The sequence below is a fragment of the Bacillus sp. UNC69MF genome (assembly GCF_000746035.1).
Taxonomy (GTDB): Bacteria; Bacillota; Bacilli; order Bacillales; family Bacillaceae; genus Bacillus; species Bacillus velezensis.
This window is the reverse complement of record NZ_KN050799.1, coordinates 107,508-165,178: the sequence shown is the minus strand read 5'-3', so window position 1 is coordinate 165,178 and position 57,671 is coordinate 107,508. Positions and strand designations below refer to the sequence as shown.

Genomic DNA, 57,671 nt, shown 5'->3' with positions numbered 1-57,671 from the left:
AAGCCGAATGATCTCCTCATGTTCAAACGCATCATGGTAAAGACGCCGAAGCAGACGTTCAGGCTTTGTATGAAACTGCTTCGTGTATGACCGGTTCACGAGATTGATAAAACCTCTCCCGTCTATTAAAATCAAACCGGATCCGATATTTTCAATGACGGTTAACAGACGATCGCGCTGCATATCCTGCGTTCTCGTCATTTCCATTAAATCGACCGCCAGGCTGTTCATCGCACGCCCGAGACGGTCCGACCGCCTTGCGTAACCGCTGTAGGAGCGGGCGTCATAATTCCCCTTGGACAGCTCCGTCGCCACTTTTGTCGCGGCGTCGATTGATTTTTTGTAACGGGACGTCATGTTTGTATAAAAGAAAACGATAATGATAAAAGCGGTACAAAGACTTGCTGCCAGCATGCCCCACATTTCTCCGGTAACGCTTGAACCGCCGTTGATCTCAGAGGAAACGAGTACATACCCCGCAATTTTCCCGGCGTCATTTTTTACGGCAGTGCCGCGGATGACTTTGCTTTTCGACTGTACGGCTTCCTCGCTTTTATTGTGAGAAATGAACTCCTTTACGGCTGAATCATCAGCATGACTGCCGGAATGATATACGGCGTCACCCTTCTCGTTGAGCACGGCGACGTTTATACCGAGGGTGCGGCCGGCGTCACGGATTACCGTTTCATTGCTTTTATTGCCGATTCGGCCGGTGTCAAGAAGGCCCGCTATGTATACCGATTCCTTTTTCAGCTGATCCGCCGTTCTTTCTTCAGCGGATGAAGAAATAAGCTGCTGTAAAAAAAGGCCGAGAACACTGAAAACCAATATGATACATACAACGAGTAAAGCGAACAGACGCACACGGACTTTATTCATTCATTTTTGGCTCCTCCAGTTTATACCCCAAACCTCTGATTGTTTTAATATAGATGGGTTTTTTGGTATTTGATTCGATTTTGTCGCGCAGATGACTGATATGAACGTCAACAATCCGGGTATCCCCGGCAAAATCATAGTTCCAGACCGCGCTCAGCAGAAGATCTCTCGTCAGCACTCTTCCCTTATGTTTTCCCAAATACAGAAGCAGTTCAAATTCTTTAGGCGTCAATTCCAGCTGTTCTGACTTGAAGTACGCTTCGTAATGCTCCGGAAGAATTTTCAGCTCGCCGATGAGAATCTGCCCGTCCTTTTCCTCTTCTCTGCCTTGAGACAGCGAAGAAATGTCAGCCCTTCTTAAAATGGCTTTCACCCGCGCAGTGACTTCCCGCGGACTGAACGGCTTTGTCATGTAATCATCCGCTCCGAGCTCCAGTCCCAGCACCTTATCAAACTCCTCATCTTTTGCTGTCAGCATCAAGATCGGAACCATCATTTTCTGCTGTCTGAGCTGTTTACAGACGTCGATTCCGTCCACTTTCGGCAGCATGACATCCAGTACGATTAAATCCGGATTTTCATTCTCTGCCAGCTCCAGAGCCTCTTCACCGTCTGATGCGGTAATGACATCATAGCCGGACCGTTCCAGATTATACTGTAAAAGAGTAACGATAGATTGTTCATCATCTACAACTAAAATTTTTTTGTTCATGCTGCGCCCTCCGCTGTCTATTTTCCCCGACATCCAATTTTCTCTATTTTATGTGCTGCATATCACTTTATGATTTCATTTTATCCAATACTGCCCGTTCAGACAATTCGCCTTTTTGATCATTTTCAGAGAAAGGATCGCTCAGGGAAAAAGAAAACGCTTTCATTAATTGTAAAAAGAGGAAGGCTTCTGATTCGGAAGCCTTCCCTTTTTTCTTATGACAATACTTTCATCACGTTTTTGACAGATTCAACTGATTTACTCAGCTGCGCTTTTTCATAGTCTGTCAGTTCAAGCTCGATGATTTGCTCTAGGCCGTTTCCTCCGATAATCGTCGGTACGCCTAAGTAAATGCCTTCATGACCGTATTCGCCTTCTAAGTAAGCGATGGTCGGAAGCACGCGGCGCTGATCTTTCAAAATGGCTTCTACCATTTCAGTCAGTGATGCAGCAGGCGCGTAGTAGGCGCTTCCGTTTCCGAGAAGGTTGACGATTTCCCCGCCGCCTTTTCTTGTGCGTTCTACAATCGCATCAAGACGGTCTTTCGGGATAAGCGTTTCAAGCGGAATGCCGCCCGCATAGGAATAACGGACGAGAGGAACCATGTCGTCACCATGTCCGCCAAGAACAAAACCGGTCACATCTTTTACAGACAGGTTTAATTCTTCAGCGACGAATGTTCTGAATCGCGCAGTGTCAAGCACTCCGGATTGTCCGATGACGCGTTCTTTCGGGAAGCCTGATTCTTTGTACACCGCATATGTCATCGCATCAACAGGGTTTGTCAATACAACGATAATGCAGTCAGGAGAATATTTCACGATCTCACGTGTGACGCTTCTCATGATTTTTTCGTTTGTAGATACGAGATCATCACGGCTCATGCCCGGTTTTCTCGCAATTCCGGCTGTGATGACGACGATATCAGAACCGGCTGTGTCCTCGTAGTTGGACGTGCCTGTGATTTTCGCGTCAAATCCTTGAACCGGACTTGCTTCGAGCATGTCTAGCGCTTTTCCTTTTGTCGGGTTTTCTAATTGCGGAATATCAACGAGCACAACGTCCGCAAGCTCTTTTTGAGCTGTAAGAAAGGCTGTTGTCGCTCCCGTAAATCCTGCTCCGATAACAGAAACTTTACTGCGTGTTTTTCCCATGATTCTCTTCTCCTTTTTTGGCTTCATTAGAAGTCTGCTTTAGGTTCAGTCCATGTTTTTAATTAGCTCTTCACCAAACTCTGAACATTTCACTTCAGTTGCACCGTCCATTAATCTAGCAAAATCGTACGTTACTACTTTTGAAGCAATCGTTTTTTCCATAGATTTAATGATCAAGTCAGCAGCCTCATTCCAGTTCAGGTGTTCAAGAAGAAGCACTCCTGAAAGGATGACGGATGACGGGTTGACTTTGTCAAGGCCGGCATATTTAGGAGCCGTTCCGTGAGTCGCTTCGAAAATCGCATGCCCTGTTTCATAGTTGATGTTCGCTCCCGGCGCGATCCCGATTCCGCCTACCTGAGCGGCAAGCGCATCAGAGATATAGTCTCCGTTTAAGTTCATTGTCGCCACGACGTCGAATTCGCTCGGACGGGTTAAGATCTGCTGAAGGAAAATATCAGCGATGCTGTCTTTGACGATGATTTTCCCTGCCGCTTCCGCGTCGCTCTGCGCTTTATCAGCCGCTTCTTTTCCGTCTTTTTCGACAATGCGGTCATATTCAGCCCAAGTGAATACTTTATCTCCGTATTCTCTTTCGGCAAGCTCGTAGCCCCAGTTTTTAAATGCCCCTTCAGTGAACTTCATGATGTTTCCTTTGTGGACAAGCGTGACAGACTTACGGCCGTTTTCGATCGCATACTCAATGGCAGCTCTGACTAAGCGGCTTGTGCCTTCTTCAGAAACAGGTTTGATGCCGATTCCTGACGTTTCAGGGAAACGGATTTTGTTAACACCCATTTCATTTTGCAGGAAGCTGATCAGCTTTTCAACCTCTTCAGAACCTTTCGCATACTCAATTCCGGCATAAATATCTTCCGTATTCTCGCGGAAAATGACCATATCCGTATCTTCAGGTCGTTTGACCGGAGAAGGCACTCCCGTGAAATATCTGACAGGGCGCAGGCACGTAAACAAATCAAGCTCCTGTCTCAGCGCCACGTTCAGAGAACGGATACCGCCGCCGACCGGTGTCGTCAGAGGACCTTTGATGGCGATGAAGTACTCTCTGATGTCTTCCAGCGTTTCGGCAGGAAGCCACTCACCTGTTTTATTATAAGCCTTTTCACCGGCATAAACTTCTTTCCACGTGATTTTTTTCTCGCCTTTATATGCTTTTTCAACAGCGGCTTCCAATACTTTAGAAGCGGCGTTCCAAATATCAGGGCCTGTGCCGTCGCCTTCAATAAACGGGATAATCGGATTATTTGGTACGTTTAATACTCCATTAGAGACTGTAATTTTTTCACCTTGTGACACAATATTACCTCCCAGTATGTAATTCATATTTAGAAAACATTTTATTTTTCTTGTATAGAAAATAAAATGACTTTTCTCAAGATTCTATCAAAATTGTAAACCAATCCGGGCTTGATTAACAAGAGGCTAACGACATGAAAATCACCAGCCTCCCGTTTGATCAGGCTCTTTCATCAATCGGAACAAAAGTCTGCTTATCCGGACCCGTGTAATCAGCGCGCGGGCGGATGAGGCGGTTGTTATCGTACTGTTCAAGAATATGGGCGATCCATCCTGACATTCTGCTGACCGCAAAGATCGGCGTGAACAGATCGTGATCAATGCCGAGACTGTGGTATACAGATGCGGAATAGAAATCAACGTTAGGCGGGAGTTTTTTCTCCGACGTCACGATTTCTTCGACACGGATTGACATCTCATACCATTTGCTTTCACCCGTCAGATTCGTCAGGCGTTTGCTCATTTCTTTTAAGTGTTTGGCGCGCGGGTCTCCATGCTTATACACACGGTGTCCGAAGCCCATTACTTTTTCCTTTTTCTCCATTTTGCTGCGGATATAAGGCTCGGCGTTTTCCACTTCGCCGATTTCTGTCAGCATTTTCATGACGGCTTCATTGGCTCCGCCGTGAAGCGGTCCTTTTAAAGCGCCGATGGCGGCAGTGATGCCTGAGTAAATATCGGATAAGGTGGCGACACATACTCTCGCCGTAAATGTTGATGCGTTCAGCTCATGATCCGCATGAAGAATGAGCGCTTTGTTAAACGCTTCCACTTCGATCGGAGAAGGCTCTTCACCGTTTAAGGTGTAAAGGAAGTTCTCCGCGATTCCGTACTCTTCCTTCGGTTCAACAGGATCAAGTCCTTTGCGGATTCTTGAGAAAGCGGCGACAATGCCCGGCACTTTCGCCTGCAGACGGATGGCTTTTCTGTAGTTCGCTTCCGGATTCATAACATCGGCTTCACTGTCAGTCAGACCGAGTAATGAAATCGCCGTCCGGAGCGCAGCCATTGGATGTACGTTATTGAGGGGATAGGATTTGAAGTGCTCAATGATTTCTTGTGGAACGGCAGCTTCTTTCGCAAGCTGTTTTTTCAGTTCAGCAAGTTCCGTTTTATTCGGCAGGCGCAGATGCCACAGCAAATAAATGATTTCTTCAAAACTTGCATTCTCTGTCAAGTCGTCAATATCGTACCCTACATATGTAAGGGTATCGTCGATAATAGAGCTTACAGATGATGTTGTTGCTACAACCCCTTCAAGACCGCGTGTTGCTGTCATATTCAACCTCTCCTTTTCAATCAAAATTCCCCTTTAAAGAGTATATAAAACATACGGCTTACTTAAAATGAGTCATGCAAACAATCCCTTTCCCCTTTAAGAAAATGCTTACATTTCACTGATTGCGGTTACATAACCGATATGCTTATAGAGGAACATAACAAATTCTTATAAGCTTATTTAAGTTTAAGCCTATTCTTATTATAAACAATAATCTGATTAATTTGTAGACTTTTAACTAAAAATGTTTTAAAAGCCCTATATATCAAGGTTTTGCGTTGATAAATTTAATCGCTTGCTTTCAGGCGCTTTGTAAAACCATGTATTCTTATTGGGGGAGTTTTAGGGGAGTTTAAAAGGACAACGCACCACTACCCGGGTTATTCACAAATGAACGCCAGAAAGAGCGCAAAAAAAAGCCCTGTCTGGGGCTTTTTTTATGTGCCTACTGGCCGCTCTGCTAATTTTAGAGTACCCACCGGGCGCTCTGTTATCTTAACATCTGATGATGCTTGATTAATCTTGACTACAGCTAAACCACTTAACGTAACAAAGGTTAGGGCTGCACAAAGAATAATTTTTTTCAATTATAATCCCTCCAGGTGCTTCATTTTCTTCTCGGCTAAAATAGCATGTTTAGAAAATTCAAGCGCCTCTTTAAAGAGTCCATGCTTCTCACAGTGTTCTGAAATAATCAAAGAAAGATCAAAAACGCTATCAAGGTCATTTACTTCGTACAAGTAAGAAATACCACCTCGACAAGTTTCAATGCTTTTCCTCTGATCCTGCTGCAGAAGTCCGTAAATAATATTTATTTTAGCCTCATACACCTTATTCTCTTTTCGTTTAAAATATTCCTTTGTCTTTTTATAATAATATGGCATTTTATTTACATCCCCTATTTTATAAAGCTCTTTCAAAAACATATACAGGGAATTTATATAATATACCGAGCCCCTCCACTCTTTATTTCTGATGGCTTTTTTCAAGGCATTTATACAGTCTTGGGGGCGGTTTGCTGCAGAATATGTAAGACTTAAATTATGATGTATTAAAGCTGTGAAAAGTGAATCGTGAAGAACTCTCGAAATTCTGATTGCTTCTAAATAACTTTCCTCCGCTTTTTCATAAAGTCCTAAATCAGTGTAGTTTTGTCCAACAATCATAAGAGACGTGGCGAGCTTTCGTTTATAGCCTTCATTTTCTCTATAAATTTGTAGCGCATCATTGATATAATTCAAAGAAATTAGACTCTGCCGCAGCATCATATACATAGACGCCACTTTCGAATAAAATTCAGCCCGCTCTATACAATCGGGTATATCCTTCAATTTTTTCTCTGCTATTTTGAATAAAGTAATTGCTTTCTCAAAGTTCCTTTTATGCGACTCATATAACGCTTCAAATAGAAAGAAATAATATTCAATCATATGGTCTGTTTTTTTTATTTCATCAGCGTGGTTTTCATTAAAATATGAATGGGGCGGAAGCTCCTCCCCTTTCACCTGATACAAAAGCATTTTGTGCCTTTCCTCCAACAAAGAATAATACATCAAAACTTCCTGATCCTCTTCCATTTCATCAAACAATGGTTTGATCTCTTCAAAATATCTCTCAGCAGACTCAGCGTCTTGTTGTTTTATCGCGATATACCAATCATTTAATATATTTGCAACACATTCAGAAGCCAGTTTACTCATCAATAAACCCCTCTTTCTACAAATATTCTAAATTTTCTCAAATAATATTCTAGCATACTTTTAACATAAAATGTAATTAATAGGAGTTTTTTTCGACATCGCGCAATTTTCCCTTTCGACATCGCGCAATTTCAAAAAAAGGCTATTGACCCACTTTTTCAGAACGGTATTATAGCGGACTATTTCTCTCTATTGTCGAATCTACAGATGTTTTTCCCCATTCATAAAAAAATATAGACCTGTATAATCGGCACTGTAACAAAATAACAAAAAAGGAGATTTTGAGATGAAAAAATTTGTTTTACCTTTCCTGGCTACCTTTACTTTAGCTTCCGGATCATTGCTTTCTTATCAAGACACCGCCTCTGCTACATCTAATACTGATGAAGAATGGATTACGATTGAAGACAGTTCGCAAGGTTCTGGCTCTATTCTTCAGACAGCAACCGAAAGCCCGTATACTGTAATGGCGTCAAAACCTGATTATAAGACCAACTGGAATTTAAAAAAGCGTAGACAGGGACTGGACTTTTTCGCATGCAATTACGCCATGTTGACAAAGGCCAGCGCAAAAATGAGAATAAATACAATCGAGGCAAAATCACGATTGTACTATAATAACGGAGCGCTTTCAAAAAGCAAAACTGATACAAATAGTAATTCAAACTATGCCGGGGCGGAAGCTGTGGGAACAGTAACCGGGGGATATGGATGTAAAGGGAAAGCATATGGCAACTCCAAATACGTAAGAAAAAAATATAAAACTGTAACGCATCAGAAAAAATGGAACATAAAAAACGCTCTTTAAAATAAAATGAGAATGAAAAAGATTCTTTTAATTTGTGTTCCCTTCGTAATTTTGGCAGTTGCCGCATCCCTTTACTTTTTTAATAAAGATCAAAACAAACAGACTTCTGCAGTTACAGATGATGAAAAGTACAATGATGAACAAGAAGATGTGACCGGCCCCGGCACTGACACCGTTTCATACGGTTTATATGAAGAGGACGGGCAAATTTTAGACTCTTTGGATATTGGAAAGAAAAACGGGAAGAGATACAAAAAAGTATTATCTTTTAGTCATTATTTTAATGACAAAAGAAAATATGGATTGGTTATCCTCTCAGACTTCAAGACAATTCCTTTCAAAGCAGATAACGGAGGGTACAAAAAATCTTATACATTCAAAATGGATAAAGATTCAGTGAAAAAAATCAAGCTGGAATTTGAGCCGCCTTCTAGTTTCAGCGAGTTAAGTTTCATTATTATTCCTGAGCCTGATTACAAACAAGAAAGCTCTAACCTTGATATAGCATCAGGTTTACAGGAAAACTTTACTCTCCGTTTCATCAGGAAAAGCCGGGATGAAAAAGAAGACCTAAAACCCCAAAAAATAACTGATGAATTAACGGGCGAACAGGTATTTTTAACATCAAATAAAACCGGAAATAAAATCCTATTTAAATCAAAAAGCAACCAAAAAGCATACTTGCAAATTTTCAATTCACATGATACGAATATTGATTATGCCTTAGTCGCCTTGTCAGGGACAGAACAAAGGTCAGTTAATGGGAAACCTGTTTCATTTACCAGTGTTAAAGGGAATGCCACAAATATATATGAAATTGACATGCCGAAAGTTGAGGATAAAGAAAACTATCAAATTGTCCTATTTCCAACTCCATACAAGACAAGTACAATGTATGAAGGTCTAAACAATACAAGTGATTCGACTTTCAGGACGGTAATAACACCTTAGGGGGTATGGCCTTGTGTGGATTATAATTTTTCTGCTTGTCATTTTGATTGGTTTCACAGGGAATATTGTTTCGTTGTTGAGAGCGCAAAAACAGGCTAATCAAAGAATTATTCAACTATTAGAAGAGAAGAAAAAGTAATCCCCCAAAACGGGGGATTTTTTCATTTCAATAATGATTTCAGTTTCGCTTTCGTACTCGGCCCGTAAATTCGCATCTGCTCTGTTTATTCGTGATAGACAGGAACCTTTTTACCAAAAGAGGACATCCTATGTAGAGTATCCTGTTTTATCAATTTTGCCTTGTGGAGTTGTTATGCTTTAAATGCAGGAATGTAACTGCTGAATTTCTGTCCCTTGAACCAGAACCCAAAAGGAAGGGGTCTACTCTGAAAGTCAATGTATCGGTTCCTGAAATCTTGCCTTTTTTACCCAGAAGCTTTGAATGAGGGATAATTATGAACTTCACTATATACCTGCCTTCTTTTTCTTCGGATAATTTAACGCCTCCTTTAGTGGTAACAGAGAGTGTGTCATCCTTATAGAATTCACGGGCACTGTCTAATATATTTTTACAGAAAAGCTCATGCATAAAAACACCAAATAGCTCCTGAGAAACTTTTGGGTTCTGGCCGTGTTCTTGTTTAGCAGCAGCCACTGTGATAGAGCTTAACGAAAAACATAAGATCACCAATACAATTATTTTTTTCATAGTAATCATCTCCCTTCACTTTAACATTTGCATTCCTTTATTTTTTATTACATCTTGAATATCTAATAACTTCGAAAAGTCTTCTCCCTTCATAAAAGAGAGAGCTTATTATTACTTCAGCTAAGACAAGATTTTCGCTTTTGTACTCAGCTGTAAATATCCTTATCAAACCGTTCATCAGTTGAAACTGACTCATTTACTGATGTAAGTGATTTTAAATAAATGGCAGAAAAACCCTCCTCATCTCGAGAAGGGCTCTGACTTATACTTTTTTTCTCTAAATCAGTCCGAAGAAACTAACTGATGCCGCTCAACTTTTCAATCGAAGGGCTTCATCGGGCTCTCCAACTATTTTCCCCTATGCTTTTCTTTTGCTTTTTGTTTTCTGATTAAATATTTTTGTTCCTTTATTTTTTCTCTTTGTTTTCTATTCAGTTGTTTTTTCTTTTCTTTTCTTGCTTCAAGCTCCTGTTTTATCGCTTTTTGTGCCTTAGTTGATATCCCGATATTTTTCATTTCTTTAGAAGCTTGTCGTTGCAATCTTTTTGGGTTTAATTTCTTAGATTTTGCTTTAACACAAATCCCTTCTTGTTCAGTGTGGGAGAGAGTCTGTAAAAGTTGATTATTAACAAAATGCATTATCTCTGAATCCTTTGGCTCTTGTCCAAACAAATGACGAATTGCTCTTAATTTCCCATCATTCACAACTTCAATGACTCCTACCCAAAACTGACCATCGTAGTAAACCGTTAATTTCATAACGATTCCCTCCTCCTAAATTTACTGAAGAATGATGGACATCCCGAGGAGGGGAAGGTTACTGACATTTTAAATCATGCATCCGGACTACCAACCGAATTGTGTTTTTTCATTCTCATTATAAATTTAACAAACTTTCAAATTGAAGGAAAGGGTCTCCGCTTATTTTAACAACACTTCAAGTTTTGCTTTAGTATCAGGCCCATAAATCCCATCAGCTCTTAATCTACTATCGCTGTTTTCGCTCCATGTGCGCCTCAATCCCGAAGTTCTTTGTTACATGATAAGCCGCTTCATTCATCGGAATAATGTAAATGGCATTTGTCTGAACTACAAAATGCGCAAGTGCAAACTCTTATTTTCTCCACAAAAAAAGCAGCTTTACGCCGCTTTTTTACTTTACGAAGTGAATATTTTAACGATTTGCATGGCCAAGTAGGCGATTCCGGCGCCGATTAACGGGCCGACGGCGACGCCTCCGAAAAGCGCGACGGCAAGTATCGTGCCGATGACCAGCGCCGTTGTAATATGAGGGTCGTTTTCCAATAAGGTGAGACCGTTTTTGGCGATTAAGGCAACCGCGATCCCGGCACCGAGAGCGATCCACGCATAATATGATTTCATCGCTTCTCCGAGCTGTTTAAAACCGATATCACCTGTGGCAATCGGCACTAAAACGGCGATTGTAATGACGGTGACCCCCCAGTTGATGCCTTTTGACTGAATAACCGGAAATAGTTTCTGATCAAGACCGACAGCTTTTATCACAATGAGAAAGCCGACGGCAAAAAGCAATGACTGATTTTTGGCTACCAATGCGATGGCCAGCAATAATAGTAAAAATAAATTCGCCTGTGTAAACATCCTGAAAGCACCTTCTTTCATCATATCTGTATTCATATCCTTTTTTTTGACGAATAAACTAATGTAATAGGACGTGCCGACCGAGAGGAGGATCGATGTGAACCCGCACTATGCAACTGTTTTTTTCCGCGCGCTGTTTGTACTCGCTGCGGCCGGCGGCGCTTTAGCGGCCGGTTACGCCTCATTTCCGTTAACTTATCCGTTTCTGATCGCCCTTATTCTGTCATCAGCGATCATTCCCGTTGTTGACTGGCTGGACAAACTGACGGGGATGCCCCGGTCAGTCAATACAGTCATTGTCCTGGTCTTCTTTTTGCTTATTCTTCTTGGCGCGGCGACATTTCTCGTTGCGGAAATCATTTCGGGAACCGCCTATCTGGCCAAAACGCTCCCTCCTCATATCAGCGCCTTTATGACGTATTGTGAAGAGCTGTTCACTTCCCGCATTCAGCCATTGTACCACGAGCTGACCGTCCTATTTAACGGGCTTGAAACCAATCAGCAGGCATCCATCGTGACGCATATTCAGACCCTCGGTGATACAGCCGCTAAAAATGCGGGGCTGATGCTTTCACATCTTTTGGAGCTGGTGCCGAAATGGATTGCATTCCTTCCCAATACAGCTGCCGTCTTCATTTTCGCAATGCTGGCGACTTTTTTTATGACAAAGGACTGGCATAAGCTGAAGGCGCTGCTTTATTCCATTCTTCCGGAACGGGTTTCGGCAAACGCCAAGGCCGTATCGGGAGAGCTGAAAAAAGCGATGGCAGGTTTCATTAAGGCGCAGGCCGTGCTCATACTTTTCACGATGATCATTGTCTTTATCGGACTTTTTCTTTTAGGGATTGAGCATGCGGCAACCATCGCCTTTTTTATCGGCCTGGTGGACCTTCTCCCGTATCTCGGCGCCGGATCGGTCTTTGTTCCCTGGATTATGTATTTGGCCATTGCCGGTCAGCTTCCTCAAGCGATCGGTCTCGGTGTTTTATATATTGTGGTTCTTATCCAGCGCCAGCTGACGGAGCCGAAAATTTTAAGCAAGTCAATCGGACTTGATCCGCTTGCGACCTTAATCGCTCTGTTTGCCGGCTTTAAATTGTTCGGAATTTTAGGACTGGCTGCGGGGCCCGCGCTGCTCGTTTTCATTCAGGCCTTTATCACAACGGGCGCTTTAAAAGAAATATGGGCCTATATTACTGTTCAGTCCAAATAAAAACAGCAGCCCTGTAAGAAGGCTGCCGTTTTTATTTGATAATGATCCGCTTGTTTTTTGACATTCCTCTCAGCCATTTGAACAAAAGCGGCTTCATGCGGTTCCGAGTGAACGGAATCAGAAGACAGGCCCCTGCAATATCGGACAGAAAACCCGGAATCATCAAAAGCAGGCCTCCGAAAAAGACGCATATTCCGTCAAGAAGCGCTTCCCCCGGCATTTTGCCGTGCTGCAGGTCGCGCATCACCCGATGATACACATCGGTTCCCTGTCTTTTTGCCACCAAGGCGCCTAACACGCCTGTCAAAATGATGAGAAGGAAGGTCGGAAAAATACCGAGCCATTTTCCCGCCAGCAGAAACAAACCGATTTCAATTGCCGGACACACGATAAACAGTAAGAATAACACTCTCATTTTTCTGCCCTCCTGCCCTTCTAAAAGCGCGTCACCGCCCGCATGGGAATAGGAAAATCAGCCTAAAGACAAAAGAGAAGGGAGAACCCCCCCCCCTCTCTTTTTTAAAGCTGTTTAAAGAACGCTTGCGCGGCCTTCATACACAGCGCCGCGGGCAGCGTCAACTGTGATAACCTGTCCTTCTGTTAAAACTGAAGTTGCGTTCTCCAGACCGACGATAACCGGAATGCCCAAGCTTAAACCGACAACGGCTGCATGGCTTGTCAGACCGCCTTCTTCAGTGATGAGCGCTGATGCTTTTTCAAGTGAAGCGATCATGTCGCGGTCAGTGCTTGAAGCAACCAATACTGCGCCGTCTGTCATTTTTTGTTCAGCTTCTTTCGCATTTTTTGCAACAACGACCGGACCGAATGCAGATTTGCGTCCGATGCCTTGCCCTTTCGCGATAACGCTGCCGACAGTGTGGACTTTCATCAGATTCGTCGTGCCTGATTCACCGACAGAACCTGCTGTAATGACAATCAGATCACCGCGTTTCACGATGCCGCTGTCAAGTGATTTTTGAACCGCGTCTTCAAGCATTTCATCGGTTGAATTCGCGTTTTGGCCGCTTGCCGGGAATACACCGAATACAAGGCCGAGTTTGCGTGATACAGACTCATTAACCGTAACGGCTACAATCGGAGCCTGCGGACGGTATTTCGCGATCATACGCGCCGTATGGCCGCTTTCTGTAGGGGTAACGATAGCTGCCGCACTCAGATTGATCGCCGTGTGCGCAACTGATTGGCCGATCGCATCGGTAATCGTCATGCCGACCTGATCTCTGCGTTTAGACAGAATTTCTTTGTAGTTCAGAGATTCTTCCGTGCGTGTGGCGATGTTAAACATTGTTTGAACCGCCTCGACAGGGTATTGTCCCGCAGCCGTCTCACCGGAAAGCATGATAGCGTCTGTGCCGTCGAAAATGGCGTTGGCAACGTCACTTGCTTCAGCGCGTGTCGGGCGAGGGTTGCGCTGCATGCTGTCAAGCATTTGAGTCGCAGTAATAACCGGTTTGCCCAGCGCGTTGCATTTTTTGATCATTTCTTTTTGCACGAGCGGCACTTCTTCGGCCGGAATCTCTACGCCGAGGTCTCCGCGCGCTACCATTAAGCCGTCAGATACTTCCAGGATCGCATCCAGGTTGTCCACGCCTTCCTGGTTCTCGATCTTAGGAATGATTTGAATGTCAGACGCGTTATGCTCTTCAAGCAGTTCGCGGATTTCCAGGACATCCGTAGAACGGCGTACAAATGACGCAGCGATGAAATCAACGCCTTGCTCGATACCGAATACGATGTCTTTGGCGTCTTTTTCAGTAATTCCGGGAAGGTTGACGCTGACGCCGGGAACGTTTACGCCTTTTTTATTTTTCAGCGTGCCGCTGTTTAAGATTTTTGTTTTGATTTCGTGTTTTTCCGGATTTGATTCTAGCACTTCCAATCCGATTAAACCGTCATCCAACAGGATGATAGACCCTGCTGACACGTCGTCTGCCAGGCCTTCATAAGAAACTGAGAATTTTTCAAGCGTTCCCAGCACCTGTTTCGTAGAAACGATAATTTCATTTCCCGCCTGAAGCTCAAGCGCGCCGTTTTCCATATCGTGCGTGCGGATTTCCGGACCTTTTGTATCGAGGAGAATCCCCACGTTTTTGCCGAGCTTTTTGCTTGCTTCTCTGATGTTTTTGATTCTTGCGCCGTGCTCTTCGAAATCACCGTGTGAAAAATTCAGACGAGCAACGTTCATACCCGCTTCCATCAATTTTGTCAGCATTTCTACACTTTCACTGGCCGGACCGATTGTACAAACGATTTTTGTTTTTTTCAACTCGTTCACTTCCTTCTGAAATCTTCAGCTTCTTCCGCCTTAAATAGACAGTTCTTTTGAAAGCTGATACATGTTTGGTTCAACAGTATGTTTTGATTCTAAAATTTCTATAATATCATGGTCTACAAGCTTGTTGTTTTGTATACCTACGCAGCGTCCGCCTTTTCCTTTAAGCAGAAGCTCAACCGCGTAAGCGCCGAGGCGGCTTGCAAGAACCCGGTCAGAAGCGCTTGGAGATCCGCCGCGCTGGATGTGCCCTAAAACGGATACCCGTGTTTCAAGGTTCGTTTCTTCTTCGATGCGTTTTCCGAATTCAACCCCGCTGCCTACCCCTTCTGCAACGATGATGATACTGTGTTTTTTGCCGCGGTCGTGCCCTCTCTTCAAACGGCCGATAATTTCCTGCATATCGTAGTCCGCTTCAGGAATTAAAATTGATTCCGCTCCGCCTGCAAGACCTGCCCATAAAGCAATGTCGCCCGCATGGCGCCCCATCACTTCAATAACGTATGTACGCTCATGAGACGTAGCGGTGTCACGGATTTTATCAATCGCATCAATTACGGTGTTTAACGCCGTATCAAATCCGATCGTAAAATCAGTTCCCGGGATGTCATTATCTATCGTACCCGGTACACCTACACACGGAAACCCGTGTTCCGTTAATTTTTTCGCACCCATGTATGAACCGTCTCCGCCGATGACGACAAGACCTTCAATGCCGAGTTTCTTTAAATTTTCGATTCCTTTTTCACGGCCTTCAACTGTTTTGAATTCAGGACATCTGGCCGTATACAGCTTTGTTCCGCCGCGGTGGATGATGTCACCGACCGAACCAAGCTCCAGTTTCTCTATTTTTCCGCTGATTAATCCTGAATAACCGTTATAAATTCCGTACACTTCGACGTCGTGGTAGATAGCTTTCCGCACAACCGCGCGCACCGCAGCGTTCATACCCGGGGAATCCCCGCCGCTCGTTAAAACTCCTATACGCTTCATTTCCTATTCACCTCAGCAACATATATATGTTAAACATATCATGATCATTGCCCTAAAACAATGAAAAGGGACGCCTGAGCTCCCATGAAACCTTACCTATTATACAATTAAATAAATTGTTTTTAAATAAAATTTAAGGAATATCACAAAAATCACAAAAAATAAACGTGAGCCATAGGCTTCACGTCTATTCAGTTTACCCCGATATATTGATCCTCAACCGAAACTTTCCCGATTGCTTTATATTTTTCATATCGCTGTGAGATCAATTCTTCGGCGTTCAATTGAAGAAGAGATTTTAACGTTTCTTTAAGTATACCGTCAATGTAGCCCGCCTGCTGCTTGATATCATGGTGAGCTCCGCCCTTCACTTCTTTAATCATATCATCAATAATTCCTAATTCTAATAAATCGGGCGCAGTAATCTTCATGGTTTCGGCCGCTTTTTTCGCAAGGCTGGAGTCTTTCCACAAAATGGATGCGGCTCCTTCAGGAGAAATAACGGAATACGTCGAGTTCTCAAGCATCAGCATGCGGTTGCCCACACCTAACGCAAGCGCGCCTCCGCTGCCGCCTTCCCCGATGACGATACAAACGACAGGCACTTTCAGGCCGGCCATCTCGAACAGGTTCTTGGCGATGGCTTCACTTTGTCCCCGTTCCTCCGCCGCTTTACCCGGGTACGCTCCCTTCGTGTCGATGAAGCAGATAATCGGGCGGTTGAACTTATCCGCCTGCTTCATGAGACGAAGCGCTTTGCGGTAGCCCTCAGGGTGAGGCATCCCGAAATTGCGGACAAGGTTTTCTTTCGTGTCTTTTCCGCGCTGATGTCCGATAACGGTGACCGGCATGCCGTGATATTTGGCGACTCCGCCGACAATCGCCGCATCATCTCCGTATGTTCTGTCTCCGTGGCACTCAAAAAAGTCGGTAAACAGGTATTGAATGTAATCAAGCGTCGTCGGCCGGTCGGGAAGGCGTGCGATCTGCACTCTGTCCCACGGCTTCAGGTTTTTATAAATCTCATCCTGAAGCTTGCTGAGCCGGTCTTCAAGCCTTGCGATTTCAGCGCTTAAATCCATCTCCGAATCTTGGGTGAATTTTTTCAGTTCGGCGATTTTCGTCTGCAGTTCAATCACTGGTTTTTCAAATTCTAATCTTGCAGCCACTCATGCTCACCTCCTGTTTGGTGCATGTCCAGCAGAAATGCGAGTTTGTCTTTCATGTCGTTTCGGTGAATCACCGCATCAAGCTGGCCGTGCTTTAATAAAAATTCCGCCGTCTGGAAATCTTCCGGCAGTTTTTCCCCGATCGTCTGTTCAATAATACGTCTTCCGGCAAATCCGATCAAGGCGCCCGGTTCAGCGAAATTATAATCACCGAGAGACGCGAAACTGGCCGATACGCCGCCTGTCGTCGGATGGGTCATGACAGAAATAATCAGTCCCTGCTCCTCACTGAACAGTTTTAATGCAGAGCTTGTCTTGGCCATTTGCATAAGGCTTAAGACCCCCTCCTGCATACGTGCGCCGCCTGAAGCGGTAAAGATGATAAACGGGACTTTTTCCTCTTTTGCTTTTTCAATTGCAAGCGTGATTTTTTCGCCGACAACCGAACCCATGCTGCCCATTCGGAATGTTGAATCCATGATCGCGATCACGGCCGGGAATCCGCTGATGGTTCCTTTTCCGGTAACCACCGCTTCATTCAGCGATGTTTTCTCACGGTCTTTTTCGATTTTTTCTAAGTATTCCGGGAAACCGAGCGGGTTTTCAGATATCATTCCCTGGTTGAATTCTTCGAATGAATCTTCATCCAGGAGGCTTTCAATGCGCTGCTTTGCATTCATCGGGAAATGGTGCCCGCAGTTCATGCAGACGCGCAGGTTTTTATCTAACTCTTTTGTGAGCATGATTTTTTTACATTTGGAGCACTTTGTCATAATGCCTTCCGGAACATCATGTTTTGCCTGCTCAGACGGCACGGAAGCATATTTTTTCTTTTTTGTGAATATATCCTTTAACAAATGATTACCTCCCTTTTGTGAAGGGTTCTCTTCACTGCATGTCTTCCGATTAGATAGACTTAATAATAACTTTACCGAAACTATTGTACTTTTTTTGTCAAACGGTGTCATCCTCCATTCGACATTTTTTGCTGCAAAACAGACGGAAACGGACGGATTTCATACCGTGAAAAGCGTTGTTCAGCCTTATCTGTCAGCGTTTTCAAAAGAAATAAGGATTCTGCTGAAATTTTTTTAAGACCTGCCCTTAAAAAAATGCCAGCAGTCCGTATATTGAACAGCAGCGCGTTGTTTTTTTCCAACGCGCTGCCATTTCATTTTTGTGTTATTATTCGCCGATAACCGTGAGCTGCCTTGTTTTTTCAGCCACTTCCTCAGGATCGACCGTAATTCTGGCGACGCCCGTTTCCATCGCTGCTTTCGCAACAGCTTTCGCAACGGCAGGAGCCACACGTTTGTCAAATGGAGCCGGGATGACATAATCAGCGCTTAATTCTTCCTCTGAAACAAGGGAAGCAATCGCTTCAACCGCAGCAATTTTCATTTCTTCGTTGATGTGAGTCGCGCGAACGTCAAGCGCCCCGCGGAAAATTCCAGGGAATGCCAGAACATTGTTGACCTGGTTCGGGAAATCAGAACGGCCTGTTCCGATTACGCTTGCGCCGGCTGCGCGCGCGTCTTCAGGCATGATTTCCGGATTCGGGTTGGCCATTGCGAAGATAATCGGATCTTTCGCCATGCTCTCCACCATTTCTTTCGTCAGCGCACCTTCGACTGATACGCCGATAAAGACGTCTGCATCTTTAATGACATCCTGCAGCGAACCGTCGTTGCGGTCTTGGTTTGTAAACTTCGCCACTTCGTTTTTCACTGCGTTCATTCCGGCCGGACGCCCTTCGTAAATCGCTCCTTTAGAGTCGCACATCACGATGTCGCGTACGCCGAAATGGTAAAGAAGCTTGATGATCGCGATGCCTGCCGCTCCCGCTCCGTTTGCCACAACTTTAATGGATGACATGGATTTTCCTGATAATTTCAGCGCGTTTACAAGTCCGGCAACGGTTACGATGGCAGTGCCGTGCTGATCATCGTGGAAAACCGGAATGTTTGTTTCTTTTTTCAGGCGCTCTTCGATAATGAAGCAGTTCGGCGCCGCAATATCTTCAAGGTTGACTCCGCCGAATGTCGGTGCAAGCAGCTTCACAGTGTCAATGATTTTGTCCACATCGTTTGTGTCAAGCGCGATCGGGAATGCATCCACACCCGCGAAACTTTTGAACAGCACCGCTTTCCCTTCCATGACCGGAAGTGAAGCTTCAGGCCCGATATTACCGAGTCCGAGAACGGCTGATCCGTCTGTTACGACTGCTACCATGTTCCCCTTCATTGTATAATCATATACTTTGTTTTTATCGTCATAAATCTCTTTACAAGGCTCAGCTACTCCGGGAGAGTATGCAAGGCTTAAGTCGTCTGCGTTTCTGACTTCTACCTTTGCTTTTGATTCCAGCTTTCCTTGATTTACTTTGTGTAAATGTAACGCTTCTTCTCTTAATGACATTCTAAACACTCCTTTTAAGTACTTTGTTACATATTCTGCCGCATAGACTGGTACAATCGCTGGAGGTGAAAAATTTCAGAATCTTTAAATAAGATAGCACAATTGTTTCAATTGTATAACAAAACGATTATTGTTACCACTATTTTAACACGACGTTTTCGCGGCCCAGCAGCTCTTTTAAACGGTATAACGCCTGATGGTCCGCCTGAATATGAAAAGTATCCGGCAGCCTGATCGTCTGCTTGTCTTTTTCATAATATAGATAAACGCCGGTTTCCCCTTTATGCTCCAGTAAAATACGCTTCATCTTTTCCAAAAACTCCTGATTGTGCCGGCTGCCTTCGATTTTGATGTAAACAGACGGCGCTCTGTCTGCCTCCGTCTGCTCAAGAAGAGAGGCGGATGACATGATGAATTGTGTCTTCTCCTGACGCTCTTCCATTTTTCCGGCGGCGAATAAAAGCGCGCCTTCTTCTAACAGCGGAGACAGCCTTCTATATTGGTCAGGAAACACGACGGCTTCCATTTCTCCCGTTTCATCGCTTAATGTGAGAAACGCCATATGCTGACCTGTCTTTGTCCGAATCGTTTTAATGCCCGCGAGCAAAGCGCCGATTGACAGCTGCCCCTTCGGCATCTGCCGCGCTGCTGTGATCGCTTGCGCCCCCCGTTTTTTCAGGAGATCCCTGAAAGCAGACAAAGGATGGCTTGAGAAATAAACACCGAGAGCTTCTTTTTCGAACCGAAGCTTGTCCACGAGCGGAAATTCCTCAGCCTCTACATATTTTGGCTTAATGGAGAACGATTCTTCCAAAAACAATCCCATTTGGTCATCGTCTGCACGAAAAAGTTCAGCGTGCTCTAAAGCCACATCAACGGAGGCCAGCAAGGCGGCGCGATTTTGATTGAATTCGTCCATGGCGCCAGAAAATATAAGGGCTTCGATGGTTTTCCGATTCACGCTTTTTGCGGGTACGCGAAAGCAGAAATCGAAAAGATCCTCGAACGGTTTATGTGTTCTTGCTTTATAAATATCTTTCACTGCCGAGACGCCTACGTTTTTAACGGCCCGCAAACTGTATCTGACGGCTCCGTTTTCCGGCGCAAACGGAAAACCGCTTTTGTTTATTGACGGCGGAAGGACTTGAATCCCGCTCCCCTTCGCTTCATGCAGATATTGCGATATTTTGTCCTCATTGCCGATGACGCTCGTCAACAGCCCGCACATAAAATATAACGGATAATGCGCTTTTAAATAGGCGAGCTGATAGCCGATCATGCTGTATGCGACAGCATGGCTTCTGTTGAATCCGTAGTTAGCGAATTTTACAATCAGATCGTAGACCTCGTTTGCAGTGACTACAGAATACTCCTTTTTTAAGCACCCTTCAACAAAATGGCTTCGCTCTCTGTCCAGAATGTCCTTTTGCTTTTTGCTGACAGCCCGTCTGAGCAGATCCGCTTCACCTAATGAAAACCCTGCCATGCGCGAGGCGATCATCATTATCTGCTCTTGATAGACGATGACGCCGTAAGTGTCACTGAGAATATTTCGTACGTCCTCGTGCGGCACTTCCACACGCGCCCGCCCGTGCTTCCGGTCGATAAATAACGGAATATTTTCCATCGGTCCCGGCCTGTAAAGCGCGTTAACCGCGACAATGTCTTCCAGTCTTGACGGCTTCAGGCGTTTCAGCACGTTTCTCATTCCTGATGATTCCAGCTGGAAAATACCCGTCGTATCACCGTTTGACAATAGTGAGAACGTTTTTTCATCCTGATAAGAAATCTCGGAAAAATCAATTTTCGTATTCGTCTCTTTTTCAATCATCGTTTTAATGGATTCAATAAGCGTAAGGTTGCGCAAACCTAAAAAGTCCATTTTTAAAAGACCGAGATCTTCCAAGTGATCCATCGCATACTGCGTTAAATACACGCCGTCATGCCCTTCTTGAAGAGGGACAACTTCCGAAAGCGGCTCTTTACTGAGAACGACCCCCGCCGCGTGTGTTGACGTGTGCCGCGGAAGACCTTCAATTTTCCTTGCGATCTGAAACACTTTATGAAGAACGGCGGATTCGGACAGCCTCCTGTTCAGCTGAGCGGACTGCCGCCTCGCTTCATCAAGCGTCATTCCCGGTTTTGACGGAATCAGGCGGGCAAGCTGGTCGGCTTCTTTCGGGCTGATTCCGAACACTCTCCCGGTATCCCTTAACGCCGCCTTTGCGGCCAATGTCCCGAAGGTGATAATCTGGGCGACGTGCATGGCCCCGTACTTATTTTGTACATACTGAATGACCTCATCCCTTCTCGTGTCAGGGAAATCGATATCAATATCCGGCATGCTGATCCGCTCGGGATTAAGAAATCTCTCAAACAGCAGAGAATGTTTAAGCGGATCCACGTCGGTAATGAAAAGGGAGTAAGCGACAAGCGAGCCTGCCGCGGACCCCCTTCCCGGGCCTGTCACAATGCCCTTTTCATGCGCGTACTTCATAAAGTCCCATACGATGAGAAAATAATCACTGAATTTCATGCGCCTGATGACGTCCAGCTCATATTCAAGCCGGCGGACAGCGCGCTCATCAGGAGTGCCGAAACGGAGGCGCAGCCCCTCATGGCAGATCTCCGCCAAATAGTCATCGGCTGATTTGCCGTCCGGCGCCGGAAAAGACGGAAGCCGTGTCTGTCCGAGGCTGACATCGACCCGGCATTGCCGGGCGATACGCGCGGCTGCTTCAATCGCTTCCGGATGCCGCGTGTAAAGCTCTGCCATTTCTTCAGGCGCCCTCAAGTATAAGTCCGGCAGATTCCCGCTCTGATCCTCCCACTTCTCTCCGGCTTTAATAGCGCACAGACAGCGGTACGCATCTTGATCTTCTTTCTTGATATAACGGACATCCCCCGCAGCGCAGACAGCGATTTCCGTCTCGGCTGACAGGCGGAGAATCTCTTCTGATAACGTCTCATGTCCTTTAAACGGCTGGTACCCTAAATAAAAACGGCCGTCTCCGAACAGCTCCCGGAATCCTTCGGCAGCCCGGACCGCTTCTTCAAACTTCCCGGCTTGAAGCAGGCTTTCAATGTAGCCGTTTTCACCGGGCGTAATGGCGATCAGCCCCTCATGATAGCTCTTCATCCATTTTCGCTTCATGCCGCCCTTTGCCATGGATTGCAGCGCACTTGAGATTTTCACCAGGTTCTGATATCCGGTGTTTGTCTCTGCTAAAAGAATGAGCGGATGTGCTTCAAGCTCCGTATCGTCCGTGTATATAGAAGCCGTCAGACCGATAATCGGCTTAATTCCGTTTGATTTGCATGCTTTATAAAACTCAATGGCGCCGTACATCACATTTTCGTCCGTCAGCGCCAATGATGAATATCCGAGTTCCTTCGCTTGTGTAACAAGCTCTTTTACAGAAGCGGCGCTGTTTAACAGACTGTAGCCGCTATGTACTTGCAGGTGAACAAAAGACAATGCCGCCACTCCTTTCCCATACGTTCATTTTGCCTTTCTACATTATAAGACGGGTTTTCTTAAGAAACAAATGTTCTTTTTTGACTCATCATCATACTTGTCCGTTTCGCTCAATATGATAGAAAAGTGAGGTGGTGTATATATGGATCAGGAAGCCGGATTTATGGCGAATTTCATCAGCAGTTATTTTATCGCCCTCGGTGTGTTGCTCGGCGGCGCGCTGATCGGCGGCCTCGGAGCTTATTTATCAGGCGAGCCTCCGCTGACGGCGATCACAAAATTGGCGAACAGGCTGAAGATCTGGGCGCTTGTCGCGGCGATCGGGGGAACATTTGACGCGGTATACAGTTTCGAGCGGGGACTGTTTGAAGGCAACACGCGCGACATTTTCAAACAGCTTCTTTTAATTATTTCAGCAATGGGCGGCGCGCAGACCGGCTGGCTGATTATTTCATGGCTGACCCAGGAGAATATGTCATCATGAGAATTCCCGAGTATTATAAAAAACCGGGATGGCAGCGTTTTTTCGCGGGAATGATGTGCGGAGCCATCGTCAGCTGGCTGTTCTTTCTGTTTACATACGGAACGTTTCAGGAAGAACAGGTGACGTTAATTGAAAAGCAGCGTGAGCACGCGCGGGATTTAAAAAACCAAATCTCCATCTATCAGAAGGATCTTCATAAATTAAATGAGGATAATAAGCAAAGACTTCTCATCCAAAGTGTTGATGTGAAGCTGATCAATGGGGAAAAATACAGAATCGCCCAGCCTGACAAGATGAAATTTGAGGAACAAGTGAAAGATAATATTTCTGAAGTCATCACAAAAGATATTGAAAGCGTGTATAAAACAAAGGAGCTTTTAAAACGGACGATCGAAAACAAAATATACACCATAAATGAGAAGGAATTTAAAGCTGAAGTAAAGGAACTGACGATTTATACGAGATTGTCTGTCGAAATTCATATTTCTTTTGCGACGTAATTATGTCATTTTTAAAAATTTTCCATAGATCTGTCGCTTTTTTCTCCGCTTTTTTATAAACTGTAAATGAGACATTTTCAATGATTCTGAAGGGAGGAAGGGAAAATGGAGGTTTTTAGTGAACGACGCTTGGCAAAAGATCATGCAGCCCGAATCAGACAAGGCTATTCCGCATATGCAGAAACAGACACACTCGCTTCCCTCATAAAAAAAGAACTCCAAATCTGTAATCTCCGCGTCTACGAAGACCTGACTGATTTCGGCTGCTGGTTCATCCCCGTGACAGATGAACACTAAGAAAGAGGGTCTCCCCTCTACTTGTGTTCGTTACATACCTCTTCCAGATCAGCAAGAATCTGATCGGTTTCATCCCAGCTGAAGATGGATGCGCCGGCCGCAAGCGGATGTCCGCCGCCATTGTATTTCCGGGCAATTCCGTTGATGACCGGACCTTTTGAACGGAACCGGACTCTGATTTGATCGTCTTCTTCTACGAAAAACACCCAAGCGCGGATACCCGAAATATTTCCGAGTGTTCCGACAAGCTGCGACGCTTCAGAAGCGGTGGTTCCATATGTCTCCAAAATGTCTTTTTTAATGAACACGGAAGCGACGCCGTTTTCAGACAGTGACACATTTTGATAAATAAAGCCGTTAAGCTTCACCACATTTAATTTTGTTTCATACAATTGATTGAACAGCTCTGACGATGAAAATGGGAACTCAATGAGCTCTCCCGCGTATTTTAATGTCTTTTTTGTGGTGTTCGGGAATAAGAAGCGCCCCGTATCACCGACGATACCCGCGTAGATCAGCTCAGCTGCTTTCGTATTCAGTTTCCAGCCGTGCTGCTTTCCTTCCAGGTACAGCTCATAGATCATTTCGCTTACGGAGCTTGCATTCGTATCGACCCATAACAGATCGCCATACGGATCTTCATTTGGATGGTGGTCTATTTTCATGAGCTTTGCGCCGGAATGGTAGCGCTGATCGTCGACCCTGCCTTGGTTTGCGGTGTCGCACACGATGACAAGAGCATCTTTATAGGTTTCGTCATCCACCTCATCGAGGGAATATAAAAAAGACAAGGACGGCTCAGGCTGTCCGACGGCAAAAATATTTTTTTCGGGATACGTTTCCCGCAGGATTTCCGTAAGGCCGCACTGTGAACCGTAGGCGTCCGGGTCAGGCCTCACATGTCTATGTAAGATAATGGTGTCATATAATGATATGGTTCTGATCAGTTCGGATTTCATCGCTTTCTCCTTTTCGTTTTTATTCATTTAATCATACTCTTTATCCATGGAAAAGGAAAATCTTTCAGCAACGGTATAAACGGTTTTGCAAACTCATATAATGGAGGATTTCATTTATGCTGGTTTTTGTTTTTCTCATCGGGCTTTCTGCCTGCTTTTACGTGTATTACAAAGTAAAAGGAATCCAGACGAAACGGGCGCTGGAGAAGGAATGTTTTTCGGCTAAATCAAGTATGGCATTAGGCGCGCTGGTGCTTTTGTACGGAGTAAACCAAATGATTCTGTTTCACTCCGTCCTGACCCTGGTCATCGGCGGCGTCTTCATTTTAATCGGAGCAGGCAGCGCATGGGCCGGGTATAAAGCCTATAAGCATTATGAGCCCATCCATGCAAAGGAAGCGGAGAGGGACCACGCATAATGAATGCCAAGGGACCCGGGTGCGTCCCTTAACTTCTCTCCATCAGCTGCACCATGAGCATCGCTTTTGAAACGATGCCGCTTTGGCTTGACACTTCCACTTCCATTTTCCCGAATTTCCGGCCCGCCTCTAAAATGCGCGGTTTCACTTCAATGACCGACTCCATCTGTACGGGCTTCAGGAAGAAAATCGTAATGCTTTCAATGACCAGCTCGCCGCGTTTGCGGGAGCGTAAAAATCGGCTGGCGGCCTGGGTTAAAATCGTCGTAAACACCCCGTAAGAAATCGTGCCGAGCTGATTGGTCATTTGCGGCGTGACTTCATATTGATAAACGGCCGGCGTTTTGTCATCTTCGTCTTCTTTAAATCCCCTTGAAACAATATCATCCAGCTTTTCCCCGACCTGAGGCTGCTTTTGAACCATTTGAAGCGCTTTTAAGACATCCTGGCGGCTGATCATTCCGATCAGTTTGTGATGCCCGTCTGTCACCGGAAGCACTTCAATTCCTTCCCAAACCATCATTTGAGCCGCTGAGGCGACAGATGTTTTCCCGATCACCGTGACAGGGTTTTTGGTCATTACTTTTTCAATCGGAACTGACCGGTCATGCCCCGCGATATCTTTCGATGTGAGGATTCCGTGGATTTTCATCTGCTGATCGATCACCGGGAAGCGGCCGTGTCCGGTTTCATAGTTTTTTTCGTACCATTTCTCCAGCTTATCCTTAGGGGACAGCGTCACTGTCCGATCTGCGGGCGTCAAAATGTCTTCCACGAGCACAATCTCTTTTTTTATGAGCTGATCATAGATCGCCCGGTTGATCATCGCGGCTACCGTAAAGGTATCGTAACTCGTGGAGAGAATCGGAAGCTCAAGCATATCGGCCAGCTCGATAATGCTGTCGTCGGTATTAAACCCTCCCGTTACCAAAACAGCCGCGCCCGCTTCAAGCGCCTGGCGGTGGGCGTTGATTCGGTTCCCGACGATTAACAGGTTCCCCGCCGCCGTATAACGCATCATCGCGTCAAGCTCCATCGCGCCGATCACAAACTTATTCAACGTTTTATGCAGACCGGCTTTTCCGCCGAGCACCTGGCCGTCTATCACATTGACGACCTCGGCGTATGTCAGCTTTTCAATATTTTCTTTTTTCTTCTGTTCAATCCGGATGGTCCCCACACGTTCAATAGTGGAAACGAATCCTTTGTTCTCGGCTTCCTTAATGGCTCTGTAAGCCGTTCCTTCACTGACTTTCATTTCTTTCGCAATTCTTCTGACCGAAATTTTTTCACCGACAGGAAGCGAATCTATGTATGATAGGATTTGTTCATGCTTTGTTGCCAAGCGTTTCACCTCTAAGGACAGTCTTCTGCTTTTATTATAAGGGTACGGGGGATTCATTCGCAATGAGACGCCCGAAAAAAGGCGGCATCACAAAAAGACCTTCTGAATGCTTGATTCAGAAGGTCTTTGACACATATGTCAGGCAAGCTCAATGGTCTCGCCGGCCGCCATGACTTTGCCGACGCCTCCGGGCAGACTTTCGGCGAAAGCGTCAGGGTCCTGTTCAATGACAGGAAATGTATTGTAATGAACGGGAACGACCTGTTTCGCTCTCAGCCATTCAGCCGCGAGTTTCGCATCTTCAGGGCCCATGGTGAAGTTATCACCGATCGGCAGAAACGCCAGGTCAATGTGATTCAGTTCCCCGATCAGTTTCATATCAGAGAACAGCGCCGTGTCCCCGGCGTGGAAAATCGTTTTGCCGTCAATCGTCAATAAAATCCCGGCCGGCATCCCCGTGTACGTAATGGTTTTGTTTTCTTCATCAGTGACCGCCGATCCGTGGAATGCCTGTGTCAGTTTCACTTTACCGAAATCAAATTGGCGCGCCCCTCCGATATGCATCGGGTGGACCTTTAAACCTTTAAAGCCGAGATAAACGGCCAGCTCATTCGGCGCAATAACGAGCGCATCGTTTTGTTTAGCGATCTGCTCTGTATCTCCGACATGGTCATTGTGTCCGTGAGTAAGCAGGATGACATCCGCTTTCACTTCTTCCGGTTTCAAATTTGTCAGACTGTTTCCGGTCAGAAACGGATCAAAAATAATGTTATGGGTTTTCGTTTCCACTTGAATGACAGAATGTCCGTGATAAGTCACTTTCATCGTTTTCACCTCATAAAAAATTAATATTTATCAAGTTCCCTTTTTGACAAACGAAAAAACTTACAGGGATTGATGCCTGTTAATCACATTCAGCCCGCCTGTTGCTTCAATGACCGTTCCGGTTACAAGATCGGAATCATCTTCACATAAAAAGGCGATGATTCTCGCAATGTCCTCTCCGGTTCCGGACCTGCCGATCGGCGTCTTTTCTTTGCCGATTTTCCGTCTTGCTTCCTCTATAGACGCTTCTTTCATATCTCCTACAATATCACCCGGGCAGACCATATTGGCCGTAATGCCTGATTCAGCTTCTTCAATCGCAATGGTTTTCGTTAACGAAGCCAATCCGACTTTAGCCGCTCCGAAAGCGGAACGGTGAAGCCAGCCGGGGGCATGGTCCGCTCCTTGAAAACCGTATGTAATAATCCGGCCGAACCGCTGCTGTCTCATGACCGGGATAACCGCTTTAAACAGATGGAAAACGGCGCTTAAATTCCCTTCAAGCATGTCATACCATTCGTCATCGGAGTAATCGGCAAGCTTTTTGCGCTCAAATATGTACGGCCCGGCATTGTTAATAAGTATGTCAATCCTTCCAAACCGCTGAAGGGCTGCATCGGCGATCCGCATGAGATCTTCTTTCCGGGTTACATCGCCCTTAACGAATTGCAATCTGTCATGGCACCCGGGATAATCCGCCTTCAGACAGGCGACCGCTTCTTCGTCTTGTCTGTAATTCACTGTGACAGAAAAGCCTTTTTCCAGAAGCATTTCAGTCACTTTTCGGCCCAATCCCTTTGTACCGGCAGTGATTAGAGCATGTCGCACATTGAATACCCTCCCCAGGCAACGTTGCCGCTTCAATAAAATCAAGACGTTTCTCCCTCTACTTTACTATAAACAAACGGCAATATCACTTTTTTGCACTTCGTCCGCACGAAAAAAAAGCCGTCTTTACAGACAGCTTAATTTTCTGAAGGAGCAGAGGCTTCCTCCATGCCGACATAACCGCTTTCGTATGCCTCTGAGATGAGCCTGGCCGTTTCTTCACTTTCTTTTTCATCATAGATGTAACGGTCTTGTTCTTTGCGCATTCCTTCTACCTCCCATCTTTATAGATGTAGGGTGTCTGATATGACGGGAAAATATGAAGGAAATTTCAGCAAATTAAATGCCGGCGCAGGCTTTTGCTTTTACGAGCGCCTGTTCTACCTGCTGAAAACCCGTTCCGCCGGCGCTCATTCTTTTTTCAACCGCATGATGCGGATCGAGCACGGTATAGATGTCTTCTTCAAAGAGACTGCTGGCTTGAAGGAATTCTTCAAATGCCATATCACTTAAATAGATTCCTTTTTCAATGCAGCTGTACACAAGCTTGCCGACCACTTCATGCGCTTCTCTGAACGGCATGCCTTTTTTAGCTAAATAATCGGCAAGTTCCGTCGCGTTTGAAAAATCTTGTTTTGTCGCTTGTTTCATGATGTCCTTGTTTACTTTCATCGTTTCAATCATGCCCGTGAAAATCTGAAGGCTTCCTTCAACGGTTTTCACCGTGTCAAACATGCCTTCTTTATCTTCCTGCAGGTCTTTGTTGTAAGCGAGCGGGAGCCCTTTCATAATCGTGAAAAGCCCCATCATATCACCGTATACGCGTCCGGTTTTACCGCGGATCAGCTCCGCCATGTCGGGGTTTTTCTTCTGCGGCATCATGCTGCTTCCCGTCGCATACGTATCATCCAGTTCAATGAATCTGAATTCCTGCGAGCACCATAGAATGATTTCTTCTGATAAACGCGAAAGGTGCATCATCAGCATGCTGCTGCCGCTTAAAAACTCGAGAATAAAATCTCTGTCACTGACTCCGTCAAGACTGTTCTCATAAATGGAGTCAAAACCGAGCAGCTCCGCCGAATAGTTACGGTCTATCGGAAACGTGGTTCCGGCAAGCGCCCCGCATCCGAGCGGCGATATGTTAATCCGCTTCATAGCATCGCGAAAACGCTCTTTATCCCGTTCAAGCATCCAAAAATAAGCAAGCAGATGGTGGGCGAAAGAAATCGGCTGAGCCCGCTGCAAATGGGTGTACCCCGGCAGAATGGTCTCGACATTGGCCTCCGCTTTTTCGATCAGCGCTTTTTGGAACTGTTCAATCAGCACGATGATATGTGAGACATGATCTTTCAAATACAAATGCATGTCGGTCGCCACCTGGTCATTCCGGCTTCTGCCGGTATGGAGCTTGCCGCCTAGCGGTCCGATTTCTTCGATCAGCATTTTTTCAATATTCAAATGGATATCTTCATAATCAACAGAGAATTCAAGCGTTCCTTCCTCTGCTTTTTGCAGGAGGGTCTGCAGCCCCTGTCGGATGGCGCCTTCTTCTTCTTCCGTCAGAATGCCGCATTTTTTCAGCATTGCCGCATGAGCGAGAGACCCTGTAATATCCTCTTTGACTAAGTTTTGGTCGAATGTGATGGATGCGCCGAACTCATCGACCCACTTTTCCGGTGTTTTTTGAAAACGGCCTCCCCAAAGCTTCTTCATGCTTCAATCTGCTCCTTCTTTTTCACAATGCTGTTTACTTTTGTCGGCAGCCCCCAAAGCTCAATGAAACCGATTGCCGCGTGATGGTCAAAAGCATCGTCTTTTGTATATGTCGCAAGTTTTTCGTCGTAGAGTGAATATTCCGACTTACGTCCTTCTACAATGGCATGGCCTTTAAACAGCTTGACGCGCACGACGCCGGTGACGTGTTTTTGGGTTTCTTTCAGGAATGCAAGCAGCGCGTCTTTTAACGGCGAGAACCATAAACCGTTATAGATGATTTCAGACAGTTTTTGTTCAATTGCCGGTTTGAAATGGGCCACTTCTTTCACTAAAGTCAGATCCTCAAGCTCTTTGTGAGCCGTAATCAAAGTCATGGCGCCCGGGCACTCATAAACTTCACGGGACTTAATGCCGACCAGGCGGTTTTCCACATGGTCAATCCGGCCGATGCCGTGTTTTCCGGCAGTCTCGTTCAGCTTGAGAATTAAATCAGCGAGCGGGTAGGTTACGCCGTCGATTGAAACCGGAACACCGGCTTCAAATGCGATTTCGATGATTTCCGGAACGTCCGGCGTGTTTTCAAGAGATGCTGTCAGGTCATATGCCCCTTCAGGCGGCGCCGCCCACGGGTCTTCTAATATACCGCATTCATTGGCGCGTCCCCATAGGTTCTGGTCGATGGAATACGGGCTGTCAAGATTGATCGGAATCGGTATGCCGCGGCTTGCGGCATATTCAATTTCTTCTTCACGCGACCATTGCCACTCACGGACCGGAGCAATGACCTCCAGATCAGGATTTAATGATTTAATGGATACTTCGAAACGCACCTGATCGTTGCCTTTTCCCGTGCAGCCGTGCGCTACGGCCACCGCGTTTTCCTTTTCCGCGACTTCAACGAGTTTTTTCGCGATTAACGGACGGGATAGTGCAGATACGAGCGGATACTTGCCTTCATACATTGTATGGGCCTGCATAGAAATGAGCGCGTACTCCCGGGCGAATTCTTCTTTCGCATCAATCACATAGGAATTTACGGCGCCTACTTCCAGCGCTTTTTGCTGAACGAATGCCAAATCCTTTCCTTCCCCTACGTCTAAGCAGCAGGCAACAACATCGTATCCCTGTTCTTGCAGCCATTTTATCGCTACAGAAGTATCAAGACCTCCTGAGTATGCCAATACAACCTTTTTTTGTTCTGCCATGTTAAAAGCTCCCTTTTGTATAAAAATTAGTTTTAATTAATAAAAATGCATTTTGTATGTATACACTGTAACAAGTAAATTCTGTTTTTTCAAGCCTTTTATAAAAAAAACCCCACCCAATTTTTTGAGCGGAGCAGAGCCTTTTTATACATTTATAAATCTTTTCGGATTTCCCGGAGCACATGGGGCAGTTCAGGAATAATCAGTTTACTCATTGCAAGCTTTACGGCGCCTGAGGAGCCGGGCGTGCAGAAGACTGCGGTATTTTGGATCACACCCGCTGCCGCTCTGGACAAAATGGCGGCGGAACCGATGTCCTCCGTATAACTCAGCATGCGGAACAGCTCGCCGAATCCCGGGAGTTCTTTTGAAAACAGCGGCGTGACCGCTTCAATTGTGACATCCCTTTCGGCAATGCCCGTCCCTCCGTTTAACAGCACCGCATCTGTATATTCATCCATACAGCCGGATAAAACGGCTTTCTGCAATTCATCTTTTTCATCTTTAACAATGTCATAAGCGACCGTTTCAAATCCCGCTTCCCTGAGGAAGTCCATCATGACGCGCCCGCTTTTGTCGGTTTCTTTCGTTCTCGTGTCGCTGACTGTAATCACCTTGCAGCGCACGGCTGACGGGGCTTCTTGTTTATGTTCTTGCACACTCATTGCTTCACCTCATCGTTTATGTATTAAACATATCGTAACGTTTGATTCTGGGGCATTCAATAAAAAAGCACACCCTAAAAGGATGTGCTTTTTTCGATCATTACTGTGCAAGGCGGACAACGTCGCGTGCGATCATGACCTCTTCGTCAGTCGGAATGATCATGACTTTGACAGGAGAGTGAGGGTAGCTGATAAAGGCTTCCTCGCCGCGCACGTTGTTCAGCGCAGGATCCCAATATACACCCATGAATTCTAAGCCGCGAAGCACGCGTTCTCTGACTTCAACGCTGTTTTCACCGATACCCGCAGTGAAAATAATCGCGTCAACGCCGCTCATTCTCGCAGCGTAAGAACCGATGTATTTATGGATTCTGCTTGCGAACACTTCAAGAGCCGTTTCCGCTCTTTCGTTTCCTTCTTTTGAAGCTTCCACGATATCGCGTAGGTCGCTGGAGAAACCGGATACGCCAAGCAGTCCGCTCTTTTTATTTAACGTATTTAATACTTCATCTGCCGTCTGATCCGTTTTTTCCATAATGTACGGAATCAATGCAGGGTCGATGTTTCCTGAACGTGTTCCCATCGCAACACCCGCAAGCGGTGTGAAGCCCATTGACGTATCAATGGATTTTCCGCCTTCTACCGCCGCGATACTTGCGCCGTTACCGAGGTGGCAGGAAATCAGACGCAAATCTTCAAGCGGGCGGCCGAGAAGCTCAGCTGCGCGCTGTGTCACGTATTTATGAGAAGTGCCGTGGAAACCGTATTTGCGAATGCCGTATTTCTCGTAGTATTCGTACGGAAGGCTGTACAGGTAAGATTGCTCAGGCATCGTTTGGTGGAACGCCGTATCAAACACTGCAACCGCAGGCACATTCGGAAGCACTTCTTTAAAGGCTTTAATGCCGACGATGTTAGCCGGGTTGTGAAGCGGCGCTAGTTCTGAAATCTCTTCAATCTCACGGATTGTTTCATCCGTAAGCAAAACAGAATCGCTGAATTTTTCTCCGCCGTGAACCACACGGTGGCCGATTCCGTCAATTTCATTTAGATCCTTTATAATACCGAATTCAGTCAGCTTGTGAAGCAGCATCTTCACCGCAACCGCATGATCCGGAATATCTGTCACTTCTGTATTTTTTTCGCCGTTAACAGAGATTGTGAAAACGCTGTCGGCGATACCGATCCGTTCTACTAAACCTTTTGTTAGCACCTTTTCTGAAGGCATTTCGAATAACTGAAATTTTAAAGATGAGCTTCCTGCGTTAATTGCAATAATTTTAGACATAAATGACGCTCCTATCAAAATTCTTCTTCGTTTGTTCGTTCTTTTTTCCCAGACCATAACTGCAGTCCAAAAAATATCTGACTTTTCCATTTAAACATTGTCAACTCAGCATTTCAAGTCAACATCCACATTGGTACCGCTTACAATATGAAGTCGATATTTTCTGATAAATTTCATTTGTGCCAAATGGACGGCACGGTCTTACGGAATGTTATTTTCTTTCCTTAATTTGTGTTATCGTCCTGATTTCCATTCATTTTAAAAAGCAAAAAGCAGCGCGGGATTTTGCATCTCACACTGCTTTTTCGCCATTATTTTTCTTTTTGAATCCATTGATCCAATTTTGCCGTCATCTCCCGCATCGCCTGCTGGTTCGCAAAAGAAGGAAGATTCGCCAAAAGCGCTTGTTTCGGCGGCTTTGCGTCTTCGCCTTTTTTCTGCAAGATTAAAATGCTCTTTGCCTGCGCTTCGTCTTTAAACATAGTAGCCGGCAGCTGAAGAAGGGCGTTGATATACACTTTTTCCGCAAAAAACCGCTTCAGTTTATCGCTTTGCGCGCTGTCAAACAGATGGTTCGGAATCATAAAAAATAAGTATCCGCCCGGTTTTGTATGTTTGACGCTCTGCTCAATAAATAAGTGGTGAGCAAAAGAGTGGCCTTCATCCGCTTTCAGCTCAAACGCTTCAGCGCCTTCGTCATTCGGATAGTAGCCGACCGGCAAATCGCAGATGACCGCATCGGCCGGTTCGATAAATAACGGCTGAAGACTGTCCTGGCAGAACAGCTCCATTTCTTTTTCCTGCAGATTCGCCTGAGCATAAGCGATCTTCAGAAGGACATCGTCGATTTCAATGCCGAAGCTTTTTGCCGCTTTGTCAGAAAGCTGGTTTGCCGCGGTCAGCAGAAGATTTCCGGTGCCGCAGGCGGGGTCCAGCAATGTCAGGCCTTTTCGGCCGCCCGTAAATTTATTCACGAGGTAACTGATGAAAATGCCGATCGTATCAGGCGTCATCTGTCTGTTCGGATGGGACTTATCTTTCAGCCCTTTTAAAATGGCGAGCTGGAACGCCTTGCGGATCCATTCATGCTCCCATTTTCTGAAGTCTGCTTTCGCAAGCAGGCTGTTAAGCTCGCCGGTTTGCTTTTCCTGAAGCGGAAGCTGGTCGGCCTTTTCAAGAAAATACATTTCTCCCGCTTCCGCAAGCCCCTCAATATAAGAAATCTGAAGGCCTTCTGCTATCACTTGGGCGGCTTCATCTAAAAGTTCATAAATCTGACCGACATGGTCGTGTTGCATGCTGTTTCCTCCTTGCCATGAAAAGAGCTCCGCGGCAGCACCCGGAGCTCTTTTTCTCTCTTTACTTGATTAACGCTTTTGCAGCTTCGATAGGCTTTTCATAATTCGGGTGGTTTGTCGCTTCACTTACGTATTCCGCGTAAACGACTTTTCCGTCCTGATCAAGGACGAATACGGAACGTGCCAAAAGACGAAGTTCTTTGATATAAACACCGAATGCTTCACCAAATGACATCTCTTTATGATCCGATAATGTTTCAACTTTATCAATTCCGTTCGCTCCGCACCAGCGCGCTTGTGCAAACGGAAGGTCGGCGCTGATTGTATAAACGTTCACATCACCGAGTTTTGCGGCTTCTTCGTTGAAGCGGCGTGTCTGCGCGTCACATACGCCTGTGTCAATGGAAGGAATAACGGATATGATCGTTACTTTCCCTTTCATATCTGCTAATGTCTTCTCTTCTAATCCGTTTGTCAGAACCGTGAAGTCAGGAGCTTGGTCCCCCGGTTTCACTTCTTGTCCGATCAGCGTCACGGCTCCGCCTTTAAATGTAATTTCAGCCATTCTGATTCCTCCCTTTATCTATGTATAGCTCTATCATAGTCGAGTTTTATGCAAACTGCAAAGGTTATGCCGCATCGTAAAAAAAGCTAACTGCGGGCGGCAGTTAACTTTTCTGTTATAAATCGATATCCGTTCTTTTTTGGTTCCGGCCTTTTTCATTCTTTTTAAACATATGCTGGATGCGTTCAATCGTTTGAGGCGCGGAGTCTAACAGTTTATCAATCAGATGGGTGTTTTCGTCTAAATGAAGCATGCGCACGCCGTTTGTTCCGACAATCAGAAACGCAATCGGCGTAATGGATACTCCGCCGCCGCTTCCGCCGCCGAACGGGAGCTTCTGCTCTTTTCTTTCATCGTCCTCGGTTCTTTTTTCAGCCGGCTTTCCTCCAAACTCGCTTCCGCCCGCTGCAAATCCGAATCCGACCTTTGAAACCGTTAAGATTACGCTGCCGTCAGGCGTTTCAACAGGATCGCCGATGATTGTATTCACGTCAATCATTTCTTTTAAATTTTCCATAGCGGTTTTCATTAAACCTTGAATGGGATGGTCTGCCATATGCGCTCCTCCTTAAACTGATGAATCATTCTTTGAAGCAACCGGAACCGGCTGTTTCTTTCGTATGATAGAAAGTCCGTTCCGCCCGTATTTGAGCAATTTGAAAGCTGCACCTATAAGATGTCCAAAACGAAAAAAGAATATACACTGCAAATGCGTCTTGGATGCAGGCACTTGAAAAGACGGAATGACTTCGCACACCGGTTTATGTATGAAACGCAGATGATCATACAGCATCGCCGTAAGTCCTCCCTTTACGGCCCACAATCCGCCGGCGGCGATTCCCGTAACGGCGGCGTCCTTTATTCCGATAACCGTCACCCATTCGAACTTCGTAACACGGACTCCCGCAAGAAATGAAGCGGCGATTTGGCGCATCTGAAAGACTTGGTGCAGAATCATTTCTATTCTGTGAATGCTCTGTTTGACATCTTCATATGTGATTTTTTTCTTCTCTTTTTTCTGACCTTTCATTTCTGATTTTGTGTCCTGTTTGACATCAATTGACGCGTCTTCGCTGTTTACTTTAATGACGGGCAGCGTTTTTTTAATACGGATCAGCCCGTATAAGGCCGAGATTTTAAACGTCAGTTTGTCGTTATCTTTATCGTGAAGATATTCGAAAGTCAGGTGGATTTTCATCCTCATGAGCAGCCAGGCCAAAATGAGAATGAGAATAACAGCTGCTGCGGCATATCCCATAAGCTTCACTTCCTTAGCAGCATTATCGCCAAAACCAAAAAAAATAAACCCGGACGTTTATTCCGGGTTTACTGCTTTTATTTGCGGTACAGCGCTTCGTGAATCACCGTTGTGTCGGCGATCAGATCATGAATGCCCTGCTTTTTGGGCGTAAACGCAATGACGATATAGAGAATCCAGATTTTATCGATATAACGCCCCACCGCTTCTCTGAAAATGACGGTGCTCCAAGTCAGCGGCTTTCCGGGCGTCAAAGAAGTGACCTTTAACCCGAAGACCATCTTGCCGAGTGTCTGATGAAACCATTTCGTCATGAACACAAAATAGGCGAGGTAGACGATCAGGGTTGTGACGGAATAAGCTGAGATTGTAAACATTCCGCTTGTTGCCGGGAGCTTCATCAGCGTGAAAATCGGTGAAACGATGAGATGGTTAAGTCCCCAGACCACCAGCCAATCAAGAAGAAACGCCCAAAACCTGATCCAAAAGCCCGCATATGCCTGCTCGGGCGCCCTCTGTTGTTCGGCTTCCTCTTCTTTGCCGTGAAAGCCTTCGTAAGTCGCGTCCATTCTTTCTTCCCCCCTACTTTGCATAGAGATACATCATCCGCGGCGAACCGGATTGCGAAATGAGTTCTTTCATATTCAGAAAATCAATTTCGCTTTTAAACATTTTCGCTGCGCTCATGGAAAAGAGCGAGCCTAATCCGAATCCTTCCTCGTATGTGATGACTGAAGCGTTTTTCATATTTTTATGGTCCTTTTTCATCGCGCTGATCGTATCATCGTAAAAACCGAGCTCATCAACGAGGCCGATTTTTTTCGCTTGTCTGCCGTCGTAAACACGGCCGTCGGCAATTTTTTTCACATCCGCTTTTGACATGTGCCGGCCTTTTGAAATGACATTGACAAATCCTTCATAAGAATCGTTGACCATTGTCTGCATGATCTTTCTTTCTTCCTTCGTCATGTCGCGGGTCGGGGACATGATGTCTTTATGCGCGCCGCTTTTAATGGTTTCAAACTTGATGCCGAGTTCATCGGCGAGCTTGGAATAATTGACGCTTTCCATGATGACGCCCAGTGAACCCGTGAGCGTTTCCGGTGAAGCATAGATTTTATCGGCGGCCGTTGAAATATAGTAGCCTCCCGATGCCGCCATGGAGCCCATGGATACATAAATCGGTTTCTTGGTTTCTTTCTTTAGTTCTTCCAGTTTTTTATGTATTTCCGCGCTTTCGTACACGCCTCCGCCAGGGGAATTGATTTTCAGCACAATTCCTTTGACGCTTTTGTCTTCTTTCGCACGCTCAACCTGTTTTAAAAATGATCTGTGATCATACCCGCCTGAGCTGAGCAGGCCAGCGGACCCGCCGTTATCCTCAATCGTGCCGTCCACTTCAAGCACGGCGATTTTACTGCCGGGGCTGCCCTTATCCAGCGTCACTTCCTCTGTGTCATCTGTCAGTGATGCAAAGTCAGACCCTGTATCTCCGATATTCTTCAGCACCCCGACGGTCACACTTGCAATGACTGATACGCCGAAAATGCCGAGCGCGATGACGAGCGCAATCCATCTTTTTGCATTCATTTGTTCTCCTCCTTTTCTGTCAATATTCGTACGTTCCCCCGTAAAAAAAGATTCATTTTTTTCATGAAGCGCTTTCCCTTAACGGATAAACAGGAAACATGTTACACTATTGCCACAGGTATTTTAACACAATACCTGCTGGGAGAAAAACGTAAATATGACAGCAAAGGGGAATGGGGATATGACCGATCTTCGCCGCAATGTTTATTTTTTTCACAAACAAAACAACGAAACAAAAGAACAAGTCAGCTCTTTGAAGCAGCTTGCTGAATCGCACGGTTTTACAGTTGCGGCTCAACCGGAGGATGCGGGAATTATCGCCAGCATCGGCAGTGACGGCTCATTTCTGCAAGCCGTCAGAAAAACCGGATTCCGTGATGACTGCCTGTATGTCGGCATCGCTAAAAAAGGGAAAGCCCATTTGTACTGCGATTTTCACAGCGATGAACCTGAAAAAATGGCGGCCAGCATGACCGCGGAACAGCTTGAGGTCAGAAAATACCCGCTCATTCACGTAACGGTGGACGGCAGCAATCATTTTCACTGTTTAAACGAGGTTTCCATCCGTTCAAGCATTATTAAAACGTTTGTGATGGATGTGTTAATTGATGATCTTCATTTTGAGACGTTCAGAGGAGACGGGATGATCATTTCCACCCCGACGGGCAGCACCGCCTACAATAAATCTGTTTCAGGCGCCGTTGTTGATCCTTTGATTTCCTGCATGCAGGTATCCGAACTGGCATCGTTGAACAACAACACATACCGTACACTCGGATCTCCGTTTATTTTAAGCTCAGACCGGAAGCTGACACTGCAGGTGGTGCAAGACGGCAATGAGCATCCGATTATCGGGCTTGATAATGAAGCGCTCAGCACGCGGAATGTCAAAAAGGTTGAGATTAGACTATCCGGTAAAAAAATCAAAACGGTGAAACTGAAAGACAACTCTTTCTGGGAAAAAGTAAAACGATCATTTTTATCATAAAAAAAGAGGACGGGCATCACTGCCTGTCCTCTTTTTCATATACGATACGGCCGCCGACGACGGTTTTGACAGCTTCCAATTCATGAAGCTTTTTCGGGTCCGTCCTGAACGGATCACCGCTGAGTACGGTAAAGTCGGCATCATAGCCGGGGGCGATCCGTCCGCGGCTATGTTCTTTATGGATGATGGCCGCGCTTCCCTCCGTGTAAAGCTGAATGGCTTCGTACACGGTCAGACACTCTTTTTCATAATAGGCCGGACCTTCCGGGTGCTGTTTGCTTGTACGGAGCACAGCCGATTGAATGCCCAGAAGCGGATCGGCCGGCTCAATCGGGGCATCTGAACCTCCGGCGCACAGCAGCCCTTTTGACAGCAGTGTTTTCCAGGCGAAAGCCGTTTTCATCCGCTCTTCTCCGAGCCTGTCAATCACCCACGGAAAATCACTGGCCACAAAATGCGGCTGAAGATCAAGTCCGATCGGCAGCCGGGCGGCTCTTTCAATCAATCCGTCATCTAATACTTGCGCATGAATGAGCCTGTCTAGCTGTCCGGGCTTTGCCGGGTATCTTTCGATAACATCCAGCACCTTTTCAAATGCAAGGTCGCCAATCGCGTGCACGGCGATCTCCATCCCTTTCTCTCTCGCTTTATAAACAAGAGCGGCAAGTGTTTCGTCATCATGCACCTGAACGCCGGAAACAGACGGATCATCATGGTAAGGCTTTTTCAATAGAGCGGTTCTGCCTCCGAGCGCACCGTCAGCAAAAATTTTCATCGCTCCGTATTCCAAATAAGGTCCGGTCGATTTATCCAGAGCGCTCCAGCTGTCGACGGCTTCGTGATGTACGAGCAGATGGGCGCGAAAAGGATAAAGGCCGCTGCCGGTTAATGACTCGTACGCGGCAACGGGAACGGACGCGTCTCCGTAGTATGCCAGATCTTCTGAATGCCCGCCGGTCAGGCCTTTTGACCAGCAGTCCGTAATCGCCGTTTGAAGCGCGCGTTTGACATAGTGAAGTGAGACGGGCGGCAGGGCCTGTGTCACAAGCTCTTGGGCTTTATCCAGCAGGAGGCCTGTCGGACCGGTGCCGTCCCGGACGATAATCCCGCCGTTTGGATCAGGTGTTTCGGTTGTAATTCCCGCCGCGCGCAATGCGGCTGAATTAACCGCGGCGGCGTGCCGGCATACCCGCTTCAGCAGGACGGGGCGGTCGGGAAAGAGCGGGTCAAGGTCATGCTTCGTGACGTAAACCGGCCGCTCAAACAGATTTTCATCCCAGCCTTCGCCGATCAGCCATTCGCCATCTTCCAATTCACACTCTGCTTCTTTTGCGGCCCGCAGTATCGCTTCTTTTGACGTCAGCTGCGACAAATCGAGGCGAAGCTGTTTTTCCCCGTGTCCGATTAAATGCATATGACTGTCCGTAAACCCCGGGAACATCACAGCTCCATGTAAATCGATTTCCTCCGTATCAGGCGCACCGTATGTTCCTTGGAGCTCCCGGAAGCTGCCCGTCTGCCTGACGACGCCTTCTTCGGTATAAACGGCTTCAGTGACATGATTCTTGTCCAGCATTGTATAGATGGTGCCGCCGTGCCAAATCGCTTTCATCCCCGCTCACCCTTTATCCTGTATTATGCTTTTTTATCAGCCTTCAGCCGTTCTTCACGCTGTCTCAGCTCCACACGTCTGATTTTTGCGGACGCCGTTTTCGGCAGGCTTTCGACAAACTCAATTTCTCTCGGATATTTGTAAGGCGCCGTAATCGTTTTTACGTGGTTTTGCAGTTCTTTGACAAGTTCGTCACTGCGCTTTTCATCGTCTTGTAAAACGACATAAGCTTTTACGATTGAACCTCTGATTTCATCCGGGCTCGCCACGACGGCACATTCTTTCACTTCCGGATGCTTCACGAGCGCGTCCTCTACTTCAAAAGGCCCGATTGTATATCCGGAGCTGACGATAATGTCATCATTGCGGCTCTCAAACCAAAAGTAGCCGTCTTCGTCTTTTTTCGCGCGGTCTCCTGTAAGAAAATAATCTCCGCGAATCTGCTTTTTCGTTCTTTCGGGATCTTTATAATATTCCTTGAATAAGGCCGGTGTGCTCAAATGCACGGCGATATCGCCCGTTTCGCCTGTTTCGCATATTTCGCCTTTATCGTTTATAATCTCCACTTGATTTCCAGGGGTCGGTTTGCCCATGCTTCCCGGCTTAATATCCATGTCCTTCAGGACGCCGACTAACAGGGTGCTCTCCGTTTGGCCGTATCCGTCCCTCACTTTAATGCCGAAATGCTTCCGGAATACGTCAATGACTTCCCGGTTTAATGGCTCACCCGCAGAAACTGCACTGTGAAGGGCAGAAAGATCATATTTGTCCAACTCCTCCACTTTTGCCATCAGGCGGTATTCCGTCGGGGTACAGCAGAAGACATTTACTTGATGGCGCTCCAGCAGCTCTAAATACGTCTTGGCGTTGAATCTGCCGTGATAAATGACTCCTGTCGCGCCGCTTCCCAGAATTGCGAGCAGCGGGCTCCACACCCATTTCTGCCAGCCGGGCGCCGCGGTGGCCCACACTGTATCGTCTTCAGAAATATCCAGCCATGCACCGGCTGATGTTTTTAAATGGGCAAAGGCCCAGCCGTGTGTATGTACAACGCCTTTAGGCTGGCCGGTCGTGCCTGAAGTATAGGACAAAAACGCCATGTCTTCTCTTGTTGTATCAGCTGTTTGAAAACTGTCTCCGTCCGCTTCAATCGTTAGGAGGTTTTTCCAGCCGACATTATTTTCACCGATTGACAATGTCACCAGCTGCTCGGTATTCACCTCGTCAAACGCGTTTATAAATGAAGGATAAACGATAGCGCCTTTCACTTCGGCGTGTTTGATCCGGTATTCAAGGTCTTTGGCGCGCAGCATTTCCGAGCAAGGAATGACGACCATCCCCGCTTTTAAGATCGCTAAATAAACGGCATACGCTTCAAGCACTCTCGGAACCATGACAATCAGCTTATCGCCTTTTTCAAATCCGAGACCTTTCAGGCGGGCTCCGATTTTATTCGTTTCTTCCATCAATTTTTCATACGTCCAGACTTTCTTACCGCCTGTTTGATCTTCCCAAATAAGCGCGTTCTTCTCTTTGGAACGGCTGAACTTTTCGATTTCATTTACAAGGTTATAGTTCTTTGGGGCGATTAAATCTTCTCGTTTTAACACGAACAACTCCTCACTTTCTTTCCCCATTATACATAAACATAGGCCATTACAATAAAAATATGCATAAATTGCTTCCCGCCTTCTATCTATACTCATGAAAAAAGAGCGGGGAATTCCCCGCTCTCTTAGCCATTATGTGAAGTTGTGATTAAAACTGCTGCTGGCTGCTTCCGCCCATGCTTTGCTGAGCAAAAGAGACAAGACGTTTTGTGATTTCTCCACCGACAGAACCGTTGGCGCGAGAAGTTGTTTCCGGTCCAAGGTTTACACCGAATTCAGAAGCGATTTCATACTTCATTTGGTCGATAGCTTGAGCAGCGCCTGGCACTAAAAGCTGGTTGCTGTTTCCGCTGTTTGATTGTTGTGACATGTGTATCACCTCCTTGTGAGTATAGAATGTGATAAAACACATGTCTTCATTCAAAAAAACTTTGGTAATTGTATACAGTTTAAAAAAGGCCGGCAAACTTATCGTGAGCTTCCTGCTCCGAGTAAACAGTGATGGTTTCGATGCCGGCAGCGGCCTCTGCAATCAGCGGTTCAAAATCAACGAAGCTTTCGAAGTGCTCGATTTTTTCTTTTTTCGGGCGTGTTTTCGGGCTTGGCGGCGTAAAGATGGTGCAGCAGTCCTCAAACGGCTGAATGCTTGTTTCATAAGTGCCGATTTCTTTTGATTTCTCGATGATTTCTGTTTTGTCCATTCCGATTAAAGGGCGCAAAATCGGCGTTGCCGTCACCGCATTGATCGCATACATGCTTTCAAGCGTCTGGCTCGCTACCTGCCCGAGGCTTTCTCCCGTAATGATCGCGAGCGCTTTCCGTTCTTCTCTGATTCTGTCCGCGATTTGCAGCATAAGACGCCGCGTCGCCGTCATCGTATAGTTCTCCGGGATTTGTTTTTGGATGAGTTCCTGCGTCTTTGTAAACGGCACGATATGAAGTGTCATACTGCCGCCGAACTTCGCGAGGCATCCCGCGAGATCCATGACTTTCTGCTTTGCCCGTTCGCTCGTATACGGCGGACTGAAGAAATGTACGGCTTCAACTGATAATCCCCGTTTCATCGCGTAAAAACCGGCGACCGGACTGTCAAAACCGCCGGAAAGCATCAGCATCGCTTTACCCGCGGAACCGACAGGAAGGCCTCCGGCGCCTTTTTCGTTACGAATGGTCAGGAACGTCGCTTCCTCCCTGATTTCAATCCGAAGCGGAATATCGGGATTTCTCACATCGACGGTTAATCCATCCGTGTTTTTCAAAATATGGCCGCCGATTTCAGCGTTCATCGCATTCGTATCTAATTCAAACTGTTTGTAAGCCCGTTTGGTCTCGACCTTAAACGTATTCCCCGGTTTATATTCGCCTTCTATCGCGGCTAAAGCCGTTTTTTTAATGTCTTCCAGCTTGCTTTCGCATTTAATTGCGAGACTAAAGCTTTGAATGCCGAATATATTCTTTAATAAGGAACAAATTTCCTCCGGGTTTTCTCCATTAAGTGTAATTGACATCCGGTCCCGGTTTGAAAAGTATTTTACTTTTTTATAATCCTTTAATACCAGGCGGATATTCTGTTTTAATCTTTCAATAAAACTGCGTCTGTTTTTTCCTTTTGTGGATATTTCACCAAAACGGATTAAAATATGATCGTAATTCATATGCTACCTCATCATTTTTTTTAGTTTTTGAACAGCCGGCACCAGCGCGGCCATAAACGGCTCCGTGATGTCAGCTGTATGGCTGAAGTTCAGGCTGACTCTGATGCTGCTTGATGCAATCTGTTCGCCTTTATTCATTTGCAGAAGAACACGGCTCGGTTTGTGCTCTCTTGCCGAACATGCCGCGGTTGTGGAGACATATATTCCTTTTTCCTCAAGCATGTGCAGCAGCACTTCCGCCTTCACGCCCGGAACGGAAAAATTAATGATATGCGGCGCGCTGTTTTCAGCGGGGGTGTTGATAACGACCCCGTCCGTCCCGCTCAGCCTTTCCATGAGCGCATTCTTGGCAGCCTCCACGGAAGAAAGCCGCTCGTTCATGTCACGCGCGGAAAGATTGATCGCTTTCGCAAGGGAAACGGCGCCTGCCGTGTGTTCCGTTCCGGCGCGGACGCCTTTTTGCTGCGAGCCGCCCGTGATAAGCGGAATGAGCCGCGTTCCTTTTTTCACGATAAGCGCTCCTGTCCCTTTTAAGCCGTGAAACTTATGCCCTGAAACGGTGCAAAGGTCAATGCCCGCTTCTTCTATAGACAGCGGAACTTTATGAATGCCCTGCACATGATCAACATGAAACAGAATATTCCGGTGCTGCTTCAAAAACCCGCCGATTTCCTTTACGGGCTGAATGGAGCCGACTTCGTTATTGACATGCATGACGCTGACGATTATCGTATCCGGCCTGATAGCCGATTTGACGTCTTTCAAAGAAACGAAGCCGTTTTGATCGGCCGGAAGATATGTGACTTCAAAGCCGAACAGCTCTGTCAGCTGATCAAGTGTCTCCGTCACAGAAGGATGCTCAATCGCCGAAGCAATGATATGTCTTCCTTTACTCATGTTTGCCCAGGCTGCTCCCTTTAACGCAGCGTTATTCGCTTCAGTCGCGCCTGATGTAAATACAATATCATAATTTTTTAAACGCAAGGTTTTTTTTATTTGCTGAGCGGCCGCTTCAAGGAGCTGTTCCGTCTCAGTTCCTAACCGGTGCAGAGACGAAGGATTGCCGAAATAACGGCTGCTCGTCTGTTTGTACACATCCAATACCTCTTCATACGGCTCGGTCGTTGAGCTGTTGTCTAAATATATCATTTTTTTTACTCCTTTAATGAAAACGGTACATCGTATGATATTTATGCTACCATAACAAAAGTAAATATAAATTCGCAATAAATCGAGTATTGACTTCTCTGTACATTGCCATATAATAAGTAATGTTCGTTTTGTTATATTATCTGACAATTAATTGACAGAATATTTCAACATAGTATTTAGGAGGATTTTTATGAAACACTCACTACCTGTCAAAGATACCGTTATTATCGGTTTCATGCTTTTCGCACTTTTTTTCGGGGCAGGAAATATGATATATCCGCCGGAGCTCGGGCAAGCGGCGGGGCATAATGTCTGGAAAGCGATGGGCGGTTTCTTACTGACCGGCGTAGGTCTGCCGCTTTTGGGTATTATCGCCATCGCATTAACGGGCAAAGACGCAAAAGGGCTTGCCGATAAAGCTCATCCGGTATTCGGGACTATTTTCACCGTTGTGCTTTATTTATCAATCGGGCCGCTTTTCGCGATCCCCAGAACCGGAACCGTTTCATATGAAATCGGTGCAGTTCCGTTTTTAAGCGGCATTCCGGAAAGATTATCTTTATTTGTTTTCACGTTGATCTTTTTTTCTATTACGTATTATTTAGCTCTTAATCCTTCCAAAATCGTTGACAGAGTCGGAAAGATTTTGACTCCTATTAAATTCGGTATTATTTTAATCATCGTCGTAAAAGCCATTGTCACTCCGATGGGCGGACTGGGCGCCGTACATCAGGCATATTCCGGAACGCCGGTGTTCAAAGGATTTTTGGAAGGCTATAAAACAATGGACGCGCTCGCCTCGATCGTCTTCGGCGTCGTTGTCGTCAACGCTGTTAAAAGCAGGGGCGTCACCCAGCGTAAAGCGCTCGCCGCCGCTTGTATTAAAGCGGGTCTGATTGCAGCGGCAGGTTTGACATTCATTTATTTATCTTTGGCCTATTTGGGAGCGACAAGCACGGACGCTGTGGGGCCGCTCGGCGAAGGCGCAAAGATTTTATCAGCTTCATCTGATTACCTGTTCGGTTCACTGGGAAACATCGTTCTCGGCGCCGCCATCACCGTTGCGTGTTTAACGACAAGCATCGGGCTTGTCACATCTTGCGGCGAATATTTTTCAAAATTGATTCCCGCTTTATCATACAAAATGGTGGTTACGATTGTCACGCTGTTCAGTCTGGCGATTTCAAATTTCGGACTTGCTGAGATTATTGCATTTTCAGTTCCTATTTTATCAGCCATTTACCCGCTGGCAATTGTCATTATCGTCCTTTCCTTTATTGATAAAATCTTTAAGGAAAGACGCGAAGTCTATATCGCCTGCCTGATCGGAACAGGGCTGTTCAGTATCTTGGACGGTTTGAAGGCAGCAGGCATTCCGCTCGGATCATTAGATTCATTCTTAAACGCAAATCTTCCGCTTTACAGCATGGGAATCGGCTGGGTGCTTCCGGGCATTGCCGGAGCGATCATCGGCTGCATTATCACGTTTTTTACCAGCCCGCCCATCGAATTAAATAAAGCAAAATCGTAACATTCAGCGCCTGCGGTTTGATGTATATCAGCCGCAGGCGCTTTTTATATTCCGTGAGAAACTAAAAAACTGCACCTCTGATTTCCATCAGGGTGCAGTTTTTGCTTATGCGTCTATGAAGCAGATTGATCAGCTTTAATTTTTTTCACGGCGCCGGGAGCTGCTTTTTCAACAGCATCTGCCGCCATCTCATAAGCTTCATTATAGCGGTAAGCATAAAACAGCCGTTCCGCTTCTTTCAGCTGTTCGGATAAAATATGATTCTGGCTTCGGAAGCGGTTGCCGTACTGGATGATCCGCTCAATCAGCTTCACCTGAATCACAAGATCTTCCGCCTCTTCGCTGACTTCCTCAACAACCTTTTCGGCTTCGGCCAGATGTTTGGCGGCTTCCTCCATGTTCAGCGGCAGCTCTTCCAATTGGCTGACGGTTTCTTCTATATGATGATTTGCCGTCTCGAGCTTGTCCTTGACTTGTTCAGGAATTCCCGGCACGTTGCTTTTTTGCAGCATTCGGGCCGTGTCAGAAATGGTTTTCCGAAGATTCATCAGCGTTTCCCGCGCCAGCAGTTCTTCTTTTCTGAGCGCCTGCAGATTTTCACGGTATTCGGCATGTTCTTTCTGAGCCTCTTCCATCTGCTTTTCAATGGCCTCGACTTCTTCAATCAGCAGCGAGTAAGCGACATGCTCGCCGTCAAGCTTTTCTCTCGCCTGCTCAAGGAGCCGGCCGATCGTTTCCAGCTGTTTTTCGAAGGCATGCTGTCTGCCGATTTCTCCCGCCGTCAGCTGATAGCTTTCCTTGACGAGCTCCGTTTCGGTTTTTGTGCGGTCTTTTTCTTCCTCAAGCTTCTCATACGCGATGATCAGCTCAGGCATTTTGCTTAATACGGACTGTCCTGCTTCCACTTCGCCTTCCAGCTGTTCATACATCGATTGAATGGTTTCATCAATCAGCTGAAGAATGGCGGACGCTTCGTCGACATCCAATTCTTCCAAAAGCGCGTTTTCGGCCCGTTTCACTTGATTTGTGAGGGTCTCCAGCTCTTTTTCGATTTGAATATGCTCCAATTTGTAGCCTTTTTCCGTCATTTCCCGGTAGCCGTCTTTCAGCTTGGCAATTTGGTTCGGCACGGTCTGTTTACAGTCCGCAAGCAGTTTCGGAACGTCATCTATGTATGTCTGAAGCTGATCCAGTCTGCGGTCCTGTTCAAGCAGCACTTTTCTCGCTTTGATGTAATTGCCGCTTTCCGTCTCTTCTTCGAACTCTTTTATGCCGCTCCAGATTTCGTCGAGATCCGTCTCCAGGCTGTTGTAAAGCTCTCCGTAGAGATGGCTGTACGCCAGAAGGTTTTTCCGCGCTTTTGAATACCGCTCACGCACCTGTTCAATCTCTCCGCGGCTTTTTTCCTCGCTCGTCACAAGGTCGCTGATCTCACGCAGTATGCCTTCTATATTTGATTCGGCTGCAGTGAGGAGGTCGTCGATGTGGACAAGCACCTGATTCGCTTTTTTAAACCGGTATTTGTCGGCGTTCTCTTCGGCATCATAAAGGAGCTCTTCTACTTTCGGCAGATGGGCTGTGACAATTTCATCCCACTCTTCGCGCCATCTTTCAAAGAACTCTTCCGTCTCTCCGGTCATTTTCAGATGTTTGATCTTGGACATTTCTTCCACTATCGAACGGTTTAAAATTTCAATCTTCCATGACTCCAGCCGGTCAATTTCCGTATAAATTTTTTTCCTGAAAAAGTAGCCCGCCGCAAAGAGCGCGAGCAGTATAACCAATAATCCGATGACTAACTCCATAATGAGCCCCCTTGTTGTTCTCTTAATCTGTCAGGGTGTTTTATGTATTCAGAAAGATTTCAATATATGTATTGAGAAAATCTGTCGTTTTCATTGTTATTATGATACCATGTAACCAACATTTTTTGACCAGAAATCAAAAACTTTTTGCATAATTTCGGCAGGATTCTGCAATTTTTTAATGGAGTGACACAAATGGAAAAACGAGACGCTCATATCCACACCCCTTTTTGCCCTCACGGCTCGAAGGATGCGCTGAAACAATATGTCGAAAAGGCCCTGGAAAGAGGCTTTGACTCGATCACATTTACAGAGCACGCCCCCCTTCCTCCGTCATTTCAAGATCCCGTACCGCTTCAGGACAGCGCGATGGATCTCAGACAGATGGAGGTTTATTTGGAGCGGCTGTCACAGCTGAAAAAGGAATACGATGGACAAATCAGTATTCTGACTGGGCTAGAAACCGATTTTATCACAGGGTATGAAGAGGAAACTGCGGCGTTTCTGAACACGTACGGCCCCTCACTGGATGACGGCATTTTATCCGTTCATTTTTTGAAAACCGGTCCGTCTTATATATGCCTCGATTTTGACGAGCACGCCTTTCAGCAGCTTGCCGACCGCTTCGGAAGCGTTGAAGCCGTATATGAACAATACTATGAAACCGTGTATTCTTCCATTGTAACACCGCTCGGCCCCTTTAAGCCAAAACGGGTCGGCCATATCACGCTCGTCAAAAAATTCGCGCGCCTTTTCCCCTACAGCATGTCACCTCAAATAAGAGAGCTTGCGGCCCGCTGTCTTGACGCCGTGAAAGAACACGGAATGGAGCTGGATGTGAATACATCCGGGCTCAGAAAGAAGTTTGCCGGGGAAGTATACATGGAGGATTGGATGGCTGAGACGGCGAAGCAAAAAAAAATCCCGCTCATATTCGGGTCGGACGCCCATCAAGCGGAAGATGTCGGCAGTTCCTACGAAACGTACAAAAGCATCATTACTTCATAAGCGCCGCATCAGGCCGTCGGAACACGCTTTCGATCCAGATCTTCACCTCTTCAAAATACCTTTTATAAAAGTACGGTTCATGAGGCTGCATATAGAGCACCTCTGTAATATATTGAGGCTGAAGATACGGCATCATCAAGAGGGATTTCAATTGCAGAATAAAATGCGGGACGGGCAGTGTCAGCCGTCTGTGACGTGACTGCCCTTCTTCAATCACCAGCTGGAAAATATATTTTTCTTTCATTAAGTAAGTAGACATAATTTCCCTGATCAGCACGGAATCAATCGTCACTTCCCGGTATACAAACCGCGTTAATTGACGGTTATCGTGCTGATAGGATAAAATATCGAAAATCACCCGCAGGATGCGTTCCTGCGCGTCTTCACCGTTCATACTGACGGCGGCTTTTTCCAGCGCTTCAGTATAGCCTTCGTAAAACTCGGAAACTAAATGTTCCATTAATCCGCCTTTCCCTTTAAAATAGTAGGAGATGTGCGCAACATTTACATCAGCTGACTTTGCGATTTCACGGACGGACGTGCCGGAATAACCTTTTTGGTTAAACAGCTGGACAGCGGCGTTAATAATTTTGTCTTTGGTGCTTACTTTCATACGGCTCACCCCTTTATGTGTAACAATTCAAGCAGAAAGGCGCCGTTCCTGTAAGAACTTCTCGACAAATGCCGGCAGAACGGCCGGAACTTTGTTTGATATTATAGAAAAAGTGAGGGTTTTCCATGTTTCATGTCGAAAAACAATCCGGAGATAAAGAAAAAAGTTATCAGCTTCTGCTTAAACAGCTCGAAGCCATGACAGAAGATGAAACGGATGCGATCGCAAATTACGCGAATGCGTCAGCGCTTTTATACCATTCATTACATGAAGTCAACTGGGCGGGGTTTTACTTCGCTAAAGAGGGCGAGCTCGTGCTCGGACCGTTTCAAGGACTTCCTGCCTGTGTGCGCATTCCGTTCGGCAGAGGAGTATGCGGCACTGCCTACTCTAATGGCGACGTGCAGCGGATTGCCGATGTGAATGCGTTCCCGGGACATATCGCCTGTGACGCGGCTTCCCAGTCAGAAATCGTTCTCCCGATCCGCGTAAACGGTGAAGTGATCGGTGTGCTGGACATTGACAGCCCCGTGAAAAACCGTTTTGATGAAACGGACGAAACCTATTTAGCAAAGTTTGTTGAAACGCTTGAAAAACGATTAGGATAAAGAAGGAGCCCGGCCGGCAGGCCGGCTCCTTTTTTATGTCGTCGTGCTGTTTTGATGGATGATCAGCCGGTTTTTGCCGTTCCGTTTGGCGATATAAAGCGCCTCATCCGCTTGCTGAACGAGCAATTTCAACGGCATCGGGCCGGTCTTTGACCAGCAGGAAACGCCGCAGGAAATCGTCACGCGCGGCTCGGTATTTTCCCGGATGGCGCGAACCAGCCTTTTAGCGATGCGTTCTCCGGATGACACGTTGATATTCGGCAGATAGACAGCCAGCTCCTCGCCCCCCCACCTCGCAGCGACATCATGCTCACGAATATGGTTCTTCATAACGGAGGCCACCTGAATCAGGATCGAATCTCCCGTTTGATGACCGTATGTATCATTAATATTTTTGAAATTATCGATATCAACGAGGATGAATACACCCCGTTTATGAATTTTCATGCTGTATTGAATTTTCTCATCCAAATAGGTTCTTGAATACAGCTCCGTCAGCTGGTCTGTCTGAACAAGATGCTCAAGCCTGTCGCGCAGCATGGAGTTCGTAACCGCCAATGTCGCATGGTGAATGAGCGCTTGAAAAAGTTTATACATTTCAAACGTAAAAGCATACAAATCCTTTTTCAATAAAATCGCGAACCCGAAGACGGTGTCATTTTCGATCATCGGCACCGCCATCAGCGAGCCGAAACCGTTTTCGCCGAATACAGTCTTTCCGCTGCCGATAAACACGCCCTTTTCTCCCTCGAACAGCTTTTCTTTCACAATGCTGATATAGGGGTTCGCACGTTCTGTCTTAAAAAAAGCGGTATGTCCCGGAAGCAGATTTTGCGTCTCAAAATGATCAATATGAAAAAAAGCCACTTCTTCCGCATGAAACGATTGGGTCATAATGGCGGCGAGCTCCCGCATCGTATCAGTGAGTCTGAGGCGCTGATTCAGCTGGCGCGATGTTTCATTAATGAGCTCCAGATTCGCAATGCTTTTTTTCGATTGCTCATAGAGCTGCGCATTTTCAAATGCTTTTCCCGCTGCGCCCGCAAGCAGCAGCATTTCACTGAGAGTACTGCACGAAAGAACGGCATCCTGCAGCCCCTCCGTCTTCAGAACCCCGTAAGTCCCCTGCTGGCCTTTGATCGGCAGATAAGCAGATGACCTGCCTTTTCTGAGCAGTCTCCCCGATAAATAAACCTTCAGGGCAGACGGATCGGCATCTTTTCCGTCCATATGTAATTCTTTTGCGGGAAGCTGTCTGTCCGTATCCTGATCCTGCGTGATAAACAGTGAAAAACGGAAAGACCGGAAAGCCGTACTCAAACTTGCCTGCAGTTTTTCCAAAACCTCATTTTGGTCCAAAAGCGAATGGAACATTTCTGTCATTCTGTGAATTTTCCGCTGATGCTTCGTTTTGTCAAACAGCCCGCTTTGTCTCACAGATTGATTGATAAACTGAGTAACGAGCTCAGGCAATGATTCCGGAATCGGCAGCCCGACTTCCGAGCGCAGATAAAAGGATCTGCCGGTCGTCTGATTCCTGATCATAAAACGGCCGTCACTCTCTTTCAGCGGAGCATAATGCGGTTCATCTTCTGTTTTTATGGTGAAACGTGTTGATTCTGCCGGTGAAAGGGTCAATGAAAGAGATGTAAAGCAGGATTCTAGAGCTGAGGCCAGCCATAACAGCGAGTCGGATAATGAGACGGATTCAGATTTCGTTAAGAAAAAAGAAAGCATTTTCTGATGAAAGGCCGTCACTTCATCAATTGTTTGTTTTTTCATTTTTATCACCTAAACATGTACTACTCATTTTTGTACATTATATCATAAACCGGCACTCTTCATGGAGAAATGGTTGACGGCGGCGGAGAAAAATCATATAATGTTCTTTGTGTGAAATATTGCAGCCTTTTTGTTCAGCTTCTGTGTTTGCATTTTGTTCCTTAGCTGTAAGGTGTATCGTGTAACTCTCTGCTGCTGGAGCGAGGATACATGAAAACAAAATGTGCACGGTCGGATCGAACAGACGGTTTTTATTTTCCACAAAATAAAACCAAAGGAGGAGTCACATTATGGCTCGCTATACAGGTCCATCTTGGAAACTGTCTCGCCGTTTAGGAATCTCTCTTAGCGGTACAGGTAAAGAATTAGAAAAACGCCCTTACGCACCAGGCCCCCACGGTCCGGGACAGCGTAAAAAACTATCAGAATACGGTTTGCAATTGCAAGAAAAGCAAAAACTTCGTCACATGTACGGTGTAAACGAACGTCAATTCCGCACATTGTTTGACAAAGCTGCAAAAATGACTGGTAAACACGGCGAAAACTTCATGATTCTTTTAGATGCACGTCTTGATAACGTTGTGTACAAGCTCGGTCTTGCACGCACTCGCCGTCAAGCACGCCAATTAGTTAACCACGGTCACATCCTTGTTGACGGAAGCCGCGTTGACATTCCGTCTTACCAAGTAAAACCTGGTCAAACAATCGGTGTTCGCGAAAAATCAAGAAACCTTTCTATCATCAAAGAATCTGTAGAAGTAAACAACTTCGTTCCTGAGTACCTTACTTTCGACGCTGAAAAGCTTGAAGGTACATTCACTCGTCTTCCAGAGCGCTCTGAGCTTGCTCCGGAAATTAACGAAGCGCTTATCGTTGAGTTCTACTCCCGTTAAGTAAAACGCTCTTTAAAGAGCATTGGATTAAACCCCGGACATGTTGTAATGACAATGTTTCCGGGGTTTTTCTTTTGGGCTGTCAGAATAATGGACAGATGCTCCCTCTCTTTATTAAAAAAAGCCCCGGACAGGGGCTTTTTTTATGTGCCAACTGGCTTTTCAGCTACATGTACATTAGAAAAACCCATTTGACAAGCAGAAGCGATTTTTTACATAATGAATCATCATACCTTACAAAAAAGGAGCGACTGAATGAACAGCATCCCCTCTATCGTCAGCAAGCACAAAGCCTATTTTGCGGCGGGGCATACGAGACAGCTAGAAACGAGACTGAACATGCTGCAAAAGCTGAAACAAGCCATCAAAACACAAGAAGCCGATATAACAGCCGCTCTCTATCAGGATCTCCACAAATCCGAACAGGAGTCGTACACAACAGAAATCGGAATTGTACTGGAGGAAATCAGTTTTGTGATGAAGCGGCTGGGAAAATGGATCAAACCGAAACGAGTCAAAACGCCTCTGACTCACCTAGGCTCGAAAAGCATCATTATCCCTGAGCCATATGGAACCGTTTTGGTGATTGCGCCTTGGAACTATCCCTTGCAGCTGGCGCTTTCTCCGTTGATTGGAGCCATTGCGACCGGAAACACGGTCGTTCTTAAACCGTCAGAATATACGCCGGCGGTTTCCGCTGTTCTTTCCAAACTCATCAGCAGCGTTTTTCCGAGTGACTATGTCGCTATGGCGGAGGGCGGGCCCGACGTCAGCACTGTGTTATTACAGCAGCCCTTTGACTATATTTTCTTCACAGGAAGCGTTGCCGTGGGAAAAATCGTCATGGAGGCCGCCGCCAAACAATTAATTCCCGTTACCTTGGAGCTCGGCGGCAAAAGTCCCTGCATTGTCCATAAGGATGCTGATATACAGCTTGCCGCCAAACGCATCGTCTTCGGGAAATTTACAAATGCAGGGCAAACCTGCATCGCACCGGATTATTTATTTGTCCACCAAGATATCAAAACGAAGCTCACAGAAGAAATGAAGCGTGCGATCAGTGAATTTTACGGCCCTCAGCCTGAACAAAATCCGCAGTACGGCAAAATCGTCAGTGAACGCCACTATCAGCGGCTGCTCAGCTTTCTGAATGATGGCATCCCGCTCACAGGCGGACAATTTAATCCTGATCACCACAAAATAGCGCCGACGATTCTAGATCAAGTGAAGGATGACTCTCCAGTGATGCAGGAGGAGATTTTCGGGCCAATTCTTCCGCTCTTTACATACGGCGATATCGATGAAGTCATCGAGAAAGTCCAATCACGCCCAAAGCCGCTCGCCCTGTATCTCTTCACCACAAACAAAGAAACTGAGCGCGCTGTTTTAGAGAACCTGTCGTTTGGCGGCGGCTGTGTCAATGATACGTTAATGCACGTCGCGACACCGTATTTGCCATTCGGCGGCGTCGGGGAAAGCGGCATCGGCAGCTATCACGGATTTGACAGCTTTAACACGTTTACGCACAAAAAAAGCGTCGTCAAACAAACGAACCGCTTCGACTTCGCTTTCCGTTATCCTTCTTCCAAAAACGGGCTGCGAATGATTCGGAAAATACTTAAATAAAAAAGCGCAGAGTATCTGCGCTTTTTATAAATCCTTATACACCAATTAATCGGTTCGTCTCCTAAATTAAACCTATTTTTAAAAGTTCAAATCGAAATCTAATAGTAAAGATGAACCAACCCAACTGTAGGAAAGGTTAATCCTCATCACCCTGGTGAGTCCTATAATAATTTTAAGCAGTATAGATATTCCACTCCCAAAAATTTGCTCCTTGAGACATGATATACCTATCTAAAAATATCTCAAAATTAAGTTGCATTGGTTCATACTCAATAAATCCGCGGAACCATAAATAGCTTGGATCTGTGGACATTTTGGTTTTGTCAATTAACAAATAACATCCGTCTAACAGATGTGCGACGGGAATAAACTGAGGCTCTAAAAAACCATTTTGCATATACTTTTCAATCTCTTCTAAATTAAGAATATGCAAACCCCCACCCACATTCTCACCGTAAATCAACAAATCAAATATTCTGGCTCCGTTATGCAATTTTAAAAAGGTTTTATAATCTTCAGGAAGTGAGACTTTTATTTTCTTCTCAAAACTCTCAATCTCCAGATCTGTTGCACCTTTAGAGAAAGTACATTCTGTCTCTAAAAGAGTTCCTTCATTCCCTAAAATTTTTAAGCGGCCTTTTTCATCAATTAATTCTTTTAGACCTTGGAGCGTTTTTTCAACAAAAACTGCCATTGTGCCACCTCTTACTTATTAATATTTATCCCACCAAGGATTTAATAGATTTTGGTGCATATCACGAGGGAGAGGATACAAATTATTAAAGTTATTTTTTCCCCCATACTTTAGCGGAAGCACATGGTGAATATCGAATCAACTCCAATTCCACTTTGGATCAACTTTGTCTTTTTAGGATAATACGACTTTGAATATGATTTACCTACTTTAATGTCTTTTCCTAAAAATTCTCTGTTATGGAGAAAAACCCTTCCATATTTTCCGCTATAAGTGTTACTTTCATATAAATCGTTTCTGGCTTCAATGACTATAGGCTTTTCGCCAACTATGCTTGCTATTTTAATTGTGGTTGTGTGGATTTTTTGTTGGGGTCATATATTGTTGTGTAGGACATCGTAACTAAGCTAGCTGCTTTAGTGTGCGCTTTCTCTTCTTTTTTCTCAACGACTGGCACATTAACAATGTTGTTTTCTTCTTTAGCTAAGGGGCTCTTATAGGTTATTTCATTGTGGCTATCCTGTTTGGCAAGTTGTCGTGCCTCCTTAATGACGGAAGCCTGGCCATTATTATTGCTCTTAGCCACTCCATTCTTATCTACTGTTAAAGTTTCTTTTTCTTCAAAGGTTACTGGTTTTGCTAATCCAAACGAGTCCTCTTGTGTTGCTTTCGTTTGCGGCGAAAATCCAATAGCAATCAATAGAGTTGCGACAAGTAAACAGATTGAGTTTTTTAACAACCTCATACAAATCCTCCTTCATTTGTTTTCTGGTCTATCATGCTATATTTTTACTTTTATTTAAACAATTTGAAAATTAACCCTGCTCCCTTTAATAGGAGTTCCTTTTTGAGAAGTCCTAAAGTAACTGTTTAGTAGAGATTCGCGCTTTGCTTTTGTTTTAACCCTAAATGCCGTCAGGAGTCATGGATTGCATATGCCGTTTGTGAGCCATATACGCCGTTAATAAGTTCTTTACCTTTTTATCTAGGCAATGATGGAGATCTGCTGACAAGCCTAAATCCGAACTGAATTCCTGTAGTTGCGCTGCCATGTCTTTTTTATGGATAATAACAGGGTTGAGATTTGGCACCCTTTCAGCCGCACACCTCCCATTCTTTCCTAATTCCTCTAAGGCTTGACTAATTATTTTATGTAATCCCTCCAATCATATTCTTTCTAAACTGCCCCCGTACTCAGTCGTTAACCGCCAATCGTTTATCCCGAGATTTACCGGACGCAGTTTACAGAGAACATAAAACTTTTTTCATTACTCGAGAGACGAATACTGCCATAACTTTCTGGGAATATTTGATTTGTAAGAGAATACTGCTGCTGTACCACCCATAAGAGAAAAGCCTCCTACTGTGTTGACTCGCTTAACAGTTGGAGGCTTTTGTCCTTAAATTTAAAGCACCCTCCCCTGCGGGAAAGCGCCTGCCTGTTTATTACCTATTACCATAATACCTTATATAAAAAAATTAGATGAGTTTGCTTATATTTTAAATTTCTTCATCCTTCTAAAGCTGTATATTAAGCTCTATAAGCTTTTTTAAGTCATTCGCATTTCTTGTTTAATATGGAGATTTAAACCACTTATCTAATTTAATTTTTTGAGAACAATAGAAGCGTTTACGTTTGTTTGCGTTCCCCCTGCTAAAGTTTGAAGAGTAACTGCTGCTGCAGAAGTATGATTTACAAGAGTAAGAATGTCACCTGCTGCTAGAGTAATTATGGCCTGACCATTGTTCTGTTGAGTACCAGCTCCTGAACCGTAAACTGTGTTCGTCACCGGCCCTCCATTTACAAATAAAGTGAATTGGTTAGGCTCTACACCCGAGACTGAAAAAGTGACCTCGTAATCTCCTGGAGTGGTTACTATAATTTGAGCTGTTCCAGGGGCATGTGTAATGCCAGCAGTAGTGATTCCAGTTGAGTCAAAAATTACCGGAGCCTCTATAGCTACCGTTTCTGCACTTAGATTGTACACATAAGCATATTCTGATAGCCCAGATCCTGTGGCTCCGGTCGCTCCAGTGACTCCCGCCGCTCCAGTTACCCCGGTCGCTCCGGTGGCTCCGGTGGCTCCGGTTGGACCGATATCTCCTGTGGCTCCGGTCACTCCAGTGACTCCCGTCGCTCCAGTTACCCCGGT

At 45.8% G+C, this 57,671-nt stretch carries 56 protein-coding genes (1 of these 56 only partly in view); 13 read left to right on the top strand and 43 right to left on the bottom strand.

Annotated features, from left to right (window positions below):
• From pnpS to BR62_RS0117935, 7 genes are all read right to left on the bottom strand, one after another.
• Nucleotides 1–879, bottom strand: partial view of a two-component system histidine kinase PnpS gene (gene pnpS / locus BR62_RS0117960; protein ID WP_025285095.1) — the 5' portion only. 861 nt of this gene lie to the left of the window's left edge; the window shows 879 of its 1,740 coding nt (coding positions 1–879); the start codon lies at nucleotides 877–879; its stop codon lies beyond the left edge, outside the window.
• Nucleotides 872–1,591, bottom strand: a complete 720-nt coding sequence (locus BR62_RS0117955; protein ID WP_003152457.1) for a response regulator transcription factor — start codon at nucleotides 1,589–1,591, stop codon at nucleotides 872–874. Before BR62_RS0117955 ends, pnpS begins: the two co-directional genes overlap by 8 nt.
• 215 nt (nucleotides 1,592–1,806) lie before the next feature.
• Complete coding sequence (gene mdh, locus BR62_RS0117950) at nucleotides 1,807–2,745, bottom strand: malate dehydrogenase (protein WP_003152455.1); 939 nt, start codon at nucleotides 2,743–2,745, stop codon at nucleotides 1,807–1,809.
• A gap of 45 nt (nucleotides 2,746–2,790) precedes the next feature.
• Complete coding sequence (gene icd, locus BR62_RS0117945; protein WP_007408075.1) at nucleotides 2,791–4,062, bottom strand: NADP-dependent isocitrate dehydrogenase; 1,272 nt, start codon at nucleotides 4,060–4,062, stop codon at nucleotides 2,791–2,793.
• 160 nt (nucleotides 4,063–4,222) lie between these two features.
• The gene (gene citZ, locus BR62_RS0117940) at nucleotides 4,223–5,341 is read right to left on the bottom strand and encodes a citrate synthase (protein WP_003152453.1); all 1,119 of its coding nucleotides are present in this window, start codon (nucleotides 5,339–5,341) and stop codon (nucleotides 4,223–4,225) included.
• A gap of 437 nt (nucleotides 5,342–5,778) precedes the next feature.
• A complete protein-coding gene (locus tag BR62_RS19785) occupies nucleotides 5,779–5,928 on the bottom strand; it encodes a PhrK family phosphatase-inhibitory pheromone (RefSeq protein ID WP_164463356.1) in 150 nt (49 codons plus the stop codon).
• Entirely contained in the window at nucleotides 5,929–7,041 is a 1,113-nt protein-coding gene (locus tag BR62_RS0117935) for a response regulator aspartate phosphatase (protein WP_025285096.1), read from the bottom strand.
• A gap of 286 nt (nucleotides 7,042–7,327) precedes the next feature.
• Between BR62_RS0117935 and BR62_RS0117930 the strand changes: the two genes are divergently transcribed.
• Both BR62_RS0117930 and BR62_RS0117925 read left to right on the top strand, forming a co-directional pair.
• Nucleotides 7,328–7,849: a hypothetical protein gene (locus tag BR62_RS0117930; RefSeq protein ID WP_025285097.1), complete on the top strand. Its 522-nt coding sequence runs from the start codon at nucleotides 7,328–7,330 to the stop codon at nucleotides 7,847–7,849.
• A gap of 12 nt (nucleotides 7,850–7,861) precedes the next feature.
• Nucleotides 7,862–8,800, top strand: coding sequence for a hypothetical protein (locus tag BR62_RS0117925; protein WP_197055957.1), 939 nt, complete (start codon nucleotides 7,862–7,864; stop codon nucleotides 8,798–8,800).
• A 289-nt stretch (nucleotides 8,801–9,089) separates the two neighbouring features.
• Here BR62_RS0117925 and BR62_RS0117920 read toward each other — a convergent pair whose 3' ends face one another.
• From BR62_RS0117920 to BR62_RS0117910, 3 genes are all read right to left on the bottom strand, one after another.
• The gene (locus BR62_RS0117920; RefSeq protein ID WP_032871707.1) at nucleotides 9,090–9,509 is read right to left on the bottom strand and encodes a hypothetical protein; all 420 of its coding nucleotides are present in this window, start codon (nucleotides 9,507–9,509) and stop codon (nucleotides 9,090–9,092) included.
• A gap of 348 nt (nucleotides 9,510–9,857) precedes the next feature.
• The gene (locus tag BR62_RS0117915) at nucleotides 9,858–10,268 is read right to left on the bottom strand and encodes a YjdF family protein (protein WP_032871706.1); all 411 of its coding nucleotides are present in this window, start codon (nucleotides 10,266–10,268) and stop codon (nucleotides 9,858–9,860) included.
• Nucleotides 10,269–10,667: 399 nt separating this feature from the next.
• A complete protein-coding gene (locus tag BR62_RS0117910; RefSeq protein WP_003152447.1) occupies nucleotides 10,668–11,132 on the bottom strand; it encodes a DUF441 domain-containing protein in 465 nt (154 codons plus the stop codon).
• Between the two features lie 97 nt (nucleotides 11,133–11,229).
• On the opposite strand from BR62_RS0117910, the gene ytvI reads away from it, so the two are divergent.
• On the top strand, nucleotides 11,230–12,345 hold the full coding sequence (gene ytvI / locus BR62_RS0117905) for a sporulation integral membrane protein YtvI (protein WP_012118167.1): 1,116 nt from the start codon (nucleotides 11,230–11,232) through the stop codon (nucleotides 12,343–12,345).
• Between the two features lie 31 nt (nucleotides 12,346–12,376).
• Here ytvI and BR62_RS0117900 read toward each other — a convergent pair whose 3' ends face one another.
• From BR62_RS0117900 to dnaE, 7 genes are all read right to left on the bottom strand, one after another.
• Nucleotides 12,377–12,760, bottom strand: a complete 384-nt coding sequence (locus tag BR62_RS0117900) for an FxsA family protein (protein ID WP_032871705.1) — start codon at nucleotides 12,758–12,760, stop codon at nucleotides 12,377–12,379.
• 114 nt (nucleotides 12,761–12,874) lie between these two features.
• Nucleotides 12,875–14,632, bottom strand: a complete 1,758-nt coding sequence (gene pyk / locus BR62_RS0117895; RefSeq protein WP_007408069.1) for a pyruvate kinase — start codon at nucleotides 14,630–14,632, stop codon at nucleotides 12,875–12,877.
• Nucleotides 14,633–14,671: 39 nt separating this feature from the next.
• Nucleotides 14,672–15,631, bottom strand: a complete 960-nt coding sequence (pfkA, locus tag BR62_RS0117890) for a 6-phosphofructokinase (RefSeq protein WP_007408068.1) — start codon at nucleotides 15,629–15,631, stop codon at nucleotides 14,672–14,674.
• A 191-nt stretch (nucleotides 15,632–15,822) separates the two neighbouring features.
• Nucleotides 15,823–16,800 (bottom strand): acetyl-CoA carboxylase carboxyl transferase subunit alpha, encoded by a 978-nt coding sequence (gene accA / locus BR62_RS0117885; protein ID WP_020956193.1) that lies wholly within the window; start codon nucleotides 16,798–16,800, stop codon nucleotides 15,823–15,825.
• A complete protein-coding gene (gene accD / locus BR62_RS0117880; protein ID WP_007613077.1) occupies nucleotides 16,785–17,657 on the bottom strand; it encodes an acetyl-CoA carboxylase, carboxyltransferase subunit beta in 873 nt (290 codons plus the stop codon). Before accD ends, accA begins: the two co-directional genes overlap by 16 nt.
• Before the next feature lie 328 nt (nucleotides 17,658–17,985).
• Nucleotides 17,986–19,218, bottom strand: coding sequence for an NADP-dependent malic enzyme (locus BR62_RS0117870; protein ID WP_007613079.1), 1,233 nt, complete (start codon nucleotides 19,216–19,218; stop codon nucleotides 17,986–17,988).
• Between the two features lie 139 nt (nucleotides 19,219–19,357).
• Complete coding sequence (dnaE, locus tag BR62_RS0117865) at nucleotides 19,358–22,696, bottom strand: DNA polymerase III subunit alpha (RefSeq protein ID WP_032871703.1); 3,339 nt, start codon at nucleotides 22,694–22,696, stop codon at nucleotides 19,358–19,360.
• Nucleotides 22,697–22,838: 142 nt separating this feature from the next.
• On the opposite strand from dnaE, the gene BR62_RS0117860 reads away from it, so the two are divergent.
• The 3 genes from BR62_RS0117860 (at nucleotide 22,839) to BR62_RS0117850 (ending at nucleotide 23,977) form a co-directional block, all read left to right on the top strand.
• The gene (locus tag BR62_RS0117860) at nucleotides 22,839–23,180 is read left to right on the top strand and encodes a sporulation membrane protein YtrH (RefSeq protein ID WP_003152438.1); all 342 of its coding nucleotides are present in this window, start codon (nucleotides 22,839–22,841) and stop codon (nucleotides 23,178–23,180) included.
• On the top strand, nucleotides 23,177–23,680 hold the full coding sequence (gene ytrI / locus BR62_RS0117855) for a sporulation membrane protein YtrI (protein ID WP_007408062.1): 504 nt from the start codon (nucleotides 23,177–23,179) through the stop codon (nucleotides 23,678–23,680). The genes BR62_RS0117860 and ytrI overlap by 4 nt, the downstream gene beginning before the upstream one ends.
• Before the next feature lie 105 nt (nucleotides 23,681–23,785).
• Entirely contained in the window at nucleotides 23,786–23,977 is a 192-nt protein-coding gene (locus BR62_RS0117850) for a YtzJ family protein (RefSeq protein ID WP_007408061.1), read from the top strand.
• 17 nt (nucleotides 23,978–23,994) lie between these two features.
• Here BR62_RS0117850 and BR62_RS0117845 read toward each other — a convergent pair whose 3' ends face one another.
• Nucleotides 23,995–24,936, bottom strand: a complete 942-nt coding sequence (locus tag BR62_RS0117845; RefSeq protein ID WP_003152435.1) for a DHH family phosphoesterase — start codon at nucleotides 24,934–24,936, stop codon at nucleotides 23,995–23,997.
• Between the two features lie 116 nt (nucleotides 24,937–25,052).
• Here BR62_RS0117845 and BR62_RS0117840 point away from each other — a divergent pair, with 116 nt between their 5' ends.
• On the top strand, nucleotides 25,053–25,355 hold the full coding sequence (locus BR62_RS0117840) for a YtpI family protein (protein ID WP_003152434.1): 303 nt from the start codon (nucleotides 25,053–25,055) through the stop codon (nucleotides 25,353–25,355).
• 28 nt (nucleotides 25,356–25,383) lie between these two features.
• Here the strand turns inward: BR62_RS0117840 and BR62_RS0117835 are convergent, their stop codons facing one another.
• From BR62_RS0117835 to sppA, 14 genes are all read right to left on the bottom strand, one after another.
• A complete protein-coding gene (locus tag BR62_RS0117835) occupies nucleotides 25,384–26,700 on the bottom strand; it encodes a CBS domain-containing protein (protein WP_012118175.1) in 1,317 nt (438 codons plus the stop codon).
• A gap of 138 nt (nucleotides 26,701–26,838) precedes the next feature.
• Entirely contained in the window at nucleotides 26,839–27,525 is a 687-nt protein-coding gene (locus tag BR62_RS0117830) for a metal-dependent hydrolase (protein WP_007613083.1), read from the bottom strand.
• Nucleotides 27,526–27,585: 60 nt separating this feature from the next.
• A complete protein-coding gene (locus BR62_RS0117825) occupies nucleotides 27,586–28,353 on the bottom strand; it encodes an SDR family oxidoreductase (RefSeq protein WP_012118176.1) in 768 nt (255 codons plus the stop codon).
• A 137-nt stretch (nucleotides 28,354–28,490) separates the two neighbouring features.
• Nucleotides 28,491–28,619 carry a hypothetical protein gene (locus BR62_RS19985; protein ID WP_007408056.1) on the bottom strand — a complete coding sequence of 43 codons (129 nt, stop codon included), beginning with the start codon at nucleotides 28,617–28,619 and terminating at the stop codon, nucleotides 28,491–28,493.
• 73 nt (nucleotides 28,620–28,692) lie between these two features.
• On the bottom strand, nucleotides 28,693–30,069 hold the full coding sequence (gene argH, locus BR62_RS0117820; RefSeq protein ID WP_003152429.1) for an argininosuccinate lyase: 1,377 nt from the start codon (nucleotides 30,067–30,069) through the stop codon (nucleotides 28,693–28,695).
• Entirely contained in the window at nucleotides 30,066–31,277 is a 1,212-nt protein-coding gene (locus BR62_RS0117815; protein ID WP_003152428.1) for an argininosuccinate synthase, read from the bottom strand. The genes argH and BR62_RS0117815 overlap by 4 nt, the downstream gene beginning before the upstream one ends.
• Before the next feature lie 152 nt (nucleotides 31,278–31,429).
• Nucleotides 31,430–31,942, bottom strand: coding sequence for a MogA/MoaB family molybdenum cofactor biosynthesis protein (locus tag BR62_RS0117810; protein WP_032871702.1), 513 nt, complete (start codon nucleotides 31,940–31,942; stop codon nucleotides 31,430–31,432).
• A 100-nt stretch (nucleotides 31,943–32,042) separates the two neighbouring features.
• The gene (locus tag BR62_RS0117805; RefSeq protein ID WP_007408053.1) at nucleotides 32,043–33,230 is read right to left on the bottom strand and encodes an acetate kinase; all 1,188 of its coding nucleotides are present in this window, start codon (nucleotides 33,228–33,230) and stop codon (nucleotides 32,043–32,045) included.
• A gap of 311 nt (nucleotides 33,231–33,541) precedes the next feature.
• Nucleotides 33,542–34,528 carry a class I SAM-dependent methyltransferase gene (locus BR62_RS0117800; RefSeq protein ID WP_007408051.1) on the bottom strand — a complete coding sequence of 329 codons (987 nt, stop codon included), beginning with the start codon at nucleotides 34,526–34,528 and terminating at the stop codon, nucleotides 33,542–33,544.
• A 61-nt stretch (nucleotides 34,529–34,589) separates the two neighbouring features.
• Nucleotides 34,590–35,093, bottom strand: a complete 504-nt coding sequence (tpx, locus tag BR62_RS0117795) for a thiol peroxidase (RefSeq protein ID WP_007408050.1) — start codon at nucleotides 35,091–35,093, stop codon at nucleotides 34,590–34,592.
• A gap of 115 nt (nucleotides 35,094–35,208) precedes the next feature.
• A complete protein-coding gene (gene ytfJ, locus BR62_RS0117790) occupies nucleotides 35,209–35,649 on the bottom strand; it encodes a GerW family sporulation protein (protein ID WP_013353179.1) in 441 nt (146 codons plus the stop codon).
• Between the two features lie 12 nt (nucleotides 35,650–35,661).
• On the bottom strand, nucleotides 35,662–36,351 hold the full coding sequence (locus BR62_RS0117785) for a DUF2953 domain-containing protein (protein ID WP_007408049.1): 690 nt from the start codon (nucleotides 36,349–36,351) through the stop codon (nucleotides 35,662–35,664).
• Nucleotides 36,352–36,428: 77 nt separating this feature from the next.
• Complete coding sequence (locus BR62_RS0117780; protein ID WP_007408048.1) at nucleotides 36,429–36,920, bottom strand: RDD family protein; 492 nt, start codon at nucleotides 36,918–36,920, stop codon at nucleotides 36,429–36,431.
• Nucleotides 36,921–36,933: 13 nt separating this feature from the next.
• Nucleotides 36,934–37,941, bottom strand: a complete 1,008-nt coding sequence (gene sppA, locus BR62_RS0117775; RefSeq protein ID WP_003152419.1) for a signal peptide peptidase SppA — start codon at nucleotides 37,939–37,941, stop codon at nucleotides 36,934–36,936.
• A 181-nt stretch (nucleotides 37,942–38,122) separates the two neighbouring features.
• Here sppA and BR62_RS0117770 point away from each other — a divergent pair, with 181 nt between their 5' ends.
• Entirely contained in the window at nucleotides 38,123–38,929 is an 807-nt protein-coding gene (locus BR62_RS0117770; RefSeq protein WP_032871701.1) for an NAD kinase, read from the top strand.
• A 16-nt stretch (nucleotides 38,930–38,945) separates the two neighbouring features.
• On the opposite strand, the gene BR62_RS0117765 is transcribed toward BR62_RS0117770, so the two are convergent.
• The 5 genes from BR62_RS0117765 to BR62_RS0117745 form a co-directional block, all read right to left on the bottom strand.
• Nucleotides 38,946–40,541 carry an amidohydrolase gene (locus BR62_RS0117765; RefSeq protein WP_032871700.1) on the bottom strand — a complete coding sequence of 532 codons (1,596 nt, stop codon included), beginning with the start codon at nucleotides 40,539–40,541 and terminating at the stop codon, nucleotides 38,946–38,948.
• Between the two features lie 23 nt (nucleotides 40,542–40,564).
• Nucleotides 40,565–42,151 carry an acyl-CoA synthetase MbcS gene (gene mbcS, locus BR62_RS0117760; RefSeq protein WP_012118182.1) on the bottom strand — a complete coding sequence of 529 codons (1,587 nt, stop codon included), beginning with the start codon at nucleotides 42,149–42,151 and terminating at the stop codon, nucleotides 40,565–40,567.
• 148 nt (nucleotides 42,152–42,299) lie between these two features.
• The gene (locus tag BR62_RS0117755) at nucleotides 42,300–42,521 is read right to left on the bottom strand and encodes an alpha/beta-type small acid-soluble spore protein (protein ID WP_007408043.1); all 222 of its coding nucleotides are present in this window, start codon (nucleotides 42,519–42,521) and stop codon (nucleotides 42,300–42,302) included.
• 79 nt (nucleotides 42,522–42,600) lie between these two features.
• Nucleotides 42,601–43,806 (bottom strand): tRNA uracil 4-sulfurtransferase ThiI, encoded by a 1,206-nt coding sequence (gene thiI, locus BR62_RS0117750; protein WP_032871699.1) that lies wholly within the window; start codon nucleotides 43,804–43,806, stop codon nucleotides 42,601–42,603.
• A 3-nt stretch (nucleotides 43,807–43,809) separates the two neighbouring features.
• Nucleotides 43,810–44,955, bottom strand: coding sequence for a cysteine desulfurase family protein (locus tag BR62_RS0117745; RefSeq protein ID WP_032871698.1), 1,146 nt, complete (start codon nucleotides 44,953–44,955; stop codon nucleotides 43,810–43,812).
• A gap of 193 nt (nucleotides 44,956–45,148) precedes the next feature.
• Between BR62_RS0117745 and brnQ the strand changes: the two genes are divergently transcribed.
• Nucleotides 45,149–46,489 carry a branched-chain amino acid transport system II carrier protein gene (gene brnQ, locus BR62_RS0117740; RefSeq protein WP_015240382.1) on the top strand — a complete coding sequence of 447 codons (1,341 nt, stop codon included), beginning with the start codon at nucleotides 45,149–45,151 and terminating at the stop codon, nucleotides 46,487–46,489.
• 113 nt (nucleotides 46,490–46,602) lie between these two features.
• Here the strand turns inward: brnQ and ezrA are convergent, their stop codons facing one another.
• On the bottom strand, nucleotides 46,603–48,294 hold the full coding sequence (gene ezrA / locus BR62_RS0117735; RefSeq protein WP_032871697.1) for a septation ring formation regulator EzrA: 1,692 nt from the start codon (nucleotides 48,292–48,294) through the stop codon (nucleotides 46,603–46,605).
• Between the two features lie 195 nt (nucleotides 48,295–48,489).
• Between ezrA and hisJ the strand changes: the two genes are divergently transcribed.
• Nucleotides 48,490–49,302, top strand: a complete 813-nt coding sequence (gene hisJ / locus BR62_RS0117730) for a histidinol-phosphatase HisJ (RefSeq protein WP_032871696.1) — start codon at nucleotides 48,490–48,492, stop codon at nucleotides 49,300–49,302.
• Here the strand turns inward: hisJ and refZ are convergent.
• Nucleotides 49,292–49,915 carry a forespore capture DNA-binding protein RefZ gene (gene refZ, locus BR62_RS0117725; protein ID WP_007408038.1) on the bottom strand — a complete coding sequence of 208 codons (624 nt, stop codon included), beginning with the start codon at nucleotides 49,913–49,915 and terminating at the stop codon, nucleotides 49,292–49,294. The two genes, hisJ and refZ, sit on opposite strands and share 11 nt — an antisense overlap.
• A 125-nt stretch (nucleotides 49,916–50,040) precedes the next feature.
• On the opposite strand from refZ, the gene BR62_RS0117720 reads away from it, so the two are divergent.
• Nucleotides 50,041–50,523: a GAF domain-containing protein gene (locus BR62_RS0117720; protein WP_007408037.1), complete on the top strand. Its 483-nt coding sequence runs from the start codon at nucleotides 50,041–50,043 to the stop codon at nucleotides 50,521–50,523.
• Between the two features lie 33 nt (nucleotides 50,524–50,556).
• On the opposite strand, the gene BR62_RS0117715 is transcribed toward BR62_RS0117720, so the two are convergent.
• Nucleotides 50,557–52,305, bottom strand: a complete 1,749-nt coding sequence (locus BR62_RS0117715) for a sensor domain-containing diguanylate cyclase (RefSeq protein WP_032871695.1) — start codon at nucleotides 52,303–52,305, stop codon at nucleotides 50,557–50,559.
• A gap of 290 nt (nucleotides 52,306–52,595) precedes the next feature.
• Between BR62_RS0117715 and rpsD the strand changes: the two genes are divergently transcribed.
• Nucleotides 52,596–53,198: a 30S ribosomal protein S4 gene (rpsD, locus tag BR62_RS0117710; protein ID WP_003152406.1), complete on the top strand. Its 603-nt coding sequence runs from the start codon at nucleotides 52,596–52,598 to the stop codon at nucleotides 53,196–53,198.
• 255 nt (nucleotides 53,199–53,453) lie between these two features.
• Nucleotides 53,454–54,824 carry an aldehyde dehydrogenase gene (locus tag BR62_RS0117705; protein ID WP_032871693.1) on the top strand — a complete coding sequence of 457 codons (1,371 nt, stop codon included), beginning with the start codon at nucleotides 53,454–53,456 and terminating at the stop codon, nucleotides 54,822–54,824.
• A 172-nt stretch (nucleotides 54,825–54,996) separates the two neighbouring features.
• Here the strand turns inward: BR62_RS0117705 and BR62_RS0117700 are convergent, their stop codons facing one another.
• The 3 genes from BR62_RS0117700 to BR62_RS0117685 all read right to left on the bottom strand — a co-directional run.
• Nucleotides 54,997–55,518, bottom strand: a complete 522-nt coding sequence (locus BR62_RS0117700; protein ID WP_032871691.1) for an SMI1/KNR4 family protein — start codon at nucleotides 55,516–55,518, stop codon at nucleotides 54,997–54,999.
• Between the two features lie 337 nt (nucleotides 55,519–55,855).
• Entirely contained in the window at nucleotides 55,856–56,263 is a 408-nt protein-coding gene (locus tag BR62_RS0117695; RefSeq protein ID WP_032871689.1) for a hypothetical protein, read from the bottom strand.
• 853 nt (nucleotides 56,264–57,116) lie between these two features.
• Nucleotides 57,117–57,671: BclA C-terminal domain-containing protein (locus BR62_RS0117685; RefSeq protein WP_156097798.1), on the bottom strand; the 555-nt coding region annotated here is incomplete at its 5' end.

Bases quoted from the DNA above. Each gene is read 5' to 3' on its own strand.
- citZ (WP_003152453.1), bottom strand. From the start codon at position 5,341: ATGACAGCAACACGCGGTCTTGAAGGGGTTGTAGCAACAACATCATCT.
- BR62_RS0117695 (WP_032871689.1), bottom strand. From the start codon at position 56,263: ATGAGGTTGTTAAAAAACTCAATCTGTTTACTTGTCGCAACTCTATTG.
- BR62_RS19985 (WP_007408056.1), bottom strand. From the start codon at position 28,619: ATGCGCAAAGAACAAGACCGTTACATCTATGATGAAAAAGAAAGTGAA.
- BR62_RS0117785 (WP_007408049.1), bottom strand. From the start codon at position 36,351: ATGGGATATGCCGCAGCAGCTGTTATTCTCATTCTCATTTTGGCCTGG.
- BR62_RS0117810 (WP_032871702.1), bottom strand. From the start codon at position 31,942: ATGAGTGTGCAAGAACATAAACAAGAAGCCCCGTCAGCCGTGCGCTGC.
- rpsD (WP_003152406.1), top strand. From the start codon at position 52,596: ATGGCTCGCTATACAGGTCCATCTTGGAAACTGTCTCGCCGTTTAGGA.
- BR62_RS0117920 (WP_032871707.1), bottom strand. From the start codon at position 9,509: ATGAAAAAAATAATTGTATTGGTGATCTTATGTTTTTCGTTAAGCTCT.
- ezrA (WP_032871697.1), bottom strand. From the start codon at position 48,294: ATGGAGTTAGTCATCGGATTATTGGTTATACTGCTCGCGCTCTTTGCG.
- BR62_RS0117780 (WP_007408048.1), bottom strand. From the start codon at position 36,920: ATGGACGCGACTTACGAAGGCTTTCACGGCAAAGAAGAGGAAGCCGAA.
- BR62_RS0117955 (WP_003152457.1), bottom strand. From the start codon at position 1,591: ATGAACAAAAAAATTTTAGTTGTAGATGATGAACAATCTATCGTTACT.
- refZ (WP_007408038.1), bottom strand. From the start codon at position 49,915: ATGAAAGTAAGCACCAAAGACAAAATTATTAACGCCGCTGTCCAGCTG.
- BR62_RS0117850 (WP_007408061.1), top strand. From the start codon at position 23,786: ATGGAGGTTTTTAGTGAACGACGCTTGGCAAAAGATCATGCAGCCCGA.
- BR62_RS0117845 (WP_003152435.1), bottom strand. From the start codon at position 24,936: ATGAAATCCGAACTGATCAGAACCATATCATTATATGACACCATTATC.
- BR62_RS0117935 (WP_025285096.1), bottom strand. From the start codon at position 7,041: ATGAGTAAACTGGCTTCTGAATGTGTTGCAAATATATTAAATGATTGG.
- ytfJ (WP_013353179.1), bottom strand. From the start codon at position 35,649: ATGGCAGACCATCCCATTCAAGGTTTAATGAAAACCGCTATGGAAAAT.
- BR62_RS0117870 (WP_007613079.1), bottom strand. From the start codon at position 19,218: ATGTCATTAAGAGAAGAAGCGTTACATTTACACAAAGTAAATCAAGGA.
- sppA (WP_003152419.1), bottom strand. From the start codon at position 37,941: ATGAATGCAAAAAGATGGATTGCGCTCGTCATCGCGCTCGGCATTTTC.
- BR62_RS0117900 (WP_032871705.1), bottom strand. From the start codon at position 12,760: ATGAGAGTGTTATTCTTACTGTTTATCGTGTGTCCGGCAATTGAAATC.
- brnQ (WP_015240382.1), top strand. From the start codon at position 45,149: ATGAAACACTCACTACCTGTCAAAGATACCGTTATTATCGGTTTCATG.
- BR62_RS0117765 (WP_032871700.1), bottom strand. From the start codon at position 40,541: ATGAAAGCGATTTGGCACGGCGGCACCATCTATACAATGCTGGACAAG.
- BR62_RS0117715 (WP_032871695.1), bottom strand. From the start codon at position 52,305: ATGAAAAAACAAACAATTGATGAAGTGACGGCCTTTCATCAGAAAATG.
- argH (WP_003152429.1), bottom strand. From the start codon at position 30,069: ATGAAGAAGCTTTGGGGAGGCCGTTTTCAAAAAACACCGGAAAAGTGG.
- BR62_RS0117805 (WP_007408053.1), bottom strand. From the start codon at position 33,230: ATGTCTAAAATTATTGCAATTAACGCAGGAAGCTCATCTTTAAAATTT.
- BR62_RS0117770 (WP_032871701.1), top strand. From the start codon at position 38,123: ATGACCGATCTTCGCCGCAATGTTTATTTTTTTCACAAACAAAACAAC.
- BR62_RS0117910 (WP_003152447.1), bottom strand. From the start codon at position 11,132: ATGTTTACACAGGCGAATTTATTTTTACTATTATTGCTGGCCATCGCA.
- thiI (WP_032871699.1), bottom strand. From the start codon at position 43,806: ATGAATTACGATCATATTTTAATCCGTTTTGGTGAAATATCCACAAAA.
- BR62_RS0117840 (WP_003152434.1), top strand. From the start codon at position 25,053: ATGCTGGTTTTTGTTTTTCTCATCGGGCTTTCTGCCTGCTTTTACGTG.
- pfkA (WP_007408068.1), bottom strand. From the start codon at position 15,631: ATGAAGCGTATAGGAGTTTTAACGAGCGGCGGGGATTCCCCGGGTATG.
- BR62_RS0117930 (WP_025285097.1), top strand. From the start codon at position 7,328: ATGAAAAAATTTGTTTTACCTTTCCTGGCTACCTTTACTTTAGCTTCC.
- BR62_RS0117720 (WP_007408037.1), top strand. From the start codon at position 50,041: ATGTTTCATGTCGAAAAACAATCCGGAGATAAAGAAAAAAGTTATCAG.
- BR62_RS0117745 (WP_032871698.1), bottom strand. From the start codon at position 44,955: ATGATATATTTAGACAACAGCTCAACGACCGAGCCGTATGAAGAGGTA.
- BR62_RS0117755 (WP_007408043.1), bottom strand. From the start codon at position 42,521: ATGTCACAACAATCAAACAGCGGAAACAGCAACCAGCTTTTAGTGCCA.
- ytrI (WP_007408062.1), top strand. From the start codon at position 23,177: ATGAGAATTCCCGAGTATTATAAAAAACCGGGATGGCAGCGTTTTTTC.
- hisJ (WP_032871696.1), top strand. From the start codon at position 48,490: ATGGAAAAACGAGACGCTCATATCCACACCCCTTTTTGCCCTCACGGC.
- BR62_RS0117700 (WP_032871691.1), bottom strand. From the start codon at position 55,518: ATGGCAGTTTTTGTTGAAAAAACGCTCCAAGGTCTAAAAGAATTAATT.
- BR62_RS0117705 (WP_032871693.1), top strand. From the start codon at position 53,454: ATGAACAGCATCCCCTCTATCGTCAGCAAGCACAAAGCCTATTTTGCG.
- BR62_RS0117925 (WP_197055957.1), top strand. From the start codon at position 7,862: ATGAAAAAGATTCTTTTAATTTGTGTTCCCTTCGTAATTTTGGCAGTT.
- BR62_RS0117860 (WP_003152438.1), top strand. From the start codon at position 22,839: ATGGATCAGGAAGCCGGATTTATGGCGAATTTCATCAGCAGTTATTTT.
- mdh (WP_003152455.1), bottom strand. From the start codon at position 2,745: ATGGGAAAAACACGCAGTAAAGTTTCTGTTATCGGAGCAGGATTTACG.
- tpx (WP_007408050.1), bottom strand. From the start codon at position 35,093: ATGGCTGAAATTACATTTAAAGGCGGAGCCGTGACGCTGATCGGACAA.
- BR62_RS0117815 (WP_003152428.1), bottom strand. From the start codon at position 31,277: ATGGCAGAACAAAAAAAGGTTGTATTGGCATACTCAGGAGGTCTTGAT.
- BR62_RS0117800 (WP_007408051.1), bottom strand. From the start codon at position 34,528: ATGCAACACGACCATGTCGGTCAGATTTATGAACTTTTAGATGAAGCC.
- BR62_RS0117830 (WP_007613083.1), bottom strand. From the start codon at position 27,525: ATGAAAGTGACTTATCACGGACATTCTGTCATTCAAGTGGAAACGAAA.
- BR62_RS0117915 (WP_032871706.1), bottom strand. From the start codon at position 10,268: ATGAAATTAACGGTTTACTACGATGGTCAGTTTTGGGTAGGAGTCATT.